71 protein-coding genes, 2 pseudogenes and 1 riboswitch (1 of these 74 cut by a window edge) are annotated in these 55885 nt (G+C 39.6%); of the genes and pseudogenes, 13 read left to right on the forward strand and 60 right to left on the reverse strand.

All coding sequences use genetic code 11. The annotated features are described in order from the left end of the window. Positions 1-284 precede the first annotated feature (284 nt). Complete coding sequence (locus NQ185_RS16245; protein ID WP_257583066.1) at positions 285-2192, reverse strand: alkaline phosphatase family protein; 1908 nt, start codon at positions 2190-2192, stop codon at positions 285-287. Between the two features lie 161 nt (positions 2193-2353). Here NQ185_RS16245 and NQ185_RS16250 point away from each other — a divergent pair, with 161 nt between their 5' ends. The 11 genes from NQ185_RS16250 (at position 2354) to NQ185_RS16300 (ending at position 10757) form a co-directional block, all read left to right on the forward strand. Further along, positions 2354-2920, forward strand: a complete 567-nt coding sequence (locus NQ185_RS16250; protein ID WP_257583067.1) for a DUF3231 family protein — start codon at positions 2354-2356, stop codon at positions 2918-2920. Between the two features lie 344 nt (positions 2921-3264). Then, positions 3265-3351, forward strand: a riboswitch (cyclic di-GMP riboswitch). A gap of 147 nt (positions 3352-3498) precedes the next feature. Further along, positions 3499-3843 carry a DUF192 domain-containing protein gene (locus tag NQ185_RS16255; RefSeq protein ID WP_257583071.1) on the forward strand — a complete coding sequence of 115 codons (345 nt, stop codon included), beginning with the start codon at positions 3499-3501 and terminating at the stop codon, positions 3841-3843. Between the two features lie 15 nt (positions 3844-3858). Next, entirely contained in the window at positions 3859-4041 is a 183-nt protein-coding gene (locus NQ185_RS16260; protein ID WP_257583072.1) for a Flp family type IVb pilin, read from the forward strand. A gap of 45 nt (positions 4042-4086) precedes the next feature. Further along, a complete protein-coding gene (locus tag NQ185_RS16265) occupies positions 4087-4605 on the forward strand; it encodes an A24 family peptidase (RefSeq protein WP_257583073.1) in 519 nt (172 codons plus the stop codon). Then, positions 4602-4985 (forward strand): TadE/TadG family type IV pilus assembly protein, encoded by a 384-nt coding sequence (locus NQ185_RS16270; protein WP_257583074.1) that lies wholly within the window; start codon positions 4602-4604, stop codon positions 4983-4985. Before NQ185_RS16265 ends, NQ185_RS16270 begins: the two co-directional genes overlap by 4 nt. Before the next feature lie 9 nt (positions 4986-4994). Beyond that, positions 4995-5900 (forward strand): pilus assembly protein TadG-related protein, encoded by a 906-nt coding sequence (locus tag NQ185_RS16275; RefSeq protein ID WP_257583076.1) that lies wholly within the window; start codon positions 4995-4997, stop codon positions 5898-5900. Between the two features lie 8 nt (positions 5901-5908). Continuing rightward, positions 5909-6574: a Flp pilus assembly protein CpaB gene (gene cpaB / locus NQ185_RS16280; RefSeq protein ID WP_257583077.1), complete on the forward strand. Its 666-nt coding sequence runs from the start codon at positions 5909-5911 to the stop codon at positions 6572-6574. A gap of 26 nt (positions 6575-6600) precedes the next feature. Further along, positions 6601-7449, forward strand: coding sequence for a CpaE/TadZ family protein (locus tag NQ185_RS16285; protein WP_257583078.1), 849 nt, complete (start codon positions 6601-6603; stop codon positions 7447-7449). After that, positions 7421-8869, forward strand: coding sequence for a TadA family conjugal transfer-associated ATPase (locus tag NQ185_RS16290; RefSeq protein WP_257583079.1), 1449 nt, complete (start codon positions 7421-7423; stop codon positions 8867-8869). Before NQ185_RS16285 ends, NQ185_RS16290 begins: the two co-directional genes overlap by 29 nt. Before the next feature lie 3 nt (positions 8870-8872). Beyond that, positions 8873-9835 carry a type II secretion system F family protein gene (locus tag NQ185_RS20275; protein ID WP_257583080.1) on the forward strand — a complete coding sequence of 321 codons (963 nt, stop codon included), beginning with the start codon at positions 8873-8875 and terminating at the stop codon, positions 9833-9835. 4 nt (positions 9836-9839) lie between these two features. Further along, positions 9840-10757 carry a type II secretion system F family protein gene (locus NQ185_RS16300; protein ID WP_257583081.1) on the forward strand — a complete coding sequence of 306 codons (918 nt, stop codon included), beginning with the start codon at positions 9840-9842 and terminating at the stop codon, positions 10755-10757. Positions 10758-10923: 166 nt separating this feature from the next. Here NQ185_RS16300 and NQ185_RS16305 read toward each other — a convergent pair whose 3' ends face one another. The 16 genes and pseudogenes from NQ185_RS16305 to NQ185_RS20385 all read right to left on the reverse strand — a co-directional run bounded on the left by NQ185_RS16305 (position 10924) and on the right by NQ185_RS20385 (position 27339). Then, entirely contained in the window at positions 10924-13809 is a 2886-nt protein-coding gene (locus tag NQ185_RS16305; RefSeq protein ID WP_257583082.1) for an endo-1,4-beta-xylanase, read from the reverse strand. Positions 13810-14257: 448 nt separating this feature from the next. Then, complete coding sequence (locus NQ185_RS16310) at positions 14258-14824, reverse strand: NADPH-dependent FMN reductase (protein ID WP_257583083.1); 567 nt, start codon at positions 14822-14824, stop codon at positions 14258-14260. A 1-nt stretch (position 14825) separates the two neighbouring features. Then, positions 14826-15884 carry an LLM class flavin-dependent oxidoreductase gene (locus NQ185_RS16315; protein WP_257583084.1) on the reverse strand — a complete coding sequence of 353 codons (1059 nt, stop codon included), beginning with the start codon at positions 15882-15884 and terminating at the stop codon, positions 14826-14828. A 16-nt stretch (positions 15885-15900) separates the two neighbouring features. After that, complete coding sequence (locus NQ185_RS16320; RefSeq protein ID WP_257583085.1) at positions 15901-16842, reverse strand: ring-cleaving dioxygenase; 942 nt, start codon at positions 16840-16842, stop codon at positions 15901-15903. Between the two features lie 49 nt (positions 16843-16891). Beyond that, entirely contained in the window at positions 16892-17335 is a 444-nt protein-coding gene (locus NQ185_RS16325; protein WP_257583086.1) for a MarR family winged helix-turn-helix transcriptional regulator, read from the reverse strand. A gap of 99 nt (positions 17336-17434) precedes the next feature. Then, positions 17435-18484, reverse strand: a complete 1050-nt coding sequence (locus tag NQ185_RS16330; protein ID WP_257583087.1) for a C45 family autoproteolytic acyltransferase/hydrolase — start codon at positions 18482-18484, stop codon at positions 17435-17437. A 138-nt stretch (positions 18485-18622) separates the two neighbouring features. Further along, complete coding sequence (gene cdaS, locus NQ185_RS16335; protein WP_257583088.1) at positions 18623-19210, reverse strand: sporulation-specific diadenylate cyclase CdaS; 588 nt, start codon at positions 19208-19210, stop codon at positions 18623-18625. A gap of 171 nt (positions 19211-19381) precedes the next feature. Next, on the reverse strand, positions 19382-20365 hold the full coding sequence (locus NQ185_RS16340; RefSeq protein ID WP_257583089.1) for a ring-cleaving dioxygenase: 984 nt from the start codon (positions 20363-20365) through the stop codon (positions 19382-19384). 286 nt (positions 20366-20651) lie between these two features. After that, positions 20652-21830, reverse strand: a complete 1179-nt coding sequence (locus NQ185_RS16345; RefSeq protein WP_257583090.1) for an MFS transporter — start codon at positions 21828-21830, stop codon at positions 20652-20654. 405 nt (positions 21831-22235) lie between these two features. Next, the gene (gene gerQ, locus NQ185_RS16350) at positions 22236-22697 is read right to left on the reverse strand and encodes a spore coat protein GerQ (RefSeq protein WP_257583091.1); all 462 of its coding nucleotides are present in this window, start codon (positions 22695-22697) and stop codon (positions 22236-22238) included. Positions 22698-22721: 24 nt separating this feature from the next. Then, entirely contained in the window at positions 22722-23198 is a 477-nt protein-coding gene (locus NQ185_RS16355) for a cell wall hydrolase (RefSeq protein WP_257583092.1), read from the reverse strand. A 326-nt stretch (positions 23199-23524) separates the two neighbouring features. Then, positions 23525-23911 (reverse strand): annotated as a pseudogene (locus NQ185_RS16360) (pyridoxamine 5'-phosphate oxidase family protein); the annotation flags it as partial. Positions 23912-24233: 322 nt separating this feature from the next. Continuing rightward, entirely contained in the window at positions 24234-24530 is a 297-nt protein-coding gene (locus NQ185_RS16365; protein WP_506323687.1) for a YwrJ family protein, read from the reverse strand. Beyond that, positions 24475-24618: pseudogene (locus NQ185_RS16370) on the reverse strand (nitrite reductase); the annotation flags it as partial. The pseudogene NQ185_RS16370 and the gene NQ185_RS16365, both read right to left, overlap by 56 nt. Before the next feature lie 101 nt (positions 24619-24719). Then, entirely contained in the window at positions 24720-27155 is a 2436-nt protein-coding gene (locus NQ185_RS16375) for a heavy metal translocating P-type ATPase (RefSeq protein ID WP_257583094.1), read from the reverse strand. Between the two features lie 70 nt (positions 27156-27225). After that, a complete protein-coding gene (locus tag NQ185_RS20385; protein WP_373370824.1) occupies positions 27226-27339 on the reverse strand; it encodes a hypothetical protein in 114 nt (37 codons plus the stop codon). Between the two features lie 920 nt (positions 27340-28259). On the opposite strand from NQ185_RS20385, the gene NQ185_RS16385 reads away from it, so the two are divergent. After that, positions 28260-28976 (forward strand): ferredoxin reductase domain-containing protein, encoded by a 717-nt coding sequence (locus NQ185_RS16385; RefSeq protein ID WP_257583095.1) that lies wholly within the window; start codon positions 28260-28262, stop codon positions 28974-28976. Between the two features lie 372 nt (positions 28977-29348). Beyond that, entirely contained in the window at positions 29349-29579 is a 231-nt protein-coding gene (locus tag NQ185_RS16390) for a hypothetical protein (RefSeq protein WP_257583096.1), read from the forward strand. Between the two features lie 985 nt (positions 29580-30564). Here the strand turns inward: NQ185_RS16390 and rpsI are convergent. From rpsI to rpoC, 43 genes are all read right to left on the reverse strand, one after another. After that, positions 30565-30957, reverse strand: a complete 393-nt coding sequence (gene rpsI, locus NQ185_RS16395) for a 30S ribosomal protein S9 (protein ID WP_213131512.1) — start codon at positions 30955-30957, stop codon at positions 30565-30567. 20 nt (positions 30958-30977) lie between these two features. After that, on the reverse strand, positions 30978-31415 hold the full coding sequence (gene rplM, locus NQ185_RS16400) for a 50S ribosomal protein L13 (RefSeq protein ID WP_257583097.1): 438 nt from the start codon (positions 31413-31415) through the stop codon (positions 30978-30980). A 510-nt stretch (positions 31416-31925) separates the two neighbouring features. Beyond that, positions 31926-32663: a tRNA pseudouridine(38-40) synthase TruA gene (gene truA / locus NQ185_RS16405; protein WP_257583098.1), complete on the reverse strand. Its 738-nt coding sequence runs from the start codon at positions 32661-32663 to the stop codon at positions 31926-31928. Between the two features lie 15 nt (positions 32664-32678). Continuing rightward, positions 32679-33476, reverse strand: coding sequence for an energy-coupling factor transporter transmembrane component T family protein (locus NQ185_RS16410; protein ID WP_257583099.1), 798 nt, complete (start codon positions 33474-33476; stop codon positions 32679-32681). Then, positions 33473-34342, reverse strand: coding sequence for an energy-coupling factor ABC transporter ATP-binding protein (locus tag NQ185_RS16415; RefSeq protein WP_257583100.1), 870 nt, complete (start codon positions 34340-34342; stop codon positions 33473-33475). Before NQ185_RS16415 ends, NQ185_RS16410 begins: the two co-directional genes overlap by 4 nt. Continuing rightward, the gene (locus NQ185_RS16420; RefSeq protein ID WP_257583101.1) at positions 34318-35160 is read right to left on the reverse strand and encodes an energy-coupling factor ABC transporter ATP-binding protein; all 843 of its coding nucleotides are present in this window, start codon (positions 35158-35160) and stop codon (positions 34318-34320) included. Before NQ185_RS16420 ends, NQ185_RS16415 begins: the two co-directional genes overlap by 25 nt. 322 nt (positions 35161-35482) lie before the next feature. After that, a complete protein-coding gene (gene rplQ, locus NQ185_RS16425) occupies positions 35483-35845 on the reverse strand; it encodes a 50S ribosomal protein L17 (RefSeq protein WP_257583102.1) in 363 nt (120 codons plus the stop codon). A gap of 76 nt (positions 35846-35921) precedes the next feature. After that, positions 35922-36866, reverse strand: a complete 945-nt coding sequence (locus NQ185_RS16430; protein WP_257583107.1) for a DNA-directed RNA polymerase subunit alpha — start codon at positions 36864-36866, stop codon at positions 35922-35924. Positions 36867-37035: 169 nt separating this feature from the next. Next, on the reverse strand, positions 37036-37425 hold the full coding sequence (gene rpsK, locus NQ185_RS16435; protein WP_257583109.1) for a 30S ribosomal protein S11: 390 nt from the start codon (positions 37423-37425) through the stop codon (positions 37036-37038). Positions 37426-37450: 25 nt separating this feature from the next. Further along, entirely contained in the window at positions 37451-37816 is a 366-nt protein-coding gene (gene rpsM, locus NQ185_RS16440; protein WP_257583110.1) for a 30S ribosomal protein S13, read from the reverse strand. An 18-nt stretch (positions 37817-37834) separates the two neighbouring features. Beyond that, positions 37835-37948, reverse strand: coding sequence for a 50S ribosomal protein L36 (rpmJ, locus tag NQ185_RS16445; RefSeq protein WP_213112031.1), 114 nt, complete (start codon positions 37946-37948; stop codon positions 37835-37837). Positions 37949-37987: 39 nt separating this feature from the next. Beyond that, entirely contained in the window at positions 37988-38206 is a 219-nt protein-coding gene (gene infA / locus NQ185_RS16450; protein ID WP_207521113.1) for a translation initiation factor IF-1, read from the reverse strand. Continuing rightward, on the reverse strand, positions 38184-38519 hold the full coding sequence (locus tag NQ185_RS16455) for a KOW domain-containing RNA-binding protein (protein ID WP_257583112.1): 336 nt from the start codon (positions 38517-38519) through the stop codon (positions 38184-38186). The genes infA and NQ185_RS16455 overlap by 23 nt, the downstream gene beginning before the upstream one ends. 15 nt (positions 38520-38534) lie before the next feature. After that, positions 38535-39281: a type I methionyl aminopeptidase gene (gene map / locus NQ185_RS16460; RefSeq protein WP_257583113.1), complete on the reverse strand. Its 747-nt coding sequence runs from the start codon at positions 39279-39281 to the stop codon at positions 38535-38537. Then, positions 39281-39931 carry an adenylate kinase gene (locus NQ185_RS16465; RefSeq protein WP_257583114.1) on the reverse strand — a complete coding sequence of 217 codons (651 nt, stop codon included), beginning with the start codon at positions 39929-39931 and terminating at the stop codon, positions 39281-39283. The genes map and NQ185_RS16465 overlap by 1 nt, the downstream gene beginning before the upstream one ends. A 64-nt stretch (positions 39932-39995) precedes the next feature. Further along, positions 39996-41288, reverse strand: coding sequence for a preprotein translocase subunit SecY (gene secY, locus NQ185_RS16470; RefSeq protein ID WP_257583115.1), 1293 nt, complete (start codon positions 41286-41288; stop codon positions 39996-39998). A gap of 3 nt (positions 41289-41291) precedes the next feature. Next, complete coding sequence (gene rplO, locus NQ185_RS16475; RefSeq protein ID WP_213131525.1) at positions 41292-41732, reverse strand: 50S ribosomal protein L15; 441 nt, start codon at positions 41730-41732, stop codon at positions 41292-41294. A 31-nt stretch (positions 41733-41763) separates the two neighbouring features. Continuing rightward, the gene (rpmD, locus tag NQ185_RS16480; protein WP_257583116.1) at positions 41764-41946 is read right to left on the reverse strand and encodes a 50S ribosomal protein L30; all 183 of its coding nucleotides are present in this window, start codon (positions 41944-41946) and stop codon (positions 41764-41766) included. Positions 41947-41959: 13 nt separating this feature from the next. Continuing rightward, positions 41960-42460 carry a 30S ribosomal protein S5 gene (rpsE, locus tag NQ185_RS16485; RefSeq protein WP_213131527.1) on the reverse strand — a complete coding sequence of 167 codons (501 nt, stop codon included), beginning with the start codon at positions 42458-42460 and terminating at the stop codon, positions 41960-41962. Positions 42461-42483: 23 nt separating this feature from the next. Beyond that, positions 42484-42846, reverse strand: a complete 363-nt coding sequence (gene rplR, locus NQ185_RS16490; protein WP_257583117.1) for a 50S ribosomal protein L18 — start codon at positions 42844-42846, stop codon at positions 42484-42486. A gap of 34 nt (positions 42847-42880) precedes the next feature. Then, positions 42881-43417 carry a 50S ribosomal protein L6 gene (gene rplF, locus NQ185_RS16495; RefSeq protein WP_257583119.1) on the reverse strand — a complete coding sequence of 179 codons (537 nt, stop codon included), beginning with the start codon at positions 43415-43417 and terminating at the stop codon, positions 42881-42883. A gap of 30 nt (positions 43418-43447) precedes the next feature. After that, entirely contained in the window at positions 43448-43846 is a 399-nt protein-coding gene (rpsH, locus tag NQ185_RS16500; RefSeq protein ID WP_257583120.1) for a 30S ribosomal protein S8, read from the reverse strand. 28 nt (positions 43847-43874) lie between these two features. Further along, complete coding sequence (gene rpsN / locus NQ185_RS16505) at positions 43875-44060, reverse strand: 30S ribosomal protein S14 (protein ID WP_213131531.1); 186 nt, start codon at positions 44058-44060, stop codon at positions 43875-43877. 24 nt (positions 44061-44084) lie between these two features. After that, positions 44085-44624, reverse strand: coding sequence for a 50S ribosomal protein L5 (gene rplE, locus NQ185_RS16510; RefSeq protein WP_257583121.1), 540 nt, complete (start codon positions 44622-44624; stop codon positions 44085-44087). A 26-nt stretch (positions 44625-44650) separates the two neighbouring features. Then, complete coding sequence (gene rplX / locus NQ185_RS16515) at positions 44651-44962, reverse strand: 50S ribosomal protein L24 (RefSeq protein ID WP_257583122.1); 312 nt, start codon at positions 44960-44962, stop codon at positions 44651-44653. 37 nt (positions 44963-44999) lie between these two features. After that, complete coding sequence (gene rplN / locus NQ185_RS16520) at positions 45000-45368, reverse strand: 50S ribosomal protein L14 (protein WP_213112017.1); 369 nt, start codon at positions 45366-45368, stop codon at positions 45000-45002. 43 nt (positions 45369-45411) lie between these two features. Next, the gene (gene rpsQ, locus NQ185_RS16525; protein WP_213112016.1) at positions 45412-45675 is read right to left on the reverse strand and encodes a 30S ribosomal protein S17; all 264 of its coding nucleotides are present in this window, start codon (positions 45673-45675) and stop codon (positions 45412-45414) included. A gap of 20 nt (positions 45676-45695) precedes the next feature. Further along, entirely contained in the window at positions 45696-45899 is a 204-nt protein-coding gene (rpmC, locus tag NQ185_RS16530) for a 50S ribosomal protein L29 (protein WP_213127106.1), read from the reverse strand. After that, positions 45889-46323 carry a 50S ribosomal protein L16 gene (gene rplP / locus NQ185_RS16535; protein ID WP_257583123.1) on the reverse strand — a complete coding sequence of 145 codons (435 nt, stop codon included), beginning with the start codon at positions 46321-46323 and terminating at the stop codon, positions 45889-45891. The genes rpmC and rplP overlap by 11 nt, the downstream gene beginning before the upstream one ends. 2 nt (positions 46324-46325) lie before the next feature. After that, positions 46326-46982 (reverse strand): 30S ribosomal protein S3, encoded by a 657-nt coding sequence (rpsC, locus tag NQ185_RS16540; protein WP_257583124.1) that lies wholly within the window; start codon positions 46980-46982, stop codon positions 46326-46328. Positions 46983-46985: 3 nt separating this feature from the next. Further along, positions 46986-47327 (reverse strand): 50S ribosomal protein L22, encoded by a 342-nt coding sequence (gene rplV / locus NQ185_RS16545; protein WP_257583125.1) that lies wholly within the window; start codon positions 47325-47327, stop codon positions 46986-46988. Positions 47328-47345: 18 nt separating this feature from the next. Further along, positions 47346-47624, reverse strand: coding sequence for a 30S ribosomal protein S19 (gene rpsS / locus NQ185_RS16550; RefSeq protein ID WP_257583126.1), 279 nt, complete (start codon positions 47622-47624; stop codon positions 47346-47348). Positions 47625-47684: 60 nt separating this feature from the next. After that, the gene (gene rplB / locus NQ185_RS16555; RefSeq protein ID WP_257583127.1) at positions 47685-48518 is read right to left on the reverse strand and encodes a 50S ribosomal protein L2; all 834 of its coding nucleotides are present in this window, start codon (positions 48516-48518) and stop codon (positions 47685-47687) included. Between the two features lie 35 nt (positions 48519-48553). Then, positions 48554-48838 (reverse strand): 50S ribosomal protein L23, encoded by a 285-nt coding sequence (rplW, locus tag NQ185_RS16560; protein WP_257583128.1) that lies wholly within the window; start codon positions 48836-48838, stop codon positions 48554-48556. After that, entirely contained in the window at positions 48838-49461 is a 624-nt protein-coding gene (gene rplD, locus NQ185_RS16565; protein ID WP_257583129.1) for a 50S ribosomal protein L4, read from the reverse strand. Before rplD ends, rplW begins: the two co-directional genes overlap by 1 nt. Positions 49462-49490: 29 nt before the next feature. After that, a complete protein-coding gene (gene rplC / locus NQ185_RS16570; protein WP_257583130.1) occupies positions 49491-50120 on the reverse strand; it encodes a 50S ribosomal protein L3 in 630 nt (209 codons plus the stop codon). Between the two features lie 37 nt (positions 50121-50157). After that, positions 50158-50466, reverse strand: coding sequence for a 30S ribosomal protein S10 (gene rpsJ, locus NQ185_RS16575; RefSeq protein WP_066145209.1), 309 nt, complete (start codon positions 50464-50466; stop codon positions 50158-50160). A 361-nt stretch (positions 50467-50827) separates the two neighbouring features. Beyond that, positions 50828-52015, reverse strand: a complete 1188-nt coding sequence (tuf, locus tag NQ185_RS16580) for an elongation factor Tu (RefSeq protein WP_257583131.1) — start codon at positions 52013-52015, stop codon at positions 50828-50830. Positions 52016-52143: 128 nt separating this feature from the next. Then, positions 52144-54222, reverse strand: coding sequence for an elongation factor G (fusA, locus tag NQ185_RS16585; RefSeq protein ID WP_257583132.1), 2079 nt, complete (start codon positions 54220-54222; stop codon positions 52144-52146). Positions 54223-54273: 51 nt separating this feature from the next. Beyond that, the gene (gene rpsG, locus NQ185_RS16590; RefSeq protein WP_257583133.1) at positions 54274-54744 is read right to left on the reverse strand and encodes a 30S ribosomal protein S7; all 471 of its coding nucleotides are present in this window, start codon (positions 54742-54744) and stop codon (positions 54274-54276) included. Between the two features lie 38 nt (positions 54745-54782). Beyond that, entirely contained in the window at positions 54783-55202 is a 420-nt protein-coding gene (gene rpsL / locus NQ185_RS16595; RefSeq protein WP_213131549.1) for a 30S ribosomal protein S12, read from the reverse strand. A 103-nt stretch (positions 55203-55305) separates the two neighbouring features. Continuing rightward, complete coding sequence (locus NQ185_RS16600; protein WP_257583135.1) at positions 55306-55554, reverse strand: 50S ribosomal protein L7ae-like protein; 249 nt, start codon at positions 55552-55554, stop codon at positions 55306-55308. Between the two features lie 144 nt (positions 55555-55698). After that, positions 55699-55885, reverse strand: the 3' portion of a protein-coding gene (gene rpoC / locus NQ185_RS16605) for a DNA-directed RNA polymerase subunit beta' (RefSeq protein ID WP_444546880.1). It continues 3377 nt past the right edge of the window; only the last 187 of its 3564 coding nucleotides appear in the window; its start codon lies off the right edge, out of view; it ends in the stop codon at positions 55699-55701.

Consider the following 55885-nt stretch of genomic DNA (forward strand, 5'->3'; position numbering starts at 1 on the left):
GGGTTCAACTTCTAGTTTAGGAGACTTTTTTGCTTTCGTCCATAAAATGGCCCCCTATTATTCCAATTAATAGGAGGTAAATTAAATTTATTTTTTGGCCTGTGGATACATATGCAATGCTAGTGGAATATCTCCGCTTATATCTGCCTCTTATGCTGGTTTATATTCATTAGCAGGAAAATCTCCGCCTATTAATTCTAATACCTTTACGAAAATCAACTATTAATAATAACAGAGCTTAAATGTTAAAAATTCAGAGGGGGAACTAACCCATCTGAATTTTTTTATTTCGGTCCCAATTCTGGGATCCTTTCCCCTTCAACAAAATCTGGCTGTTTAATATCTATTAATTTATATAAAGTTGGTGCAATATCAAGGGTAGAAATTTCCGACTTAATTGTTCTTTTTTGAATTCCATTTCCCGCAGCTAAAAATATCGGAAATAGTTCTTTTCTAGACGGATCGCCCCCGTGGTTGCCAAGCACCTCCGCGGTCAGAACTTTTTTTTCATCATCTTGAGACATATAGTATCCCTTTTTCGCTACTAAAAGAACATCGCCGGCATTTTTGTGCTCATATTGATTTTGACTCTTCTTGGTTAACATGACTTTTTCATAAGGATTAATCTTACGTTCGAAAGAAGCAAAGAGCGCGGTATCTTTTATAGCATCAAAAGGTTCAGACATCCCTCTTTCCTCGCCTATGAATTTTCCGTTAAATTGACCGTACGCATAGGAAAAGTATTGCTTGATCGGAATTCTCTTCTTTTTAACACGTACTTTTTTAAAGATAGAGGTAATTTCGTTGCGGACAGATGAGTATTCCTTCTGATCGACTACACCGAACTTTTGGGTCCTTTTAAAGTTGATAAATACATGTGCGATCGATCCGCTCGCGACAGCAAAAGCTTTTGATTTTTTCGCATCAATTTTTCCTTCACGGTCTTTTACTAATAAACCATGTTTCTCAAGTTCCTCGTTAGGTGACAAGCTCGAATGAACTGGCTCCATTCCATGGTCAGAAACAAGAAAAATTCGGTCCTTATCATTCATCTTTGAAAGAGTTTGGCCAAGCATATCATCGGTCAAATGATAGGCCCAACGAATATAGCCCATATAAAGCTTGGATTTTTCTCTTGAATAACTCGGTTGCCTCGGGTCAATAAGCAAGTAATTATGCGACTCATGGTCAACTTGTGGATAATAAAAGAATAGTAAGTCGGGCTTGTACCGTTCTTTTATAAATAGCGAGACATCTGTCGTCCACTGAGCAAAGCGGGTGCTAATCTCCTCGTATTCTTTTCGTGTTATCCATTTTTTCTTAAGTGCCCTATCATCATCTTGTACAGGAAAAAATCCGAAATTCTCATTGATAGTCTTTCTAAAACCTCGAGGGCCTTTAATGACAGCTGATGTCACTGCTGTCCTGTATAATTTAGCATCGGAAAGATCAGGATTTTTTGCTTTTACTTTAAATGTAAACCCCGCTAATTCCTTGTTTTTAGCCTGAAAGGAAAGGGAACCCCATGCATTTACATACACTTTTTCTGCGGATTGCATATTCGGCTCGAAGGAAACATAAAGTTCCTTTTGCTTACCAGAACTTTTCGCCATAATGTAAACCGTACGATTGCCCATCTTATCTAGTTTTAGTGGAAAACTCGCTTTTTTAAAGCTTTTTTCTGACTTAAAATCTAAGGATACATAATCACTATCGGCCCATGTATCACCATAATAGATTGCATAATTCGCCGCATTTCCGAACTTCGGATTGGAACCGGGAAAAAGAATCGTTGCCGTCGTTTTTCCTTCTTTCCGAGCTATAGACCATACGGGTTTGGCATCAAGCGAAGAAAAAAAGGCACTGTCGAGGTTTGTTAACTTTTTGCTCGGCTTGTGAATTTCATTGCTGACCATCCCAGTTGCGCTCGGTCTTGCACCTGTTGCAATAGCGGCATGAGAGGAAGAAGTTAAGGATGGGAAAATGGTCTGTACTTTTTCCGCATACATTCCCTTGTCTGCCACTTCGGTAAAATGTGGCATGTCCCCCTCCTTCATATACCTTTCCAAATAGTCGTGGCGCATACCATCAAATGAAACTACCATGGTTGAGGCTTTTTTCTCCGCACTCAATGCAACGGAAGGAAGGACTATCATACATATAAAAGTAAGTAATAACAGTTGTTTTTTCATGTCAGTAACACACCTATCTCCTACTAAGATTGTATGGTGTTTACCCGTACGCAACAGAGTCTAAGCCTTTGCCTTAATTCCAATATTACGGATGACAAATAATGAATACAAATTGAATAGAGGGGGAAAATTTACTATAGATATTTTTGATGGAGGTCATTATGCCGAAGCCTGGACTAATTTTTGAATCTGCTATTAATGTCATACAGTCACTTACAGATAATAGAAAAAACCCTTTGCATATAGGAGAGGTGATGGCCTGTTGGTCATACCTTGCTTTTGTCGAAAACATCATTACTTTTGAAGAAGTTGGCCTAAATACAACAATAAACGACGGAGTGAAAGAGTTATACGAAGATAGTAAAAAAGTAGCCACAAATCATAAAATGGAGCTGACTAAATTAATGCGGCAAGAAGGAATACCTTTGCCAAGTTCTCCAGAAAATAAACCATTGTCAGACCCAGCTGCCATACCATTTGGAGTAAAATTTACAGACGATGAACTCGTTAACACGCTAAATATGAACTTTGTCGTTGCCGCCGATTTGTGTGCAGCTGCTGCCAGCCAATCAGTTCGAACGGATATCGCTCTCATGTTCCTCAAATTTCAAGTTGATAAATTATGCCTAGGTTTAAAGGCAAAGGAATTAATGCAAAAAGAAGGCTGGCTCAAAATCCCTCCTTTTTACACCTCGCCTGGATTGCCTAATAATGAACAAAGCAATTGAATAATAAAGAGTCTAAAATACCCTTTCCAAAATTAAGTTGGAAAGGGTTTAATGCTTTAATGAGATAAGACTGCAGACAACTAAAATCACTTCTATCGCATAAATTGAAGTTTCCCCTCGTTTCTCATACTTTATTCTGTAAATATAGCTATTCCGCACTAGAGAAGCGCATTTTATGTAATAGGACATGCGCTTTTTTGCCTACAAAACCAAAAGGAGAACAGGAAAATTAAACCAAAATTACTAGTTAGAATTTTTAGAAAACAGGCACAAGAACCTATTCCCTATTCTGAAAAGTAAGACTAGTATTAAAGCTAAGAGACGTAACGACATAGGTTACCATATCTCGACAAAGGCAAACCTGACGAAAGTCAGGGACGCAAAGCTACAGGGGCTTATGTGCTATAGCGCATTGCCAGCCAGCTACCGAAGGAACGGGTAAAAAGTTAGAGCGAAGATCAGTTCTTCATGTTTATGGGGAAATGTTCACATATACATGAAAAAACAATTCTACCTTCTAAACGTATGAACCTCCCTTTCGGTATTGGCGGGGTTCATTTTTTTGTGGAGGTGAATGTATGAAGGGAATGGACAAAGATACGGGTCAAGTAATTGTGGAAAATTTGAAGCCTGCTTATTCTTTTATGAAAAGGCTTAAAGGGCTTATGTTCCAGAAAACCTTGAAACCGGGATCGGGTGTCCATATAAAACCGTGCCAATCGATTCATACCTTTTTTATGAAATTTCCAATTGACGTCATTTATTTAGATAAAGAGATGAACGTCGTTGGAATGCAACAAGCTTTACCGCCAGGGAAGCTAGGCAAACGTTTTAAAAATGTACATTCTGTCATTGAAATGAAAGCGGGGACAATCTCAAAGTGTAATGTAATTGTTGGACAAGCACTCATACTAAAAAACTAAAGGGGATAAATGACAATGAAAAACTTTTTAACGAATTTCTTTAAGGAAGAAGAAGGACAAGGTATGGCGGAGTATGCGTTAGTACTTGGTATTGTCGCAGTTGGTGTAGTCGGAATACTAGTGTTTTTTGGGGAATCAATTGTTGAAAAGTTAACTGAAATTGCGCAAGAGTTTTCTGGTAAAACATACACACCGTAATTTACTTTAACTTTTGACAAACTTTTTTCAAGGAGGAGGACCCTCATGCAAATCATCGATTGGTTATTATTAATTATTCTTGCAATCTGTTTCATTACCGATGTGCGGGAACGGAAAATTTATAATAAGATTTTGCTGCCGGCTCTCCTCCTTGCGATTATATGGAATATAGTAACAGAAGGTTTAAGCGGATTCGGCAGCTCCATGCTCGGAATGACTGCCGGATTTTTGCTCCTTTTGATTCCATACTTGATGAAAGGCATGGGAGCAGGTGATGTGAAATTATTAGCGGTCATCGGTGCAATGAAAGGAGCATCTTTTGTCTTATTGACCGGTGTATATATGGCCATCATTGGAGCGGGAATCGCAGTGATCTTAATCGCGTGGAGACTATTACGTTCACGTCAGTTACTCACTTTATTTTATAGAAACAGCCTCATGAATTTTAGAATGAAACTTGAGCTTATTCGTTCTTATTCCTCTAACAAAGCTTTCCCCTACGGAGTTGCAATTGCTTTTGGAGCAGTTGTCACCTTACTTACGAACGGAGTGATTAGCCTATGATTAGGGACGAGAAAGGCCAGTCTTTAGTCGAGTTTGCGCTTGTCATTCCTATTTTTTTATTGCTCATCCTCTTTATTGTAGATTTGGGAAGAGTGGCCTATACGTATACAGCTCTCCATTTCACAGTTCAAGAAACAGTACGGATTGGTAGTTTTGGTCATGAAGACGCGGAAATGTCCACATATGCACGCAACCATTTTACTGCTGGAAATCCAGATAAGCTTGCGATAGCGATCTCCCCTTCTAAAGCAAATCGGAAGTCGGGAGATTACGTAAAAGTGGAGTTCACATATTCTCTTAATCCTATCATGCCACTTGCTAATCTCGTAGTATCCGGACCTATCAAACTAAAAGTAGATTCGACAATACGAGTAGAATGAGGGATTGCGATGAAGTTTTTGAAACGGCTAGTAACTAATGAAGACGGCAATATCGTTCTTATGTCTACCTTTCTTTTCCTCGCCCTCACAGCATTTGCAGGACTTGTCGTGGATGGTGGACATTTATATTTAACAAAAGCGCATCTTCAAAAAGCCGCAAATGCTGCTGCACTTTCTGGAGGGCAGGAATTAACTTCCGACCAAGAATCGAAAGTAAAGAGTCTTGTGGAAAATATTGTCGATGCCCACGGAGAGTCGTTATCTCTTAAAAATGTCGAAATAGAGATGGAGAAAAAGGTTTCGGTTAATCTTACGAAATCAGTAGACTTATTCTTCTCAAGCATTTTTGGAATGCAGGCCGTAAATGTTTCTACTAAAGCAACTGCACAAATCGGGTCAATGGGTCGTGCGTATGGTGCTGCGCCAATCGGGATCAATGACTCCGTCCAATTGAATTTTGGAGAAGAATATACCTTGAAGGTAGATGAAACCGGTGGAGAAACTGGGTTTTTTGGTATTTTGGGTCTTCAAGGACCTGGAGCAAAATTATATGAACAAAACTTAATGCATGGTTTCGATGGTGAATTAAAGGTAGGGGATATCGTCAATACGGAATCAGGTAATATTGCAGGTCCTACACAGCGTGCTGTCGATTATTTAGTAAAGACTTGCAACGACATGAATGCAAAAGATTGCCCCCGTATTTTACTCATCCCTGTTTACAAACCGTATAACGTCGATGGAAATAAAATGAAGGAAGTAAAAATAACTGGTTTTGCTCATTTTTATATTTCTGAACCAATGAACGATAACGACAAAACAATTAAAGGAATCTTTTTAAAGAGAGTTACAACGGGTTTTGAAACCGAGGACGCGTTAAACAAAGGGGCTTATTCCCTTAAATTAGTAGAGTAGGTGGGAAAATGCGTTCGCGCACATTATTTTTATTAGCGATATTAATGGGTTTAATCACCACGATGCTTTTTGTATTCAGCATGAAAAATGAGCAGCCTGCAGCTAGCGAAACGATTGAAATGGCAGATGTGGTCGTAGCAATTTCCCCCATTAAAATAGATCAAGTCATAACAGACGAAATGATAGAGCTAAGAGAGATTCCGTTAGATCAAAAACATGTATCGGCTGTTAAAAATAAAGAAGATGTCATTGGCAAACTAGCAGCAGCAAAAATTGAACCGGATGAAGTGATTCTCCTACATCGACTGCAAACTAAGGAAGAACAATCAGCAAGTTTATCAAAAAAAGTAACGGATGGATTACGTGGAGTATCCATTGGACTAAATATCGTACAGTCAATCACTAATCTCGTAGAACCGGAAGATTATGTAGATGTAATTCATACAGTAAAAAAGAAAAAAGGAACAGAAGAAATCGTAATTACAAAACAAATACTTTCGAATGTCCGCGTATTAGCAATTGGTCAGAAATTGACCATTACAAGTGACAATAATGAAATAATCGAATTCGGAGAAGTGACTTTAGAGCTCTCTCCCGAAGATTCCGTAAAAATAGTAAATGCCCATGAAACAGGATCACTACACTTGGCCATTCATTCGCGTATCCAAAAATAAACCGACAGAAAGGAGACTATCATACCATGGAACAAGACGTGACGAAAACAGGAAAAGTAATCGCGGTCTGCAGTGCAAAAGGCGGTGTTGGCCAAACGATGATTGCCAGCAATCTAGCAATTGCTCTACATAAACAAAATTTATCGATTGCACTTGTAGATGGAAAATTGCAGTTTGGCGATATCGCTGTTGCCCTTAATCTAAGGACAAGTATGACGATTAAAGATGTCGCTGAAGAATTTGACAGCATTGACCATACACTTATATCAAACTATATGTTTGAGCATGAATCTGGCATTCACGTCCTTCCAGCACCGGACCGCCCTGAGTACGCTGAACTCATTACAAAAGAAATAATGGTTAAGACCATTACAATGCTTCAACAACAATTCGATTACATTATCATCGATTGCGGCTACGCATTCCATGAAACGACCCTCGAACTTCTAGATTTAACTGATGAAATACTTGTGGCAACAACACTTGAAATGATTTCTCTCAGGAATACGAAACAATTACTTGAAACTTTTGCACAACTAGATTTTATGGAAAAGACAAAGATAATTGTTAATCGATATGACATGGAAAGCCTCATTAAGGCCGAGGATGTACCTGTCATGCTAAATGTAGAAGAAGCGCATTACATATCTAATGACTTTAAATTAACAAGTCAATCGTTGAATATTGGTATCCCTATCCTTAGCCTTAGAAGTCGATCGGCCATTGCTAAGGATATATTTAAACTATCAGGAAAGCTTTTTAAGAAGACGTCAGACGTAAGTGGTAGCAAAGTTAAAGCAAAACGCTCAGTAAGCTTCTTTAAAAGACAAAAGCGTGGTGGAAGAAATGAGTTTATTAAATCGACTGCAAAATAAAAAATCAATTGGCAATGAAGTTAAACAGGTCGCGTTGAATCAAACACCCATATCTACTGCAGTTCCTTCGCCACCCCCTACTCCAGTAGTCCAAATAGTCGAAAAGCGTGTTCCGGAACAGGTGGCAGAACAGAAAGTTTCTAAACCAAAGAAGCGGTTAAATGAAAAAGAAGATGAATTTAAAAAGCTTGTACATAAAGAAATTTTACAAGAAATTGAATTAGACGAAAATACAGATGATCTCAAACATAAAATTGAAAATATCATACTTGAATTAATGAAAGAAGATGAAAGTTACCGTAAATCAATTGACAGGAAAAAAATAACGAATGAACTCGTCAATGAATTGACAGGTTTCGGTCCAATTAATCCGCTTTTACTTGATGATCATGTGTCAGAAGTTATGGTCAATGGACCAGATCAAGTGTATTGTGAACGAAACGGACGGTTAGAAAAAACGAATGTTGTTTTTAGGGATAACGAACATGTAATGAACGTAATTGAACGAATTGTCGCTCCGCTCGGAAGAAGAATTGACGAAACGAGTCCGATGGTTGATGCAAGACTACCTGATGGCTCTCGTGTGAATGCAATAATACCTCCCCTTGCACTAAACGGTCCGACGATTACAATACGGAAATTTGCAAAAGATCCATTTACTATACAGGACTTAATTCGTTTTGGAACTGTAACCGAAGAAATGTCACTTTTCATGGAAGCTTGTGTAAGGGCAAGGCTGAATATTTTTGTAAGTGGTGGGACAGGGTCGGGAAAAACGACGACATTGAACGTTCTTTCTAGCTTCATTCCTGACGATGAACGGATTGTTACAATTGAAGATGCTGCTGAACTTCAACTTAGACAAGACCATGTAATATCGCTTGAATCACGTCCGGCAAATATCGAAGGATCAGGGGCAATATCCATTCGTGACCTTGTTAGAAACTCGCTTCGCATGCGGCCGGATCGCATAGTTATCGGGGAGGTGCGTGGAGCGGAAGCACTCGATATGCTTCAAGCGATGAATACTGGACATGACGGTTCCCTAGCTACTGGGCACTCCAATAGTCCACGTGATATGATATCCCGTCTTGAAACGATGGTTCTACTCGGGGGTATTGATCTTCCTGTCCGGGCAATCCGCGATCAGATTTCAGGTGCGTTAGATTTGATTATCCAACAATCTCGCTTAAAAGATGGGACACGCCGAATAGTTAATGTGACAGAAGTTCAAGGACTTGAAGGAGATGTCATCGTACTTCAAGATGTTTTCGTTTTTAAACAAACGGGAGTTGATGAAAACGGAAAAATCATAGGAAAAATGGTTCCAACGGGTGTACGGCCAAAGTTTTATGAACGGCTCGAATCATCCGGGATCTTTATTCCACCGCATGTATTTATCGAGAAAGGCGGTATATAAAAAGTGAACGAACTCGTTATCTTATTTATTCTTCTTACCGCGACACTCTTTTTTTGGGCGATTCTCGTTCGTCTTTTCCAGCAAAAACTTCTAATGAAGGAAAGATTAAACGAATATATATTTAATGAAAATTCAACAGACGATAAAGACAAACAGATAAAAAAAATAGTAACTCTTACTTCAGCAAAAGAAAAAGTGAGAAAACAATTAAAATCAACGAATAAAAATGAACGCATTCAAATGATGTTACAACAAGCTGGCGTTCCCTTAAAACCTGAAGAATATGTGATGTTCCAATGGATTTCAATTGCCTTTTTCGCTGGATTCTTTTATTTGTTAAAGAACTCCATCGTTATACTTATTTTCGGAGTACTATTTGGGTTCGTTTTGCCAAAGTTAATCATTAAATCCAAACAAAAAAAACGTTTGCGTAAATTTAACGATTACTTACCAGAAATGATTTCTACGGCAGTCAATGCACTTCGGGCGGGGTTCAGTTTTTTTCAAGCGTTGAAAAACGTCATGGAAGAATCCCCTTCTCCAGTCAAAGAGGAGTTGGAAATAGTTTTAAAAGAAATGCAATACGGAACTACGGTGGAAGAAGCGCTGAACCGACTTAAAGATAGAATGCCAAGTGAAGACCTTGATCTCATGATTCAGGCAATCGTTATTCAAAGGCAAGTTGGCGGAAATCTCGCCATGGTCCTAGAAAAGATTGTCCATACGATCAGGGAACGAATTTCCATTCAAGGCCAAATTCGAACATTAACGGCTCAAGGGAAAATGTCTGGGACAGTAGTTGCTCTTTTACCGGTTGGTTTAGCTGGTATACTTTTTCTTGTCAATCCATCTTATATGATCGTTCTCTTCACGAACCCAATTGGACTTGTTCTTCTTTGTATCGGTGCAATTTCAATGGTACTCGGCTATTTTTTCATTTCAAAAATTACATCCATCGAGGTATGAAAAAATGTTATTATTTTTAGCCCTCCTTACAATTATTTTAATGCTTATTGGCACTTTACTACTCCAACTCGAATCTAAAAGAGCTATTGAGGATCGAATTGCTTTCATTAAAGGTAATGATATAGCGAATATCCCGAAAAGTGACGACCCAAATCAAAAAGAGAACTTATATATGCGTTTTGTAGAGCCGCGGATGAAACAGTTTAGAAGAAGTTTCAACCGATCAAAAAATAAAGGTGTTACAGAAAAGATAGAACGGAAGCTGCTTCAGGCAGGAAGTCCATACAATATGAGTCCGTTTGATTTTAGAGTTGTGCAAATGATTCTTTTTATTGTATTGCCGATGCTAACGATTGCTCTTGTCGTCATGGCAAAACCTTCATTTAGTATTTCATTCTTACTTGTTATCGGTAGTCTTGTGGCAGGAGGATCAGTACCACATTTATTCTTAAAATCACAAATCAATGCAAGGGCAAAAAAAGCAGTGAAAGAACTGCCTGATTTTATAGATCTTCTTGCCGTCAGCATGGAAGCTGGCCTAGGGTTCGATCAGGCATTAAGCCAGGTTGTACTTAAAAAACAAGGTGTATTAGCAGATGAATTTCAACGCTGCCTAGAGGAATTAAGGCTTGGAAAAACGCGAAGGGAAGCATTGTCCGGCGTACGAGAGAGATTAGATGTCGATGATGTGAAACTATTGGTCGGAAGTGTAATACAAGCGGAGCAGCTTGGTGTAGGAATGGTGCAAATTTTACGGATTCAATCCGATGAAGTTAGGCAAAGGCGAAAACAACGAGCCGAAGAACAGGCGATGAAAGCTCCGATCAAAATGCTTTTTCCACTTGTCTTCTTTATATTCCCGTGTATATTTATTATTTTATTAGGCCCAGTCATGCTCCAGCTTATGGAAACATTTAAATGACATAGGTGCCAGGTTCTTGTCAAACGGGTAAGGTGCATACAAGAACTAAAAGACTCCCCACCAAGACGGTTGAGAGTCTTTTGGAATTGAGCATTATCACCTTAAAATTAATTGTCACTTGTTTATATTAGGCGATGAGTTACATCATAACGAATTGTTTTTGGTTTTAGTTTACTCGGCTTGAGTTGCCGGAATTTCCTGGTTTACCTGGTTTTTCCCGTTTACCCGGTTTTTCCGGTTTACCTGGTTTTTCTGGTTTTCCAGGCTTTTCTGGTTTTCCAGGCTTTTCCGGTTTGCGGGGCTTTTCCGGTTTGCGGGGCTTTTCCGGTTTACCGGGCTTTTCAGGAGTTTCAGATTTTACAAGTGTTAAGATACCAAATACAGATGTGTCTTGATATCCTTGGCCAGACGTGTCGTTCCATGTGGCCACGCTTTGACGAGCACCGTCTTTACCATCATTGATTTGAACGTCAAAACCGATATTTATATCATTTTCCGGAACAACCGTTTTGAATGGGATTTTCATTTCAACTGTATAGCCATTATCAGATACATGGGTAGCAGATTCGAAACCTTCTCCAATACTTGCAGGGTTAAAAGAAGTTTCATTATCAAAATTCACCCTATATTGTCCATCGCCATTTTCATAGAATGATGTTTTGGCATTATTCTCGTCTATGAAGACCTCGATTGAATCCTGCTCCCACGGATTTTGGCTTGATTTGTCAAGCTCGGTGTCGCTAACTTGGAACAAGACATACAGATTATCTTGATCCCAGAGTACCTTGGCTACACCGTTCGCTCCATGCCAGGCGGTCTGATAACGATTAATTTCCAGTTCGGGTGCGTCTTTCCAAACATCATCAATCATTCCATCAATGACTGGCGTACCAAACAGTGCCGTTCCTTGATTAGCCTCCTTCTCCGCAGGCTTATGCTCTTCAATAAATTTTTCTGGATCAATGACAGCATAATATGCTGGTTTTGCTTTCATATCTCTATCGAACAATAATGGACTCTGAGCCGCTCTCCAGCTTGTTGCGTCATTTAATCCCCAGAATGTCACACGGGTGATATGCTCAGCATGTTCTTTGTAGATTTTGAACAATTGGGCATATAAATATCCTTGTGCAATCGCTTGTTGCTCAGTTAGGACATTGTTGGTCCCCGCTGTAATGTCAAGCTCCGTCACGCCTACTTCTACACCTAGGGAGACAAACTTTTCCAAGGAACGCCGGACGTTTTCTGGGTTCGTGTTTAAATTGTAGTGGCCTTGCATGCCGATTCCATCTATAAGACGTTTTCCATCATTATCTGCAGCATACTTCTCATTGATTTCTTTCACCATTTGATAAATGGCTTCCGCTTTGTTCTGATTATCATCATTATAATCATTATAGTACAGTTTTATATCCAAGCCTTTTTCGTCCAGTACTTCTCTTGCTGCCAGAAAAGCTTGTTCGAGGTAATCAGGTCCAATTGCTTTGTACCATCCAGATTGACGCAACGACCCTTTCCAATCTGAGGGGTTCGGCGGGTTATCGTTCATAGCTTCATTGACTACATCCCAAGAAATCACTTTATTATCAAAATGTTCAACAACCGTTTTGACATGCATTCTTAAATTTTCGAGTGCCTCTTCACGGCTCAAAGGATTACCATTTACATCACTATGCAGTAATTCATTTGATTGCTGATGCCAAACAAGTACGTGACCATGCATCTGAAGTCCCTCGTTCAAAGCTTCTTCAACAAGTTCATCCTCTGCGGTAAAATCAAATTCCCCCGCATCGTTATATGCATAGCCAGGTTTCATGGCATTTTCTGCTGTTACGAGATTGTGATGCATTTTGAGAAGTTCAAGTCCAGTACCTTCCAAGTCTTTTGAAGAGACTGCGTTTCCAATCAGGAAATAGTCATTATAAACATCTTTTATTGGTGTCAACCCCCTCTCAATATCGGCTGGTCCGGAACTAGTAGGCTCAAAATGAATGTCGTCGATAAAGAAAGAAGCTGTCGCGTTATTCGAGCTTTCTACATAAATCGTTACATATTCTCCGCCCACACTGTCATAACGATATTTCCCTTCAAGCTGGACCCATCCGTCTTCGGTACTTATAGTCTTTCCTTGAAGGTTATTATAACTAGCGCCATCCCCTTCACCAATTTGAGTGGATAGCTGAAGTTGAGCGCTTTCTGGAGATATCAAATTTACCCAGGCGGAAATATTATATTCATGTCCCCTATCAATATACTTCTCTACTCGTAATGTCGGTCCATTCCACGCTTTTGTTCTATTTTCCACTTTCAATGCATAAGAGCCATCATCAGTATGATTTGCTTCATCGGTCACTGAAAGTATTTCTGTATCACCTCTTGCTTCAAAGCCTTTAGTTGTTTGATCTTCAAAATTAATCGTTGTAAATGGCTCTGCTGGTGACCTTGGCTGCTCAACTTCCCCTTCAGCCGGTGTAACATCCTTAATCAAGACTTCATCAATAAAGATGTCAGCCTTTGGTTTATCCTTATTGTCCTTGTCGTCTGCTTCCAACCAGATTAGAAATTCAGACGTATTTATAGGAACTTTATATCCTTTAAGTTCAAACAATGTCCAGTCCGTCGAACTTACTGATTGATTGCCAATTAACCACGGATACTTGTTATCTAGCTCAGAAGAATCTACCTTTGATGCAAGATGCAAAGTATCTTCCCCTTCACCTATCCTCACTTTAAAGGAGATGTCGTAAGTATGCCCCGATTCAAGCAAACTTGTTATATTCAAACTGGGGCTGCTGGTCCTGTCAGCGCGGTCCTTGAACTGCAAAGATTTGTTCCCATCCGATGCTACTTCTGACGAAATAATGACTTTTCCGTCACCGGCCCAACTTAACTTGGACCATCCGCCACTTTCTCCATCCTCAAAGCTTTGAGACAAGACAACTGGATAATCAACGGGTGCTTCCGCATTTACTATTTTCATCGTCCAGCCTGATTGGATGACCAAAATGGTTACAAGAAGTAATGATGCAAGTTTTTTTAACTTCCTACCCAATTTGAATTCCCCCTAATAGATTTCTTCTAAAGCATGCTAATTGTGGCTGTTTCCTCCTTACACAATTTACTTATAAAGTGGACCGTTTCACCTCCTCCTCATTAAACTGCAAGATGGTATATAATAAGTTGCGCAAGCGGGTTGGCTACTACCATACTAAAATACAAAAACAAATAAAAATTTTTAAAACGCTTTCACTAATATTATAGTCTCGTAAAATTTATTTTGCCTAGCGGATAAACAAAGTTGCTGGAAAAGGGGAATTAGTACCTGCTCGCATTCCATAAAAAGGGTCTTTTGTACGAGATAAAAGCTACAGAACAATCATCCAATGAATTGGTAACGTTAAGATGTTCATTATATCTCCATACACTAAGATCCCTTTCTAATACTGAATTAGAAAGGGATCTTAATAACTTTTATATATCAATAATTTCATTTGAAAAACTTAAAAATCATATTCTGCATCTTTTGCTTCACGAATCTTTTCATATGCATCCACAAGAAGCACAGTATCTTCTACTAAGCGCTCAATACGGAATATAATATCATCATTTACTATTTCGTTTCGGTAAAAATCCTTTTCTTCTATAAATACATACGTGGGAACGATATGTGCCTTCATATAGGAAAGGATTGGCTTTAATTGTTGCTCCGCCATCAAATAATGTTTCGCTGTTCCTGCTGTCACGAGTATGCTTGCTACTTTATCTCTAAACGCGTTGACGGGCAACAAGTCAAAAATATTTTTTAATGTGGCAGCAATAGACGCTTGAAACACGGGAGTTCCGATAATAATAGCGTCTGCTCCCATAATTGTCTCCGTCACATACTTTGTATCGCCATCATATTCCCAGTAATTGCGCCCATCACTAAAGACCATATCATATTCAGCTAAATCAAGTAATGTAATCTCCGCTTCCGGGTACTTTTCACGAGCTTTATTTAGTGTGTAATCCATCGCAATTCTTGTTTTATTTCCCACATTTGAGCCAGAAATACCTACTATCTTCATGTTAACTACCCCTCGTATATTTCTTAATAGCTGGTAAAATTTCTGTAGCAATCAGTTCTATATTTTTCATAATCTTATCGAACGGCACACCGCCAAAATCAATCTGTGCCATAAAACGCTGCTGTCCATACAGTTCGTATTGATAAATCATTTTTTCGATAATTTGCTGTGGACTTCCTATCATTAGCGCGTCTCGATGATCAGTAGCTTGAGCAAATTGCTGCTTTGGATAGCCGCCGCCTCGTAACGCGAGCATACCTGAATTCGCATGTGGGTAATATTCACGAAGTGCATCCTGTGAAGTATCAGCTGTGTAAAATAAACTAGTCGTTGCGATTGGCAATGTCGCTGGATCAAAACCATTACGTTCAGCTCCCTCACGATACGCATCGACTGAAACCTTAAAGTTAACTGCCGGACCGCCAAGCGTAGTCAGCATCATCGGCACTCCTGCATACCCAGCCTTAATCGCACTAGCAGGTGGCCCACCTACTGCACGCCAAATTGGTAAATGACCATTCAGAGGCTGCGGGAGAATCATTGCATTTTTAAGCGGAGCACGAAATTGTCCTTCCCATGTTACTTTTTCTTCGTTATTCAATTTCAGAAGAAGCTCTAATTTTTCTTCAAATAATTCCTCATAATCACGGACATTATATCCGAGTAAATCATATGCCCCTACACGGGAACCACGCCCGGCGACAATTTCCGCTCGCCCTTTTGAAATTAAATCAATCGTAGCAAAATCTTCATATACACGGACAGGGTCTGATACACTCAATACCGTTGCAGAGCTAGCAATTTTAATATTTTTTGTCGCTTGTGCAATTGCTCCTAAAATGACTGTATGTGCCTGTGTAGTGAAATGAATTTGATGACTTTCGCCGACCGCGAAAACATCAAGACCTGCCTCATCTGCAAGCTTACTAGCCTCTATCAGTTCTCGAATTCGCTGTTCTGCGCTAATCATGTCACCTGTATGTGGATTAAATAAATGATCTCCAATCGAATATAATCCAAATTCGATTCCCTTACTTGGATCAATACGATATTGCCCCATGTTCACTCTCTCCTTCTTAATCTAAAGGTGTTAATTTTGCTTCAATTTCTGCGCGTCGTTCTTCTAAAAACGGTGGTAAATCTAATTTTGTCCCTAATTCTTCAACTGTTGAATCTACAGTAAACCCTGGGCCATCCGTGGCAATTTCAAATAAAATGCCATTGGATTCACGGAAATATAGACTCTTGAAGTAAAAACGGTCGACAATTCCAGATGAGTGGAAACCTCGTTCTTTAACGGCCTCTTCCCAATAACGTAATTCCTCTTCATTTTTCACACGAATCGCCAGATGATGGATACTTCCTCTGCCTGGTTTTTCCCTTTCACCGTCTTGCTGTTTAATGACAATTTCTCCGAATGATTGTCCTTCAACTGATTGATAAATAGCTTGAGTATCTGAACGGCTAACTTCAACATAGCCAAACATATCACGTAATGTTCTAGCTGTTTTTTCCAAGCGACGGACTGTTAATTCGACTGCTCCCATTCCTAAGATACGATGTTTTTTTTCAATGACAGACTCTCCCCAAGATGTCCAATATTCAGGAACATCATTACCGTTATTATTTAATAAGACCATTCGCAGTCCTTCAGAATCTTCAAAATGGAGTGCATCACGCCCGGCATATTTCGTCATTTCTCCATGCTTAACATCCATAGACTCGAAACGCTTTTTCCAAAACTCAAGACTTTCAAATGATGGAACAAGTAAACCAATTTGAGTAATGGCATTTGTGCCACGGTGTGTCCTTCCTACATAAGGCATTTCAAAAAACGTTAGCTCCGTCCCGGGACTACCTGTTAAATCTCCGTAAAATAAGTGATACATTGAAGGATCGTCTTGATTCACGGTCTTTTTTACTCTTCTGAGTCCTAACACTGTTTTATAAAAATGATTATTAATTTGAGCATCCTTCGTAATCATCGAAATATGGTGGTGACCAGGTATGTTATACATATTGCTTCCTCCTTCTTAAGTTGACTAATCAAGTGATAATTTAAAAAAATTAATCAGATGGTAATTCTCTTTTCTGACTATTTTTGTGTACCCGTGTCATGAGTTTATATAGTGTTTTCTTTTCTTCTTCATTCAATACATCATCAAAAAATGATGATTGGAACGCAAGTTGCGCTGGCATTGCCTCTACTAAGATAGATTCAGCCTTTTCTGTTAGACTAATCGTTTTCGTTTTCCAGTCTTGTTTTCTATTTATATAGCCTTCTTTTTCAAGTCGTGCGAGCATACGGGAAATACCACCTTGCGTAACAGTTACCTTTTCAGCTAAATCGCACTGTGTAAGCGGCTGGTATGTCTTAACTTGAACGAGTACATCAAATTGAGCAGTAGTTAAACCAAATTGCTTTAGAAATTCATTCGACAACTGGTTGCTTTGATTTGTAAAACGCATTAAACGCAGCCAGATTAATGATCCAAGTGTATTATTACGCAATTTATTCCCTCCTTAATGTCACTTTACTACTCAAGTGACAAAAAATCAAGGTTAATTCATTTATTACGTATATTATTTCTGCTACCGACTAAAAAATCCTTAAATCATGCTCATATTGATAAATGGCGTATCATAATTAAGAATGCCCTTGATTCGCTTAATATTTATATTTTCACCATCTAAGAAGCGATTAAAGTCAAAAATTACCGGCATTCGATTACCTCCAATCGCAAACAAAGCTTTTCTTTCTCTTGGCACATAAGCAGATGTGTGGATTGTTCCAGCAGAAGCACCATAGTTGCTAGAAAATATTTCTTTTTCATCCTCGTTCAATATTTGATAAGCCCGGTATACATTTAGATTATCACTTTGTTGTTTTTCCAGAGCTTTTTGTCTTCTCAAAGAGTCATTCATACGATAGCGGTTTTCTTCTGTTAACAGTTGAAAATGATTCGTACTTATATTTGATTTTCTTGCCTCAACTTTTCTTGGTGAAGCTTCCACAACAAATGTCTCACCACTTGGATCCAATAATACGTAACTAAATGAGGTTCTGTGGGGAATTTCCTTTAATAAAGAGATTGCTTCATCAACATTAGCACAAATTTCTAAAATGATGCGGCCAATCATATTACATACAAAACCATTCCCCGACCTAACCCGATTAATAAAGTTATAACCCATCGCAAGCCCTTTTTCATTCATTCCATCAGTGCGTCCTGTAATTTGCATGGAGGGACCGATAACTGCATAGCCAGTATCTGTAGGCTGATAAATGGTATACCGTCCTTCGTAGTAACCTGGATGACTGTCATAATTTCGAACTAAAAATTCGGAACCTGTTAAAATGGAGCATCCACTCTTCTCATATTCAACATAATATCCTCCAAATTCTCTTAGTGCATCCTCTACTTTCCACTTTAATGCATCTGCTAATCCCTGTAGCTCATCCAACATACCAGGAATAATCCTAGAGAATAATTGAACAGCTTCTTTTTTATTAATATTAAAATGACGTTTTCTCCTAGAAGCCCATTGCTTTTCGCGATTCAACAGAATAGGGGACTCCTTTAGCAACTCCCCTTGCATATAGCCAAAATCATAATGATTCCCTCTAAATTGAACGATTTCACTATAAACATTTCCCATATATAATCCCCCTTTTAACAAAATGTATTGTCAAAAGCTCCCCAATAAAATCACTTTACTAATCAACCGATGAAGCTTCAAGTTATTTAACCCAAAGAAAGATTCCCCTCTATTTTGTAAATCAATAATTCCTATCTCCTACTGGTACTGACCCGTATTAACTGGATAGAGATTTCCATTAAAACCGAATGAAACCCTGCCTGTCTCTTCTGAAACTACGAGTACGAGTGCATCGCTCTGCTCGGATAAACCTAGAGCAGCACGGTGTCGTGTACCAAGTTTTTTATCACCTACAAATTTGTCTGAAAGTGGAAGAACATTAGCTGCTGAAACGATTTGATTAGCATTTACCATTACAGCACCATCGTGAAGAGGATTTCCGGGGAAAAATATAGATTCTAATAATGAATGCGTTAACTCCGCTCTTATTGGAATACCCGGTCTAATCAAAGGTTCAAGAGAATCTTCACGCTGAATCACAATTAACCCGCCATGTCTACGGTGATATTTATCAGTAAACGGAGCCAAATAACAATTTAAATAGAAGCTAGCTGCCTTCATGTCGATAGTGATAAAATTCTCTTTAATTTTTTCAAAACTTCCGAGAAGACAATTGTCTTCTTGATCCATCACACCTAAAATAGACTGAAGCCCCGATATTACTTGGCGGATCTCATCCTTTATCGTTTGTTTCATTGGTGAAAAGTCACAATTCGTATTGTTCAAAAAGACGCACCTCCCGTAGCATATATATTTATTATGTGTGATGACGTTATGTGGCATTCAGGATCCAAAAAAACAAGCTATTTCATATCAATTGAAATAGCCTGTAAAGGTTGATATATCAATATTATTACTTTTACGTTCCATAATAGGTGTACTTTTGTACAATATTAGTTAAAAGTATTCTTTTTCAATATTAAGTGTACTACGTACCGTATCGATCGGTCTTACAGCAGCCTCAATTTGTTCTCGTTTTCCTTCAAGGAATGGCGGTAACGATAAAATTTCTCCTACCGTTTCGTATGGCTCATCCCCCATAAAGCCTGGGCCATCTGTTGCCCATTCAAATAGGATACCCTGAGCTACACGTGCATATAATGATTCGAAAAAGAATCGATCCACATAGCCCGAAGTGCCAAAACCAAACTTTTCCAAACGTTCAATCCATTCATATAATACTTTCGTATCTTCCACGCGGAAAGCTGCGTGATGCACTGTACCGAATCCTTGTCGGCCTGCTGGTAAAACCACATTGTGCTCCACAATTACTTGTGCACCATTTCCACCCTCACCGACTTCAAATAAATGAAGTGAACCTTCTTTAGCAATTTCACGCATTAACATTGCTTTTTCCAAAACTTCTTTGAAATAGTCAAATTGCGCAATACGGATATGAATGGGTCCGAGTCCCGTAATCGCAAACTCCAGTGGTACTGGGCCATTTTGCCAAGGTGTTCCGGATTGAACACCTTTGTTAAATTCATCAGAGACTAACATATATTGTTGATCATCAAAGTCCACAAATGAGATAGTATTCTTACCAAACACTTCTTCAATACCATTATTTTTCACTTCGTACTTTTCAAATCGCTTCAACCAGTAATCTAATGCAGCATCTGATGGGACACGGAAAGATGTTTTATAAATCTCATTCGTTCCATGCGTACCTTTTGGAATACCTGGGAAATCAAAAAATGTCATATCTGTACCGGCGGAACCTTTATCGTCTGCGAAGAATAAATGATACGTTTGAATATCATCTTGATTTACTGTTTTCTTTACGAGACGCATTCCTAATACATACGTGAAAAATTCATAGTTTTTCTCCGCGCTGCTTGTTATGGCTGTTACGTGGTGTATTCCTTTAATATGGTTCATGGTGTTTCCTCCTCGTATATTATTATTGCGAATAAAATATATCAAATTCATGCAACCAACTAAAATCATTTACTACTAATTAAATTATTACTAATTTGAGATATTTGAAAAAAATTAATATGCTTGTGCTATCTTTAGGAATAAATCCATTTATTGAATAACTATTCTTTTGAAATTACCTCGAATTCGAGATAATTATATATTAACTTATTTGTATATGTCAACTAACTTTAAAAATAAAGCCACTGAAAGGCATCGTTGCTTCTTGTATTTTTAAAAAGCGATACTACAATGCTGTCATTGCTTTCCTTTTGTTCGAGAGTAAAGAAGAAGAATAAACAATTAGAAAAGCCAACATGATGAAGGCTGATACAAGATAGATTGAACTATAATTTGATTTTGCCGCAATTAAACCTAGTATAGCTGAGCCTCCTCCAATTCCGATGTCAAGGGCATTATAAAACATGGACGATACCTTTAAATAACGATCTGGTGTCGTATTATTCAATACCCAAGCTTGCAATGCAGGGAATAAAGCTCCTTGCCCCATTCCATATAAACACGCGGCGCTTAACAAGCCATATAATGTAGTAGATTGATATAATAAAACAAATCCAATTATCATTGATATAGAACTTGGAATGATAACCCAAACAGGACCTATTCGGTCAAAGGTTTTCCCTGAAATGAATCGAATCAAAAATGCACTTATTGTATTAATAAAATAAAACCATGCTACGCCTTCAATGTTTAATTCTTTTGCAAAAAGTGCCATAAAGCTCATGACACCACCCATGCAAACACCCATTAAGAGAATTAGAAAAGAAGGAATCATTACAGATGAATCAATCAACGGCTGTAATAAAGCTTGTTCTTTTTCATTTTCACTCCTTTGACTTTCCGGAAAAGAAATGAAACTAACACAAACTAAAAATAAAAGTACACTGGCACCAGCTGTGATAAATAATATGATAGGATTATAAGATTCAATTAACCACATACCGACAAAGGGCGATATCGCCAGTGCAATGGTAGTACCATTTCCTATCATCCCTATGCCTTCTCCCCTTCTTTCATTTGGAATAATCTCAGCCGCTAATGTAGTAAGAATGGTAATCGACAAACCTAAACCAATACCATGAAAAATCCGAAGGGAAAGAGCAAGAAAAAAACTGTTCGCTATGTAATAACCAAGTGTTGAAACTAAACAAATAAGTATAGAAGTTACTAAAACCTTCTTTTTTCCAAAACGATTGGTAAAGATCTCAGTAAAAAAACGAATAAACACTGCGGAAAACGTAAAACTGCCTATAATCAAACCTATCTGCGAGGTGCTAAACCCATTTTGGTTTGATAAAAAAAGTGGAAGTGTCGGCAATAATATATCAAATGCAAAAAAAGAAAAAGCATTCGCTAACATGAGTAAGATAAATATTTTTGTCCAGAGTGATGTCTTGTTTGACATGGTATATATTCCTTTCTTGAAAAGGTGGGCACCACAATCAATAAAATAACCCATTTATCCTTGCATATATAATGAAAAAACTTCCTCAAAGCTTATATTATTTCATCATTTCTTGGTTATAACTTTCCATCCTTAATAATGTAGCCATAAGGAAGATTAGAGCCTATATACCCTACCTTTAGTGAAGCTGCCTTTATAAGTGTAGAGATTCTCTGACTCTTTTCCTCGTAAAACCAAGCATACAGACCGAATTTATATCAGATTACCATTTATTGTATCAATAGCACCAGCGAAAAACACCTCGTTTCAATTTATTTCCGAATTTACATTCAATATGTAGTCGGAAATAAAAAAACCGCTCATCCTCCAAAAAAGAAGTAAGCGGGTTTTAAGCGTTCTACTAATTCATTCCGATGTCGTCAGGGACGCTTGGACATCCGGACTGATTTTCGGGTAAGGATAGTTAATTTTTTCATCAAATTCCACCCAGTCGAGATTTGCCATCATTAGCAGGAAGCGTTTGCCGCTGGACGGATCGCTAATGATGATGTGGTCACGACCAGCCGTTTCTATGCGCCCGTGGTAAACCATTGCGTTCCATTTGTTGTTACCTTGATAAGTAAAGTAGAATGTGCCTACCTTACCTTTGTTGAAGCGTATGATATTTTCAATAAATGATTCTTGAACCGCGCCTGCTAGAAGTTGCTGCGCGGTGCCCATCGGGATCACCGGGGCAGCATACGAGGGCCCAGAAGGCATAGCCATCGGAGAGCCAGTAGGTAGTGCGCGACTGGTCTGCATCATGGAAGCGTCATAAAAACTAGGATAATAATTCATTGGATAATAACCAGAGTTTCCACAAGTCATGGGAAGATCAGCTCCTTTATTAATTTATCCATAAAACTCTGGGCAATAGCCCGGTACCGCGACATAGAAGCAATGGTTCTTGTACGCAAAATCAAACCTCGTATTAGGGGATCTTGGCATCGTTTCGGTACAAGGAGCTCGGAACTTTTTCCCCGGACTCGGGTTAAAAAACCATAAATTCATTCTTGAACGAGGTTCCCTGTGACCGTGTAACAAATTCCTAGCCCTCTGAAGGTCAGCTTCTGTGGGGCGTTGTGTATACAATGTTCCATTTAAGACCGGCTCGAAGTGAGGAACAGAGGTTCCAGGTATGGTTTGATAGATTGCATGTCTGATATTGCGCAAATTTTTAAAGTCAGGAGCACAGTCAGCCTCGACTCGATTAGCCACAACCGTTCCTACCATGTTCATCCCTTTAACGCCTTCACCGACTGCTTCCGACAGCATGAGCCTTGCTAACTCCTCCACGTCACGTGAAGTATGTTTTATTCGTCTACCCATTTTCTCACCACCTTCGGCTTATACAAGTAACCTATTACCTGAAGCTGGTTTTGGTAACTTGCCTATAAGCCCAAATACTTTGCTTCTGAAAATCATAATATTGGGACATACGCTTTGCCCGTTTTCCCTACAAGGCGAGTATTGCACTTAAAATTAACCTATCTGTAGGCGTAACCTAAGTTAAACCCAGATGTAATCCCAACAGTTGCCTATTTCTGAAATCATAGATCTTTCAGTATCAACCTAGAGATTAATATAGCAATAAATGAATCATACTCAATATAGCAAAATGGATTGTCCTATAACCAGACAACCCATTTTTCCTGTTATTTGCTCAATTCAACCGTTTCATTAACATCTGTCCATTTAGAACTTTTCCCTGTCATACGTTTATAAAGAAAGGCGACTTTCTTCGTAAAATTTCCCGTTTCCCAATATTCAGCTGCTTTCGCTTTTACCTTTATTAAGACAACATTAGGATCATCGTAGGAAGTTTGCATAATTTTTTCATATGCTTTGCTCCACAATTCCTTTTTCTTGTCTAAGTCCTTTACAATTTCCGTTCTTCCACGGACGGAAACATAGGATTTACCTGCATAAGCTACATTAACATCTTGATCATGCAAAATTTCTTCATATTTATTAGTTTCTTTTTTTGTGAAGAACCATAAGTCACCATCAAATTCTACTTCTTGTGTTTTCATAGGACGAGTTTTTCCACAAGCTTTTTCTCCATTAAATTGATACAGATGAATCCATGTTTGAAAAACAGAGGGGGGAACCCCGATAGAGCTAGCAATGGACCGTTGACTCTCATTACCGTTTATATATCATTTTACAGCTTGTATTTTCTCTTCTCCCGTATATCTGACCATAAGAAAAGCACCTCCAATTGTTAGATGGTGTCTAACAATTGGGGTGCAGTTCATTTCTGGACAGTTTTTATTTATTACGCTTTATTTTATTGTTCGACATAAGCATTCATCAGATAAGTGATTGAGAAGCTCCGTTTTTAGAATCCTTAGTTATTAGAAGTTACACTTGGTGCATCGTTTTAATATGGTCAATATTTAGATAAAAGGGATGTGTTCTTGCTGTTTGAATTTCTACAATTTGTTCTTCTACTTTAGTGACTTTTCCTATATCGTTATTATCTTTACCGATATTAAACACAACAATTTCATTTATAGATTTTTCAATCTGAACCTCAAAAGTTCTTGCTAGTAAAACATTAGTAGATTGTGTAGGAAAATTACGGTTATCCAGATTGTATGGAAGTACCAATTTGCGCATCCTTTTCTTTTGCTTTTCCACCAATATATAATTCAACATACCCGTGCCTTACTTTCATTACGCCAATATCATTTACCAGGGGTTCACCACAACCAACCGGACATCCTGTATGTGCTGCACGAAGCGTAATCCATACTCCCATCCTGCTAATCTATTTTAATTAAATAGTCAAAAGGTCTACCCAAGTAAACGGCGCTTACGCCGTTTACTCGGAAGTTACCATTCGTATTATTTTTCTAATTTCACTCTTTGTAAACGTAATGCGTTCAACACAACCGACACAGAACTAAATGCCATCGCTGCTCCTGCCACCCACGGTGCAAGGAATCCTGCTGCTGCAATTGGAATTCCAATCGTATTATAACCAAATGCCCAGAATAAATTTTGCTTAATATTCCGCATCGTTTTGCGACTCATTAAAATAGCATCGGCAATACTATTTAAGTCCCCTCGAATCAAAGTGATATCCGCAGCTTCCATGGCAACATCTGTACCTGTACCTATGGCCATACCGATATTAGCTGTGGCAAGTGCGGGTGCATCATTAATACCATCACCAACCATTGCCACTTTATAGCCCTCTTGTTGCAGTTTTTTCACTTCATCTGCTTTCCCTTCAGGAAGCACTTCCGCAATAACGGCATCAACGCCTACCTCTTTACCAATTGCTTGGGCTGTACGTTCATTATCACCTGTCATCATGATCACTTTGATGCCCATTTCTTTTAATCGGTGTACAGCTTCACGAGAGGTATCTTTAATCGTATCTGCTACTGCAACTAGCCCTGCATATTGACCATTAATTCCAGCTAACATCGCTGTTTTTCCATTTCGCTCTAATTCTTCCATCTTAGGGAGAACAGATTGTATATCGATCCCATATTGTTGCATGAGTTTCCGTGTTCCAATGACAACTCCTTGACCTGACACCGTCGCTTGCACTCCGAAACCAGGAATTGCTTCAAAAAATTGAACATTTCTAAGTTCAATACCTTTATCTTCTATACCTTCAACGATTGCCTGTGCCAGTGGATGCTCTGATTGTTTTTCTGCTGCCCTAATGAGTGATAAAAAGTTCACTTCATCTTGACCATCCGCTGTTAAAACATCCGTTAATACAGGCTTGCCATGTGTGACAGTACCTGTTTTATCGATTACTACTGTGTCAATACCTTGTGTTTGTTCTAAATGCTCGCCACCTTTGAACAAAATACCAAATTCGGCAGCACGACCCGAACCGGCCATAATCGAAGTCGGTGTTGCTAAACCAAGTGCACATGGACAAGCAATGACAAGTACTGCAATTAACACTTCAAGTGCTGGTGTAAATTCACCCGGCTGAACCCAAATGATCCATACTAAGAATGTAAGGACAGCAATCCCTACTACAATTGGAACAAAAATACCTGAAATTTGGTCAGCCAAACGCTGAATTGGTGCTTTTGAACCTTGTGCATCTTCTACTACTCTTATGATTTGGGCTAACGCTGTGTAGCGCCCAACTTTTGTCGTTTTCATTTTGATGAAACCATTTTTATTAATCGTTGAGCCGTATACTACATCACCTGCATTCTTATCCACTGGTAAACTTTCACCTGTTAACATGGATTCATCAACAGCTGTTGTTCCTTCTACTACTTCACCATCAACTGGAATTTTTTCACCCGGCTTCACTAAAATAGTGTCACCTATTACTACTTCTTCTAATGGTACTTCCTTTTCAACTCCATCACGTACAACGATGGCTGTTTTTGCCTGAAGTCCCATTAATTTTTTGATTGCTTCAGATGAACGTCCCTTTGCTCTTGCTTCAAATAATTTACCTAAAACAATCAGTGTAATCAGTACTGCACTTGTTTCAAAATACAGGTGTGGAGCATGATTTGTACCAGCTGTTACAATTGCTTGATAAACACTATAAAAATAGGCCGCGGAAGTACCCATGACAACGAGTACATCCATGTTTGCGCCGCCATTGCGAAGTGTTTTATAGGCACCTACATAAAACTGCTTCCCTATAATAAATTGTACCGGTGCAGCTAAGATCATTTGTATCCATGGATTCATTAAGATCTCTGGTACATATAAAAATGATGTAAAGGAAAAGTGTCCAACCATCGTCCATAATAATGGTAATGATAAGATCACGGATACTATAAATTTACGTTGCTGATCTTTTATTGCCTTTTCGCGGTGGTCTACCTGAGCTCTATCCTCTTGTTTTTGGTGTGCACCGTAACCGAATTTTTCAACCTTTGCAATAATATCTGCAATGGTTACTTCTGAAGGATTAAATTCAATTGTTGCTTTTTCAAGTGCTAAATTAACGGTTGCGCTCGCAACACCTTCCATCTTATTTAAGCCTTTTTCAATACGTGTCGAACACGCTGCACAAGTCATGCCTGTAATATCGAATTCTGCTTTTTGTTTCACAACACCGTAGCCTAATGCTTCAATTTTCTTTTCAAAATCTGCTTCACTCAGCTTTGATGGGTCATATTTAATCGTTGACTTCTCAAGTGCTAGGTTAACGGATGCCCGTTCAACACCTTCCATTTTATTTAACCCTTTTTCAATACGTGTCGAACACGCTGCACAAGTCATACCTGTAATTTGAATGCTCGCTTCTATTACTTTACTAGCTTCTGCTGTTGCGGTACTCATGATCAATTACCTCCCTATACCTATTAGGGGTATATTTTTATGGAAATGAAAGAGTGCTATGGAAGCACTCTTACTCTACGTCATATCCTTGATCTTCAATTGTATCTTTAATTTGCTCAAGGGACACTTGGGATTCGTTAAAAGATACTTCAACCAAAGCTTCGTCTAATTTTACATTTACCAAATTAACACCATCTAATTGACCCACCCTTCACACAATGTCCACAAGACATTCTTTGTACGTTCAAAACTACATTATCCATGTTTTCTCTCTCCTTTAAATGATATACTTTTTTGGTTACTATACACCGTATGGGTATATAAAATATAAAAAATAATTAATTTTTAATTAGCTTTTGAATTGTCACCAATATATTAGACTTAACATCTCCAGTATGGCAAGCAACATCTTTCACTATGTTTTCCATAAGCTAACTTCCTATCTTAATTACATCTTACCATACCCATGTAGGGTATGTAAATTAAATGTTTTATTTCTTAATAATTATTTAAAGCTTAAGCGAATTGAAAAGAATGTTCCTAGTTTTCGGTTAGGATTCCCATAGAGCGTAAAAATATGGTCTCTTTTCGACCTTCCATAAGATAATCTTTTGTCGTGTACATATCCTCTTAATTCATTCTTTCTTTACCAAACCTTGACTCCACTATTCAACATTTCCTTCCCACTCTAACCTTCCATCAACTACATTCGATGCGTTATAACCCCTTTGCATTAATTGCTCACAAACGCTATCACTTCTCGCGTACCATCATATATAATGCTCGTTGTGATCAAGCTCATATAAACATCTGCTGAGTTCTTCTAATTGGATATGTTTGGCTCTAATAATTTTCCCTTCTGCAATTTCACGAACCTTATATACCTTCTCCCTCTACGAGCATAAATTCCCAGCAAAATAGACAGCGCCATAAGACTGGCTGAGCCATTTAAAAATATGAACAATTCAGGCTCAAAGAACCCCCTGAATTATCAATAAATTCATGTAAATTGTCTGAAATAAATTAGTATTTAATTGAGAATCGTTATCATTTATAGTATATTAGATAGTAACGATAAATTTAATTGCGTCAGGAGAATGTATAATGCAAATATACTGGACTAAAATAAACAAAATTATTGAAGAAACGCCTGAGATTAAAACGTACCTGCTCGACTGTCCGGGAGGCTTTACATGGGAAGAAGGTGCCCACACCCATTTCGCACTAAAGGGTTTTAATGCTGGAGATAAGCCAAACCGCAGTCTGATTCGCCATATGTCAATCTCTACTTTGCCTTACGAAAATTCAATCGGTATTACCACACGCATCAGAGAACAATGCTCCGAGTTTAAAGCGATTTTAAGGAATCTTGAAGTCGGCAATGAAGTTGCACTTTTTAAAACTCATTCGAATGTACCGCTTAAAAGGGAAGGGAAAAATGTTTATCTGCTGTCATCAGGTGTTGGCCTTGCAACTTTAAGACCGCTTGTGCTTGACTATTTCGAACGCGCTGACAACGTCAATCAAATTCATTCCCTGAACATCGATTCATCACAAAACTTCTTATTCACTAATATTTTTGAATCCGCTCCTGACAAGAAATTCACATCACAGTTCGTCGATAACCGTAAAGACTACTACGAAGAAGTAAAAAGTCTTGCTGCAGACAAGGATGGACTCTTCTATGTTGTCGGCAGCGACGAGTTCCTCGTGCAGAATATTGAAATACTGCGTGAGCAGGGCATCAGACCAGAACAGATTATGCTCGACAAGCATGAACGACAACTACCTGAGTTTTTATCATTTGATTTGTCAATTTAAGAGAGATAAACTATTTACTTCGTAAATACTAAATAGATGTTCTATAACGTACATGATTTGACAGGTCCAGAATGATTCATATTTTTTATTAAAAATGTATAGTACTTTACAGAGAATGACCTCGTTTTGATCAATTTTTTTCAAAACGAAGTCATTTTATTTACCGTAAAATATGGGGTGCGATGTATTACTATTGAAATTCTTTGACAAGAATCTCGATTCAAAAATAAAGGTACTAATGTTAATATGGAAATATAAAGAATTGGTATTAAACAAACGGGCCACTTAACGGAATAAAAGACTAAATTTCAATTACAACATAATTTAGAAAAACCGGGGTAGAAAGTAACCTATAAGAAATGGGGTATTAAAATGAATTTGTTACTTTGGATAACGGTTGGTTTTATCGTAATAGGACTTTTTGTCCTTATGTCACTGAAAAAAAGCATGGAGGAAAGAGTTGCTTTAGCAATAGAAAACAAGGACGGTGTGGAAGGCAAACAGACATCAACTAAACCCGTTGTTTGGTGGATAGTAGGAGCCACGGCGTGGGGATTAGTAAGTATGTTATTAATCGTGTGGTCATTTTCTGTTTATGTATAATGCATTGTAAATAGGCTGAGGCTAAATAATTCATTTTTGTGATAGTCCATATTTAAACAAACTGGCGCGATTGCGGAATAAGAAAACAACTTATATCATTAAAAGCATAGAACCCATTGTGCTATTTTAACCTTCAATCCTATAATAATAAAGACTTTCTGGGGACCGACTTCCAGCTACTATATCACATTTCTCAATCCTTTTTCAAACGCTTCGCTATTTTCAATTTCTTGTTGAAGAAAACACATTCTCGCATATGAAGTGCTTCTTACAATAAAAACATCATTACATGATGCATTTGCTCGTGGCTATTTTGCAAATGATTTTGCTCGTTTAGTAAAAACACGTGAATAAAACCCACCTAAATGAAATAAGGCTTTGTCTATCACTGACTTTAAAAGGCTTCGCAACTACCTTTTACAGCATCAGAGGACGAATTTAACCTGCTTGTACTAATCGCATTAGAAACGGGTATGCGACGGGGGGAACTATTGTCAATACGAACAGAAAGCCTTTTTGAATACTGAATAGAGGTTAGATATTCAATCAGTCCAACTTCGGTTTCGCAATCCACATTATAGCCCACTTGCTGATTCGCGGCCAAAGACCATTGGTTCGGCCGATAAAATAGCACTAGTTAAGATCAGCCTCGTATACATGCCGGGCTTGTCAGAAACTCACCTCGCGTGCCTGGCCGGTCGCCTTCGAAGAGCCACATCACAACTAATAAATCCAGCCAGAATTGCTTGTTTTCACGATGTCGACACCGAAATGCTTTCGGTCGGATGACCCATCACCTGCTTTCCAGTCATTTCGTTATCGTTTGTATAACAATTTATAACTGGAAAGAACCGTAGATATATTTCCTTCCGAAAAATAATGACATTCAATTTACATTCACTAACTTTTCGCCAAGAAAAAACAGGCTATCTCACCATAAATGAGATAGCCTGTAAACGTTGATATTTCAATGTTTTTATAAAGATTAACGCTTTGAGAACTGTGGTGCACGACGTGCGCCTTTAAGACCGTATTTTTTACGTTCTTTCATACGTGGGTCACGAGTTAGTAAACCTGCACGCTTAAGAGTTCCACGGTATTCAGGATCTGCTTCAAGCAATGCACGAGCGATTCCGTGACGGATAGCTCCTGCTTGACCTGTATAACCGCCGCCTTTTACAGAAACAAGTACGTTGTAGTTTCCTACTGTTTCAGTTGCTGCAAGTGGCTGTTTAATGACTTCGCGTAAAGCCGCGAATGGAATATAGTCTTCTACTTCACGATCGTTAATAATGATACGGCCTTCGCCTGGTACTAAACGTACGCGGGCAACAGAGCTCTTACGGCGACCTGTACCATAGTATTGAACTTGTGCCAATATAATGCCCTCCCTTTAATTTACCCGCGAAGCTCGTATACTTCCGGTTTTTGCGCTTGGTGTGGATGTTCTGCACCAGCATAAACGTGTAATTTTTTACCCATTTGACGTCCTAAAGATCCCTTAGGAAGCATGCCTTTGATTGCAAGCTCAAGCATTTTTGTTGGATACTTAGCACGCATTTCTCCAGCAGTTCTAGTTTTCAAGCCGCCTGCAAATCCTGAATGGCGGTAATAGATTTTGTCAGATAGTTTCTTACCAGTTAATTCGATTTTATCAGCGTTAATAAGAATTACGTGATCGCCAGTATCAACATGTGGCGTGAAAGTTGGTTTATGTTTACCGCGCAAAATGGACGCTACTTCTGATGCAAGACGGCCAAGAGTTTTGCCTTCAGCGTCTACAACGTACCATTTACGTTCGATTTCACTGGCTTTAGCCATATACGTAGTACGCATTTGTTACCCTCCCAAATATAAAAAAATTCCAAGTTCGTATTTATTTCAATCACAATAAGTTTCCGGGGCTTATCGTGGGGTTAAAAACAATACCATAGGATATGATATCGTTTTTGGCAAGCAAAGTCAAGAAATATTTGAACACCAGGTGAAGTTGTTTAAAGAAAAAATTCACCAATGATCAATCTTGCTTCGAATTTCAACAATGAATGCTTGAAATTCATCAAATAAAGCTCCAATTTCAGCAATTATTATTAAACCATCATCAATCATGTTTCAGATCTCACCAATTATCACCGAAAAGTTAACAATTACAGCAAAATCTTTCTCCAGTTGCGATTTTACCCCAAATCAAAAGGAAATTGGGGATTTGAGTCATTAAGCGACTGGGATTCAGCGGCGAACTACCTCAATGATATATTCACCTTTTCTTCTATTTATCCAGCCTTTGCCAAGCGCAATCACAATTTCAACATTACTCCTAGATGAAAGTAGAAGCCCCTAAAAAACTCAGTAATAAACCTCCCACAAATACAAACCTTCAGCGGGTGCAGTCTTACCTGCGAGGATACGATCTCGCCCTGCTAAAATTGCCGGGATGCTATTAAGTTCAATCTTCCCTGACGCAACGCCAAGCAATGTCCCTACCATGATCCGTACCATATTGTACAGAAAGCCATTGCCGGTAAAGGTAAAAACAATTTCGTCAGCGTTTTGTTCAATTTCAATAGAGGAGACGGTTCTCACTTTATTTTCCTTATTCGTTTTAGCAGAACAGAAGCTTGTATAGTCATGTGTGCCGACTAAGAGTTCAGCCGCTTTCCTCAATTTGTCAATATCAATCTTAAAAGGATGAAAAGCAGCGTAATGGCGCTTGAACGGATCACGAACGGAACCTGTGTACACAACGTATTTATACATCTTTCCAGTAGCATCAAATCGCGCGTGGAAACCCGGGGCAACAGATACCACTTTCATAACCGAAACATCCCCCGGCAATAGCCCATTTAATGCATTGACCCAGCGCTCTGATGGCAGCTGCAATGCTGAATCAAAATGGATGACTTGACCTTTCGCATGTACCCCTGCATCCGTACGACCAGAAGCAACGACACTAACTGCATTTCCCTTATGCATTTTTCTAAGTGCCTTTTCGAGCTCTTCTTGAACTGTTCTTCCATTCAGCTGGATTTGATACCCGGAAAAACCCGATCCGTCGTACGCGACAATCCCTTTATATCGTTGCATGTTTTTCAATCCTTCTCAAGATCTTAAAAAGATCAGTATGACTGTTAATAGGATCAAGGTGCCTGCTGCTGTTGTGTCAGGAGCACCCCAAGTTAAAAGACGGTATTTTGTACGTCCTTCACCACCGCGATATCCCCTAGCTTCCATTGCTGTTGCCAGCTCTTCTGCTCGTTTAAACGCACTGACAAAAAGCGGAATAAGCAACGGAATGACGGCTTTTATCCTCTCCTTGAATGGTCCTCCTGTAAAATCGACGCCTCTTGCCATTTGTGCTTTCATAATTTTATCGGTTTCATCCATCAAGGTTGGGATAAATCGTAAGGAAATGGACATCATTAGCGCTAGTTCGTGGACAGGGAATCTTACCTTTTTTAACGGATTCAACAAGCTTTCAATCCCGTCAGTCAATGTTATTGGCGTAGTTGTTAATGTTAATAAGGATGTAACAAAAACAAGTAAAGTAAACCTTAGAGATATAAATACTGCTAGTCGTAGACCTTCTTCATAAATATTGAGGAAACCTAATGAGAAAATGACATTTCCTTCTTTATTGAAAAAAATCTGCAGGAAAAAGGTGAATATGACGAGAATAAGGACTGGTTTCAAACCATTAATCAAAAACTTGATATTGATATTTGCCATTAGAATAATCAGGCCAACAAATAGTACGAGTACACCATACGTATAAATATTATTTGCTAGAAAAATAATACAAATAAAGCCGAAAACAAATAATAGCTTTGCACGTGGATCGAGGCGGTGGAGTACTGAATTCCCTGGTATATAGCGGCCAAAAATCATTTTCTCCATCATAGCGAATCACCTCGCTCTTGCATTTCTTTTAATGCTTCAGAAAGTTCTTCAATGGTTAAGCAGGTTTTTCCTACTTTTCTATTCATCTTTCGTTCAAGCATATATTGAAATTTAACCACATCAGGTACATCTAATCCTAGTTCCAATAATTCCTCTGGGTTTGAGAAAATGGTTCGTGGATCAGCCGTCTTTTTTACTTGACCGCGGTGCATGATGACAATCTCATCCGCGTATTTAGCTGCATCTTCCATACTGTGCGTTACTAGTATAGTAGATAAGCCTTTTTGCTTATGGAGTCGATAAAACATGTCCATAATTTCGGTGCGTCCTCTAGGATCTAAACCCGCAGTCGGCTCGTCTAAAACCAGGACTTCAGGTTCCATCGCGAGCACCCCGGCAATCGCCACACGGCGCATTTGACCACCTGACAAGTCAAATGGTGATTTTTGCAGTACCTCTTCGGGAAGTCCAACCTCACCTATTAACTCTCTTGCTCTTCGTTTCGCTTCTTCCTCAGAAACGCCAAAATTCATTGGACCAAAACATATATCTTTCTCAACCGTTTCATCAAAGAGCTGATGCTCCGGAAATTGAAAGACAATCCCTACTTTTTGTCTGATCGGTCTGAGATTTTTTTCTTTTTTCTCTGCATTGATGACACGATCTCCTATACGAACCTGTCCTTTTGTTGGCTTTAACAGTGCATTTAAATGTTGGAGCACCGTAGATTTCCCAGAACCAGTATGACCAATGAGAGACAAAAAAGTTCCATGAGGAATTGATATATTAACATCGTGAATGGCGAGCCGTTCAAACGGAGTATTAATCTGGTACTTGTATTCTACTTGCTGAAGTGTAATGTCCATAACTCATTCACCAACTCTGCATCTGTCAAATAGTTTCTTGGTACCTCAAAGCCTTTTTCTCGCAAAGCTTTAACCATCTTAATTGGAAAGGGAATGTCGAGTCCAAGTTGAATCAATTCTTCTTCCAGAAGGAAAATCTCATCCGGAATCCCCTCTGAATAGACAGTCCCTTTATTCATTACCACAATTCGATCAGCCTGTGCGGCCTCTTCCAAATCGTGTGTGATAGAAATAACTGTTAAGCCTTGTTCATCCTTCAATTCCCTTACAGTCTTAATGACTTCTTCACGCCCTAAAGGATCAAGCATGGATGTTGCTTCATCAAGAATGATTACTTTTGGCTGAAGTGCTATAACTCCTGCAATGGCAACCCTTTGCTTTTGACCACCAGATAGATGGTGTGGCTCTTGGTCAAGAAAATCAATCATCGAAACATGTTCCAGAGCTTTTTTTACTCGTACTAACATTTCTTCATGTGGGACTCCATTGTTCTCTAACCCAAAAGCCACATCATCTTGGACTGTTGCGCCTACAAATTGATTATCGGGGCTTTGAAAAACCATTCCTACCAATTTGCGAATATCCCAAACCGAATCTATAGATAGTTCTATACCATCAACTAACACGCTTCCGCTCTCAGGAAATTGCAGACCATTTAAAATTTTTGCCAATGTGGATTTGCCTGACCCATTATGGCCGACAATCGCTAACCATTCACCTTCTGCTACCGATATAGATACATCGTTCAAGGCATATGATACCTGTCCCTCGTATTTAAATGAAACGTCATTTATAGAAATAACGGGTGATGAAGCCATGTCCTTACTCCTCTCAGCTCTAACTCAGCTAATCCTAAAAAAGTTCTATAAATAGAAAAAAAGCCTGCACCTCACTCCATGAAACCGCTATAACAGTTTCCAATCCTAGGATTGATTCAGAATAAGGGGAGGAGGCGCATTGAGCTAGACAGGGTCACCTAATTGAAAAGTGCAGGCAGTTTTCTTTGGAAAATAGAACTTAAGTGCCTATCGTAACGCTCTTTTTAGCTTTATCATTCTACGTTTATCAAAATTGCAGCGCTTTCGCTATCTATTAAAAGGGCAAGATCTTAGCGCCCTGCCCTTTCAGTGAAAGAAAGTATTATACTAATTCAATAACAACCATTGGTGCACCGTCACCGCGACGAGGTCCAAGCTTCATGATACGAGTGTATCCACCTTGGCGCTCTGCATAACGTGGAGCGATGTCAGCAAATAGTTTTTGAACGGCATCTTGGTTTGTTTCAGCATTAGCTACTTCGTGGCGGACGAATGCTGCTGCTTGACGTCGTGCATGCAAGTCACCACGTTTTCCAAGAGTGATCATTTTTTCTACAACTGAGCGAAGTTCTTTCGCGCGCGCTTCAGTTGTTTCAATACGTTCGCTAATAATTAAATCTGTCGTTAAATCACGAAGCATCGCTTTACGTTGAGAGCTCGTACGTCCTAGTTTTCTATAACCCATCGAGTTTCCCTCCTTCGTTGATAATATTTATATACGTTCAAACAATATAGAGGTTGATTAACCTTTAATTAGGAGGTCAGTCGTCTTTACGAAGGCCGAGGCCAAGATCTTCTAATTTGGCTTTTACTTCTTCCAACGATTTTCTTCCTAAGTTACGAACTTTCATCATATCTTCTTCTGTCTTATTAGCCAGTTCTTGAACCGTATTGATTCCAGCGCGCTTTAAGCAGTTATAAGAACGGACGGAAAGATCGAGTTCTTCAATAGTCATTTCTAGAACTTTTTCCTTCTGATCTTCTTCTTTTTCCACCATAATTTCAGCATGCTGAGCTTCATCCGTTAATCCAACGAAGATATTCAGATGTTCAGTTAAAATTTTTGCACCTAAAGAAATAGCTTCCTTCGGTCCGATGCTTCCATCTGTCCATACATCCAGTGAAAGCTTGTCATAGTTAGTCATTTGTCCAACACGTGTATTTTCAACTTGATAGTTGACACGTGATACCGGAGTATAGATTGAATCAATTGGAATGACACCGATTGGCAGGTCATCTCTTTTATTTAGATCAGCTGGTGTATATCCGCGGCCTCGTCTAGCATTCATGCGTAAACGGAAATTAGCATTCTCGCTTAATGTCGCAATGTGCAAGTCAGGATTAAGAATTTCCACATCGCTGTCATGCATAATATCAGACGCTTTTACTACACCTTCACCTTGTACATCGATTTCTAAAGTCTTTTCCTCGTCAGAATATACTTTCAAAGCTAGTTTCTTTATATTAAGGATGATAGAGGTAACATCTTCGACAACACCCTCTATTGTAGAAAATTCATGTTGTACACCTTCAACTTGAATAGATGTAACAGCAGCACCAGGAAGAGATGATAATAGGATACGACGTAAGGAGTTACCCAAAGTAGTACCATATCCACGCTCAAGTGGTTCTATAACGAACTTTCCATATTTAGCATCATCGCTGATCTCAATCGTTTCAATTTTCGGCTTTTCCATTTCGATCATTCAAATATACCCTCCTTCAAAACGTCGAAATCTCGGAGTGTATTTTCCCGAAATTCCCCTTGTTACATTCCCATTTGTGCAACAACTGGATGAAGAATTGATTCCTTACGAGCATAAATTGCATATTCTCCCATTATAGCCAAAGAATATTTACTTTATACAAGAATCATTATACACGACGACGTTTTGGCGGACGGCATCCGTTATGTGGAACAGGAGTAACGTCTCTAATTGCAGTAACTTCAAGTCCTGCAGCTTGCAAAGCGCGGATAGCAGCTTCACGACCTGCACCAGGGCCTTTTACTGTAACTTCAAGAGTTTTCATCCCATGTTCAATAGACGTCTTAGCAGCTGTTTCTGCAGCCATTTGCGCAGCGTATGGTGTAGATTTACGTGAACCTTTAAAACCAAGTGCTCCAGCAGAAGACCAAGAGATAGCATTACCTTGTGAATCAGTGATTGTTACGATTGTATTGTTAAATGTAGAACGAATGTGTGCTATACCAGTGTCGATATTCTTTCTCACACGACGTTTACGAGTATTAGTTTTACGTGCCATGTTAGCAAGTTACCTCCTTTACCAATTATTTTTTCTTACCTGCTACTGTTTTACGAGGGCCTTTACGAGTACGAGCGTTGTTTTTCGTGTTTTGCCCGCGAACAGGAAGACCACGACGATGACGAAGGCCACGGTATGAACCGATTTCCATTAGACGTTTAATGTTTAAGGAAACTTCACGGCGAAGGTCACCTTCAACTTTTAGCTTATCAATGATATCGCGGATTTTTCCGAGCTCTTCATCTGTTAAATCGCGAACGCGTGTATCTTCTGAAACACCAGCCTCAGCAAGTACTTTTGAAGCTGTGTTTTTACCGATTCCATAAATATATGTTAAAGAAATGACTACACGTTTTTCACGTGGAATGTCTACACCAGCAATACGTGCCATAAATAATGCGCACCTCCTTTATCCTTGTTTTTGTTTATGTCTTGGGTTTTCACAAATAACCATTACTTTGCCTTTTCTGCGTATTACTTTACATTTCTCGCAGATTGGCTTTACAGATGGTCTGACTTTCATGTTTTATAACCTCCTTAGTAGTCCGGAGTGCATTATAGTTTATTTAAAACGGTATGTGATTCTTCCGCGTGTCAAATCATACGGAGAAAGTTCCACTGTAACTTTGTCGCCAGGCAGTATACGAATAAAATGCATGCGGATTTTCCCAGATACATGGGCAAGAACCGTATGGCCATTTTCTAATTCTACCTTAAACATTGCGTTTGGCAAAGTGTCAACAACAGTTCCTTCAACTTCAATTACATCTTCTTTCGCCATTCAAGCTATCTCCCTTCTCTAAAACATCCAATTCCTCTTCCACAAATTTACCAAGTGCCCATCTAAGCTTCCCGTTTGTGACTCTACCTGCTTCCATTAAACTGTTTCGAACTTCCGTAGAAACATAGTTGTAACATGTAAGATGTTGGATGTTCTTCTTTTTTGGACTATCGAATTTTCTTCTATCCCCATCCGCAATTAGAACGAACCGTTCATCGATGTGTCGGATAATAACCGCGAATTGTCCTGCGTCCCGGCCCTTATTGATAAGCACAATTTGACCTATACGGGGGGTCGAATCAGACTCATTCAACCAGATCACCTACGCTTAAATTCTTGTTAAAATCTCGTAACCAGTTTCTGTAATGGCTATCGTGTGTTCAAAATGCGCACACCTTTTTCCATCAATTGTAACAACAGTCCAATTATCCGCTAAAGTTCTCACATAACGGCTGCCTGCATTTACCATCGGTTCAATGCAAAGCGCCATTCCGGGTCTTAAACGAGGGCCTTTATTTGGCGGACCGTAGTGAGGAATTTGCGGATCCTCATGTAAATTCTGGCCTATTCCATGTCCGACATATTCACGGACAATTGAAAATCCACCCGCTTCTACATATGATTGAATCGCATAAGATATATTAGAAAGACGTACACCCGGCTTTGCCTCTTCTAAGCCAAGATAGAGAGATTTTTCTGTGACGTCAAGAAGTTTTTTTGTTTCGGCATCGATGTTTCCGACTGGATAGGTCCATGCTGAATCACCATGGTAACCGTTAATTTCGGCTCCAATATCAAGACTGATAATGTCACCGTCTTTTAACACCCGATTCCCTGGGATTCCATGAACGAGTTCCTCATTGACGGACGCACACACGCTGCCGGGAAACCCATTGTAACCTTTGAAAGAAGGAAATGCATCGAAACTTAAAATGAACTTTTCTGCAATCGCATCTAGTTCTTTTGTTGTAATACCTGGCTGAATATGCTTTTGCAGTTCCTGATGAGTCAATGCAACTATTCTGCCAGCTTCTCTCATGATTTCTATTTCACGAGGGGTTTTACAAATAATCATTATATCAAACCTTTAAGCAGTAAATCAATCTTTGAGAACACTTGATCAATATGCTGCTGGCCATTGATATTTTTCAGATAGCCTTTTTCTTCATAAAAATCAAGAAGCGGCTGAGTCTGTTTCATATTGACTTCAAGACGATTTTGGACTGTATCTTCATTATCATCTGGGCGTTGATAAAGTTCACCCGCACAGCGATCACAAACACCTTGTTTAGCTGGTGGATTGAACACAAGATGGTAAGTAGCCCCACAGCTTTTGCAAATGCGGCGACCAGTAAGGCGCTCCATCAGTATGCTTTGATCCACTTGGATGTTAATGACATAATCTATTTTTTTGCCAATTTCAACTAGAATGTTTTCAAGCGCTTCTGCTTGGGCAACCGTTCTAGGAAATCCGTCTAACAGGAAGCCATTAACACAATCGTTTTTATTTAATCGTTCACGAACGATGCCTATGGTAACTTCATCCGGAACGAGTTCACCTTTATCCATAAAGGACTTAGCTTTTAATCCGAGTTCCGTGCCTTCTTTCATGGCAGCGCGAAACATATCTCCTGTAGAAATATGAGGGACCCCATATTTTTCTACAATTTTATCGGCCTGTGTGCCTTTACCAGCACCGGGAAGGCCCATTAGAACTAAATTCATTTGTACCGCCCCCAACATCTAAATGGGTTCAGGAACAATCTGCTTGTTCCTAAATCCATTTCGATTATTTAATGAAGCCTTTATAGTGACGCTTCACCAGCTGGGCTTCCAATTGTTTCATTGTTTCAAGCGCAACCCCTACAACAATCAAAAGGCTCGTTCCACCAATTTGTGCTGATTGAGGCAAGCCTGCAAATTTAATGAAGAAGACAGGTAATATAGAGATGAACGCTAAGAAAAGTGCACCAACGAAGGTTAACCGATATAAAACTCTCGTCAAATACTCTTGGGTGTTTTTTCCTGGTCGAATACCTGGAATATATCCGCCTTGTTTCTTTAAATTTTCAGCTACTTGTTCCGGATTCACTTGAACAAATGCATAGAAATAAGTGAAAGCAATGATGAGTGCAAAATAAATCACCATTCCAATCGGTTTCGTATGATCGAAAATGTATTGAATGGTGCTAGCTACATCACCAGAGCCAAAGAATGTGGTGATCGTCTGTGGAGTCACCATAAATGCACTCGCAAAAATAACTGGAATAACTCCAGCTGCATTTACTCTCATTGGCAAGTGTGTATTATGACCGCCAACCGGGCTGCGTCCATCCATCCGTTTCGCATACTGAATCGGAATTTTTCGCAGTGCCTGCTGTACGAATACAACACCAACTATAATAGCAATAATAGCGAGTATGATGAGCAGCATAATTACGATTCTTAAGAAAAGCTGCTCTCCTGCACCTTGGAACTGCTGAGCGTAAATCTGATTTACTGCGTTTGGAATACCTGCAACAATCCCTGCAAAGATGATAATTGAGATTCCGTTGCCAACACCTTTAGATGTAATTTCTTCCCCAAGCCACATTAGAAATGCAGTACCAGCTGTGAGCACAATGGCAATTATTACATATGTGCCTAAGCTAGGGTTTTTGATGAGCTGCAAGCCTGTCATTCGGTTGAAACCAAATGACATTCCGACTGCTTGAATCAAACCGAGAACAATTGTGAAGTAGCGTGTAAACTGTGCAAGCTTTCGTCTTCCTACTTCACCTTGCTTGGACCATTCAGTGAATTTTGGTACAACATCCATTTGTAAAAGCTGCACGATAATGGATGCTGTAATGTATGGCATGATTCCCATTGCAAAAATGGAGAAATTTTGAAGAGCGCCACCGCCAAATATATTCATGAAACCAAACAAGCTGGCTTGATCTTGCATTTGAAGCACTTTAGCATCTACATTTGGAACAGGTATGAAAGCACCTAAACGAAATACAACTAACATTAACAAGGTGAATAGAATTTTCCTTCTAATGTCACCTACGCGCATAAAATTGGAGATTGTCTGAAACATTAATTAAATCACCTCAGTTTTACCGCCGGCAGCCTCAATCGCCTCTTTAGCAGCAGAGGAGAATTTGTTCGCTTTTACAGTAAGCTTTTTCTCGATGTTGCCTTTAGCAAGAATTTTTATTCCCGATTTTTCGTTGCGTACAACACCTGTTTCAATCAGAAGTTCTGGAGTTACTTCCGTACCGTCTTCAAAGCGATTTAATGCATCAAGGTTCACGATAGCAAATTCTTTACGGTGAATATTTGTAAAACCGCGCTTTGGCAAACGTTGGAATAATGGTGTTTGACCACCTTCAAATCCAAGACGAGTGCCGCCGCCAGAACGAGCATTTTGCCCTTTATGGCCTTTACCAGCAGTTTTTCCGTTACCTGAACCGATGCCTCGCCCAACGCGGTTTCGCTCCTTGCGGGATCCTTCAGCAGGTTTTAGCTCATGAAGTTTCATAGTTGGCACCTCCTTATTATTAAAAAATGAATTACTGTTCTTTAACAGTAACTAGATGGGAAACTTTATTGATCATTCCGCGGATTGCTTCATTGTCATTATGCTCAACTGTTTGATGCAATTTACGGAGTCCTAGTGCCTTGACAGTTTCACGTTGGCCCACAGTGCGGCCGATTAAGCTCTTAGTGAGGGTAATTGCTATTGTTTTCGCCATCATGATTCCCTCCTTAACCTAATAGTTCTTCTACTGTTTTATTACGTAACTTCGCTACGTCCTCAGCACGTTTTAAATTTTTAATTCCTTCGATTGTTGCACGAACCATATTGATTGGTGTGCTAGAACCAAGTGATTTAGAAGTAATGTCAGATACACCTGCAAGCTCAAGCACTGCACGGACTGGTCCACCTGCAATAACTCCTGTACCTTCACTAGCTGGCTTTAGTAAAATCTGACCGCCGCCGAAACGCCCGATTACTTCATGAGGAATAGTTGTTCCTACAATCGGAGCTACGATGAGGTTTTTCTTTGCATCTTCAATTGCCTTGCGGATGGCATCTGGAACTTCTTGTGCTTTCCCTGTACCAAAACCGACATGGCCGTTTTTATCACCGACAACGACTAATGCTGTAAAACGGAAACGACGTCCACCCTTTACAACCTTCGCTACACGGTTAACTGTAACTACGCGTTCTTCAAGTTCAAGTTTGTTAGCATCGATTTGACGCATCTATTGTGTCCCTCCTTTTTCGATTAAAATTCAAGTCCGTTTTCACGTGCTGCTTCTGCTAAAGCTTTTACACGTCCATGGTATAAATATCCGCCACGATCAAAAACAACTGATTTAAAACCTTTATCAACTGCACGCTTAGCGATTAACTCTCCCACTTTTTGAGCCGCTTCAACATTACCTGAAGACTCGGGTACAAAATCTTTATCAAGTGTAGAAGCGCTGGCTAATGTTACGCCTGTTTCATCATCAATCAATTGAGCGTAAATATTTTTATTGGAACGATATACATTTAGTCGAGGACGCATTTCAGTTCCACTTAGTTTAGAGCGTACACGTGCATGTCTTTTTTGACGCACTTTGTTCTTATCTTGCTTAGTGATCATTACGAGTCACTCCTTTCAAGTAGCCTAAGCGGCATTATTTACCAGTCTTACCTTCTTTGCGTCGTACGTTTTCACCTTCATAGCGAATTCCTTTGCCTTTATATGGCTCAGGTGGACGTACCGCGCGGATGTTGGATGCAAGTGCACCAACTTTTTCTTTGTTAAAACCTTTAACGATAATTTTTGTGTTAGCCGGAACTTCAATCTCAACTCCAGCTTCAGGTTCGAATTCAACAGGATGTGAATATCCTACGTTCAATACAAGTTTGTTGCCTTGTTTTTGCGCACGGTATCCTACCCCAACTAATTCAAGAGTTTTTTCAAAACCTTTAGAAACGCCCTCTACCATATTCGCGATAAGGGAACGAGTTGTTCCATGAAGGGAACGGTGTTCTTTCGCTTCTGAAGGACGAGTAACGTTGATAACGTTATCTTCGATATTGATTGCGATATCTGAATTAAATGTGTTTGTTAATTCACCTTTAGGACCTTTAACAGTTACAGTAGATTCACTCTTTGTCACTGTTACGCCTGCAGGAATTTCAATTGGTTTTTTCCCAATACGAGACATTTTCTTGCACCTCCGTTCTTCAAAAAGATATTACCATACGTATGCGAGTACTTCTCCGCCAACTTGCTTCGCTCTTGCTTCTTTATCAGACAATACGCCTTGTGATGTAGATACAAGTGCGATACCAAGACCGTTCAGTACTTTAGGAACCTCATCAGCTTTTGCATATACACGCAAACCAGGTTTACTGATACGCTTTAAGCCTGTAATGACGCGCTCATTGTTTGCACCATACTTTAAGAAAATACGAATGATGCCTTGCTTGTTATCTTCGATATATTCAACATCACGTACAAACCCTTCACGTTTGAGGATTTCAGCGATATCTTTTTTAATATTAGAAGCAGGAACTTCCAACTTCTCATGTCGGACCATATTCGCGTTGCGGATGCGTGTTAGCAAATCTGCAATTGGATCAGTCATAACCATTTATTTTACCTCCTTCCCAAATTCGGTCTTACCAGCTGGCTTTTTTAACGCCAGGAATTTGACCCTTATAAGCTAGTTCACGGAAACAAATACGGCAAAGTTTAAATTTACGAATGACGGAATGTGGACGGCCGCAACGTTCGCAACGAGTGTATTCTTGAACTTTAAACTTTTGAGTACGTTTCTGCTTTACGATCATAGATTTTTTAGCCACGTTTTCGCCTCCCTTATTTAGCGATTACTTTTGGAACGGCATTCCAAATGCAGTCAGTAGTTCACGAGCTTCCTCGTCAGTGTTCGCAGTTGTAACGATAACGATATCCATACCACGAACTTTGCTCACTTTATCATAATCAATTTCAGGGAAGATGAGTTGTTCTTTAACACCTAGTGTATAGTTTCCACGACCGTCGAATGCTTTTTTAGAGATTCCACGGAAGTCACGTACACGTGGAAGGGAAACTGAAACTAGTTTGTCGAAAAACTCATACATACGCTCTCCGCGAAGAGTAACTTTTGCACCAATTGGCATACCTTCACGTAGGCGGAATCCTGCGATTGAATTTTTTGCTCTTGTTACAACCGGTTTTTGACCTGTAATTAAGCTAAGTTCTTCAACAGCGTTGTCTAAAACTTTCGCATTTTGTACAGCATCGCCAACTCCTGTGTTGATAACAATTTTGTCAATTTTAGGTACTTCCATAATAGATTTGTAATTGAACTTGCTCATGAGAGCAGGAGTTACTTCTTTTTGATATTTTTCCTTTAGGCGGTTCATGTAGTGTACCTCCCTTCATCTAAGAACTATTTATCTAATGCTACACCTGATTTTTTAGCTACACGTACTTTTTTGCCATTAACTACTTCGTAACCAACACGAGTTGGTTCGTTTGTTTTAGGATCCAGCAACATCACATTAGAAACATGTATTGCCGCTTCTTGATTGATGATTCCACCTTGTGGATTATCTTGAGAAGGTTTTGAATGCTTTTTAACAATGTTCACACCTTCGACAAGCACACGGTCTTTTTTCGGGAATGAAGCTAATACTGTACCTGTTTTCCCTTTGTCTTTGCCTGTGATGACCATTACTTTGTCACCTTTTTTGACATGCATTGAATCGCACCTCCTTGAATGGGTGAATCTAGATTTATTAAAGAACTTCTGGTGCTAAAGATACGATTTTCATAAAGTTATTATCACGAAGTTCACGAGCAACTGGTCCGAAGATACGAGTTCCTCGAGGAGCCTTGTCGTCACGAATTATGACGCATGCATTTTCATCGAACTTGATATAAGAACCATCCGCACGGCGCGCACCACTTTTTGTACGAACGATTACAGCTTTAACTACATCACCTTTTTTGACAACGCCGCCTGGTGTTGCTTGTTTTACTGTACAGACGATTACATCGCCAATATTCGCAGTCTTACGGCCTGATCCGCCTAAGACTTTGATTGTTAAAACTTCACGGGCACCAGAGTTGTCAGCCACTTTTAAACGAGATTCTTGTTGAATCATCTAGTTTACCTCCCTTCGGAACACTTATATCCGAAACAATTAATTAAATAATGACTGCTTTCTCAACAACCTCAATTAAACGGAAACGTTTAGTTGCTGAAAGTGGGCGTGTTTCCATGATTCGTACAACGTCGCCAATTTTAGCTTCGTTTTGCTCATCATGTGCTTTGAATTTTTTAGAGTACTTTACGCGTTTGCCGTATAATGAATGCTTTTTGTACGTTTCAACCATAACAGTTACGGTTTTATCCATCTTGTCGGAAACAACGCGTCCTGTGTAGACTTTACGCTGGTTGCGTTCACTCATCTCGCAAACCTCCTCTCCGATTATCGATTATTAACTTCAAGCTCTCTTTCACGAATCACAGTTTTCATACGAGCAATTTCTTTGCGAACTTCGCGAAGACGGGCAGTGTTTTCAAGTTGCCCAGTAGCTAATTGGAAGCGAAGGTTAAATAATTCTTCCTTCAATGATTTTACGTTTTGTTCAATTTCGGCAGTGGTTAAGTCACGGATTTCATTAGCCTTCATTACGTTCACCACCAATTTCTTCTCGTTTTACAAATTTACATTTGACTGGAAGTTTGTGTGCAGCAAGACGAAGCGCTTCACGTGCCACCTCTTCTGATACACCAGCAATTTCGAACATAATCTTGCCAGGTTTTACTACTGCAACCCATCCTTCAGGGGCACCTTTACCGGATCCCATACGTACTTCAAGTGGTTTTGCTGTATATGGTTTGTGAGGGAAAATTTTAATCCAAACTTTACCGCCACGTTTCATGAAACGAGTCATTGCAATCCTTGCGGCTTCAATTTGACGATTCGTAATCCAAGAAGCTTCTAGAGCTTGTAAGCCGTATTCGCCAAAGGCAACTTCTGTACCGCCTTTTGCACGACCACGCATTTTTCCGCGATGTTCGCGACGATACTTAACGCGTTTAGGCAATAACATGATTATTTTCCTCCTTCCACAGATTTTTTCTTTTCTGGAAGGACCTCTCCACGATAAATCCATACTTTAACGCCGAGCTTGCCGTAAGTTGTATCTGCTTCAGCATGTGCATAGTCGATGTCAGCGCGAAGTGTATGAAGTGGAACTGTTCCTTCGCTGTAGTGTTCAGCACGAGCAATATCCGCTCCACCTAGACGGCCGGATACTTGTGTTTTAATTCCAAAAGCGCCTGCACGCATAGTGCGTTGGATCGCTTGTTTTTGAGCACGACGGAAAGATACACGATTTTCCAATTGACGTGCAATATTTTCAGCTACGAGCTTCGCATCAAGATCAGCTCTTTTAATTTCAATAATATTAATGTGTACACGTTTGTTTGTTAGTTCGTTCAATGCTTTACGCAATGCTTCAACTTCGCTTCCACCTTTTCCGATAACCATACCTGGCTTAGCAGTGTGGATTGTGATGTTTACGCGATTTGCAGCACGCTCAATTTCAACACTTGAAACAGAAGCATCAGACAAACGCTTTGTAATATATTCACGAATTTTAATGTCTTCGTGGAGTAACGTTGCATAATCTTTGTCAGCGTACCATTTGGATTCCCAGTCACGGATAACGCCGATACGCATACCGATTGGATTTACTTTTTGACCCACTAATTATCCCTCCTTCTTTTCTGATACCACGATTGTAATGTGGCTAGTGCGTTTGTTAATCTGGCTCGCACGACCTTGCGCACGCGGACGGAATCGTTTCATTGTTGGACCTTCGTCAACAAATGCCGCAGAAACCAAAAGATTGTTTACGTCCATATCATAATTGTGCTCTGCATTTGCTACGGCAGATTTTAAAAGTTTCTCTACGATTGGGGAGGCAGCTTTTGGTGTTAATTTCAAAATTGCAACTGCTTCGCCCACTTGCTTTCCTCGAATAAGATCAACTACTAAACGTGCTTTACGAGGAGCAATTCGCACTGTTCTTGCAACAGCTTTAGCTTGCATCAGGATGCCCTCCTCTCATTAGCGTCTTGTTTTTTTATCATCAGCGGCATGGCCTCTATATGCGCGAGTTGGTGCAAATTCACCAAGCTTATGGCCTACCATATCCTCACTGATATATACCGGTACATGTTTGCGGCCATCATAGACAGCAATCGTATTTCCTACGAAGTTTGGGAAAATAGTTGAACGGCGAGACCAAGTCTTAATCACTTGTTTCTTGTCGCTTTCGCTTAATTTCTCTACTTTTTTCATTAAATGCTCATCTACAAAAGGCCCTTTTTTTAGGCTGCGACCCATGGTTGAACCTCCCTTCGTGATTGCACTACGGTTCCCTCAATGAACCGTAGATTAATCCCGTTATTTTTTACGACGGCGTACAATAAATTTATCCGACTTGTTCGTTTTTTTACGAGTTTTATAACCAAGTGTTGGTTTACCCCAAGGTGTAACAGGTGATTTACGTCCGATTGGTGTACGGCCTTCACCACCACCATGTGGGTGATCGTTCGGGTTCATAACAGATCCGCGTACGTGTGGACGTTTGCCCAACCAGCGAGAACGACCTGCTTTACCGATATTTACTAATTCGTGTTGCTCGTTGCCCACTTGACCGATAGACGCACGGCAAGTTGCAAGGATCATGCGAACCTCACCTGAGTTCAGACGAACTAACACATATTTTGTTCCTTCCTTACCAAGAACTTGTGCAGAAGTACCTGCAGAACGGACTAATTGTCCACCTTTTCCTGGCTTTAATTCGATATTATGCACTACTGTACCAACTGGAATGTTTGCAAGTGGAAGTGCATTTCCTACTTTAATATCAGCATCTGGACCAGACATAACATCCATGCCGACTTTCAAGTTTTTAGGTGCTAAAATATAGCGTTTCTCACCATCATGATAATTGATTAGTGCGATATTAGCGGAACGGTTTGGATCATACTCGATTGTAGCAACGCGCCCTGGTATACCATCTTTAGTTCTTTTAAAGTCAATAATACGGTATTGGCGCTTATGACCACCGCCGCGAAAGCGAACTGTAGTTCTACCTTGGTTGTTACGGCCGCCTTTTCTATGAAGAGGCTCTAGTAATGATTTTTCTGGTGTATCAGTTGTGATTTCAGAAAAATCCAAAGCTGTCATATTACGACGTCCATTTGAGGTAGGTTTGTATTTTTTGATCGCCATTTTTTTCCCTCCTCTGGTATTTTTTCATTACGTTATTATACTTCGAACAATTCAATTTCCTTGCTGTCTTTCGTTAACGTAATTACTGCTTTACGGCGTTTATTTGTATATCCGCCAAAACGGCCCATACGCTTAAACTTACCTTTATAGTTCATTACGTTTACTTTTTCAACTTTAACTCCAAAGATGCTTTCGACTGCATCTTTCACTTGCGTTTTATTCGCCTTTACGTCTACTTCGAACGTATATTTTTTATCGACCATAATATCAGTAGATCGTTCTGTGATAACGGGGCGCTTTAATACATCACGTGCATCCATTATCCAAGCACCTCCTCTACTTTTTCGACTGCGGCTTTCGTCATGATCAGTGTGTTATGGCTAACAACATCCAATACGGATACATTGTTTGCATCAACGACTGTCACTCCAGGAATGTTTCTTGCAGATAACGCAACATTTTCATCAAGCACTTCAGTTACAACAAGTGCTTTTTTGCCAACTGGAAGGTTAGCAAGAACGCTCACGAATTCTTTTGTTTTTGGCGCTTCAAAATTCAATGATTCAAGTACTACTACGCTTTCTTCCAAAACTTTAGCTGAAAGTGCTGATTTAATTGCTAAACGGCGAACTTTCTTAGGAAGTTTGTAGCTGTAGCTACGTGGAACTGGACCAAATACGATTCCACCACCACGCCATTGTGGCGAACGAATCGAACCTTGACGAGCGCGGCCTGTTCCTTTTTGACGCCATGGCTTACGTCCGCCACCGCGAACTTCAGAACGGTTTTTTACTTTTGATGTTCCTTGTCTTAATGAAGCTCTTTGCATAACAATCGCTTCAAAAAGAACATGATTATTAGGTTCAATACCAAAAATGGATTCGTTAAGGTCGATTTCACCAACCTTTGATCCAGCTTGGTTATAAACTGCTACTTTCGGCATTCCTATTTCCTCCTTTCTTTAAACGATATTTATTTCACTTTAATTCCTGTTTTGATTTCAAGCATCGCTTTTTTAGGTCCTGGTACATTACCTTTTACTAAAATAAGGTTACGCTCCGCATCAACCTTTACGATTGGAAGGTTTTGAATCGTAATTCTTTCTCCACCCATACGTCCTGGCAATGCTTTTTGTTTAAATACACGTGCCGGATCAACAGCTCCCATAGATCCTGGTCTACGATGGTAACGAGAACCGTGGGACATAGGTCCGCGTGATTGTCCGTGGCGTTTAATTACACCTTGGAATCCTTTACCTTTAGAAATTCCAGATACATCTACTAAATCGCCTTCCGCGAAAATATCAACCTTGACTTCCTGACCAATTTCGTACTCATCTAAATTAATTCCGTCAAATTCACGGACGAAGCGCTTAGGAGCAGTATTTGCTTTAGCAAAGTGCCCTTTTGCCGGTTTGTTCACAAGCTTCTCGCGCTTGTCTTCAAAGCCAAGTTGGACTGCTTCATATCCATCAGTTTCAACTGTTTTCTTTTGAAGAACTACGTTTGGAGCAGCTTCGATTACTGTTACAGGGATCAATTCACCATTTTCAGCAAAAACCTGCGTCATTCCAATCTTTCTTCCTAAGATTCCTTTGGTCATGAGTCACACCTCCTGATTTTTCAATTAAATTTATTGATTATAGTTTGATTTCAATGTCAACGCCTGACGGCAAGTCTAATCTCATCAATGAATCTACAGTTTGTGGTGTAGGATTGATGATGTCAATTAGACGTTTATGTGTGCGCATTTCGAACTGTTCACGAGAATCCTTATATTTGTGCACCGCACGAAGAATTGTGTAGACAGTTTTCTCAGTTGGCAATGGAATTGGTCCTGAGACATTTGCACCTGAACGTTTTGCTGTTTCAACGATCTTTTCAGCTGATTGATCAAGAATTCTATGATCATATGCCTTTAATCTAATACGAATTTTTTGTTTTGCCATTACTTTCCCTCCTTTTCGCCTATTTTAAAATAGACATACTCCGTGAAAATTTCCCACACACTCGCCATGGCAAAGCGGCCGGGTGTGTCAGCAACCTTCCACATCATAGCAGTCAAAAACCAACATTGTTTATTATACAGAAAATATAAGGCAGATGCAATATTTTTTATAACATTTCCGTATACTTTCGCACCCCTACGATTATACAGAGATTCTCATGTAGAATCAAGGCTTTGTTTGAATTCAGAAAATAAAATAATTGAAGTTTTTAAGTAGGATAAAATTATATAAGAAAAGTAATAGTAGAAATAGAAAAAGCAAATGGATCGTCATCCATTTGCTTTCTACTTATATAGATATATTATTTTTGGATAGTTGTAACAACGCCAGATCCAACTGTACGTCCACCTTCACGAATAGAGAAACGAGTTCCGTCTTCGATCGCGATTGGTGAAATCAATTCAACAGTCATTTCTACGTTGTCACCAGGCATAACCATTTCTACGCCTTCTGGAAGATGAACAATTCCAGTTACGTCAGTTGTACGGAAGTAGAACTGAGGGCGATAGTTTGTGAAGAATGGAGTGTGACGTCCACCTTCTTCTTTTGACAATACGTAAACTTCTGATTTGAAGTTTGTATGTGGCGTGATTGTACCAGGCTTCGCTAATACTTGACCACGTTGGATGTCTTCACGAGCAACCCCACGAAGAAGGGCACCGATGTTATCACCAGCTTCTGCATAGTCAAGAAGCTTACGGAACATTTCTACTCCAGTAACAACAACTTTTCTTGATTCTTCAGCAAGACCGATGATTTCAACTTCTTCACCGACTTTAACTTGTCCACGCTCTACACGTCCAGTTGCAACTGTACCACGACCTGTGATTGAGAATACATCCTCAACAGGCATCATGAAAGGCTTGTCAGTGTCGCGTTCTGGAGTTGGAACGTACTCATCAACTGCATCCATTAATTCAACGATTTTTTCTTCCCACTCAGCTTCTCCTTCAAGAGCTTTAAGAGCAGAACCTTTAACAACAGGAATGTCGTCGCCAGGGAAATCATATTCAGAAAGAAGATCGCGAATTTCCATTTCTACTAATTCAAGAAGTTCTTCATCGTCAACCATGTCACATTTGTTCATGAATACAACGATGTAAGGAACACCTACATTACGAGAAAGAAGAATATGCTCACGAGTTTGTGGCATTGGGCCATCTGCAGCAGAAACAACGAGAATTGCTCCGTCCATTTGAGCAGCACCAGTGATCATGTTTTTAACATAGTCAGCATGTCCTGGGCAGTCAACGTGTGCATAGTGGCGTTTTTCAGTTTCATATTCAACGTGAGAAGTTGAGATTGTAATTCCACGCTCGCGCTCTTCAGGAGCGTTGTCAATCATATCATAACCTTTAGCTTCTCCGCCGCCGCGCTTTGCCATAACAGTTGTAATCGCAGCTGTAAGAGTTGTTTTACCATGGTCAACGTGACCGATAGTACCAATATTAGCATGTTCTTTGGAACGATCAAATTTAGCTTTAGCCATTTGAAAATCCTCCTTTTAATTAAGAAAAATAGTAAGTATGAGAGGCGCTTTAAAACTAGAATAGAAATTTTAAAGCGACTCCTAGCATATCTAATAGTAGTTATACTTGATTAATTGTTTAAAATCAATTATTGACCGCTATTTTTTTTGATAATTTCTTCCGAAATTGATTTCGGCACTTCTTCGTAATGATCAAAGAACATTGTATATGTTCCACGACCTTGTGTATTAGAACGAAGTGATGTTGCATAACCAAACATTTCAGCAAGAGGAACGAACGCTTTAACGACTTGTGCGTTTCCACGTGCTTCCATTCCTTCTACACGTCCACGGCGTGATGTAATATCACCCATGATATCTCCAAGGTATTCCTCAGGGATTACGACTTCAACTTTCATAAGTGGCTCAAGCAATACTGGGTTACATTTTTTCACAGCGTTTTTAAGTGCCATAGAAGCTGCAATTTTAAATGCCATCTCACTCGAGTCAACATCATGGTAAGAACCGTCAAATAGTCTTGCTTTAACGTCGATTAATGGGTAACCAGCAAGTACACCGTTCGCCATTGAATCTTCAAGACCAGCTTGTACAGCAGGGACATATTCACGTGGAACAACCCCACCCACGATTCCATTTACAAATTCGAAGCCTTTTCCTTCTTCGTTAGGAGAGAATTCAATCCATACATGACCGAATTGACCACGACCACCGGATTGGCGAACGAATTTACCTTCTACTTCAGCAGAAGTACGGAATGTTTCACGGTATGATACTTGAGGTGCACCAACGTTTGCTTCTACCTTGAATTCACGCTTCATACGGTCAACAAGGATGTCTAAGTGAAGCTCACCCATACCAGAGATAACGACTTGGCCTGTTTCAGGATTTGTTTCCGCACGGAATGTCGGATCCTCTTCTTGAAGTTTCCCAAGTGCAGTACCCATTTTATCTTGGTCCGCTTTTGATTTTGGTTCAATCGCAACGGAGATAACTGGCTCTGGAAACTCCATAGACTCAAGGATAACTAGATCCTTTTCATCACAAAGAGTGTCACCTGTACCTGTGTCTTTCAAACCAACCGCAGCAGCGATATCTCCACTATATGCTGTAGAGATTTCTTCACGGTGATTGGCGTGCATTTGCAAGATACGTCCAACACGTTCACGTTTACCTTTCGTGGAGTTTTGAACATAAGATCCAGAGTTCAATGTTCCAGAGTATACACGGAAAAACGTTAGACGACCAACGTAAGGGTCGGTCATTACTTTGAAGGCAAGAGCTGAGAAAGGCTCGTTGTCATCAGCATGACGGGCAATCTCTTCTTCTGTATCAGGAATGATTCCCTTAATTGATTCGATATCAGTTGGTGCAGGCAGGTAATCAAGAACCGCGTCAAGTACCTTCTGAACACCTTTGTTTTTAAATGCTGTTCCGCAAAGAACTGGGAAGAATTCTACTTTCAATGTTGCTTGACGAATGGCAGCTTTCAATTCCTCTGAAGAAATTTCTTCTCCTTCGAGATATTTCATCATCAATTCTTCATCAAAGTCGGCAACAGCTTCGATTAAGCTTCCACGCATTTCTTCAGCTTGGTCACGAAGGTCTTCAGGAATTTCCTTTTCAACAGCATCAAGTGCTGCATCGCCTTCATAGAACCAAGCTTTCATTTCTACAAGGTCAACCATTCCAGTAAAGGTATCTTCCGCACCAATTGGAAGTTGAACTGGGTGTGCATTCGCTTGTAGGCGATCATGAAGTGTTTTAACAGAGTATAGGAAGTCCGCACCGATTTTATCCATTTTATTAACGAATACAATCCGTGGAACACCGTATGTTGTTGCTTGGCGCCAAACTGTTTCAGTTTGAGGCTCAACGCCTGATTGGGCATCAAGTACAGTTACTGCTCCATCAAGTACACGAAGAGAACGTTCAACTTCTACTGTGAAGTCTACGTGTCCAGGTGTGTCAATGATGTTTACACGGTAGCCTTTCCATTGTGCAGTTGTTGCTGCAGATGTAATCGTAATACCGCGCTCCTGCTCTTGTTCCATCCAGTCCATTTGTGAAGCACCTTCGTGCGTTTCACCAATTTTATGAATGCGCCCTGTATAGAAAAGAATACGTTCGGTAGTTGTTGTTTTACCGGCGTCGATATGAGCCATTATTCCGATATTACGTGTCTTTTCTAAGGAGAATTCTCTTGGCATTTCGTATTTCTCCTTCCTGGGATGAGTAGTAAAATTTTATAAAATGATATCTTACCAGCGATAATGTGCGAATGCTTTGTTTGCTTCCGCCATTTTATGCATATCTTCACGCTTTTTAACAGAAGCTCCAGTATTATTGGCAGCATCCATAATTTCATAAGCTAGTCGCTCTTCCATCGTTTTTTCTCCGCGAAGACGAGCGTAATTTACTAACCAGCGCAACCCTAAAGTCGAACGGCGGTCCGGACGAACTTCAACAGGTACTTGGTAGTTGGCACCACCTACGCGGCGAGCTCTAACTTCCAATACTGGCATAATATTTTTCAATGCTTGATCAAATACTTCCATTGCATCCTTACCTGTACGGTCTTGGATAAGATCAAATGCTGAATAAAGAATTGTTTGTGCTTTACCTCTTTTACCGTCTACCATAAGCTTGTTGATCAAACGTGTTACAAGCTTTGAGTTGTGAATCGGATCTGGCAGTACGTCTCTTTTTGATACAGGTCCTTTACGTGGCATCGGTGTTCCTCCTTTCGATGATTCTATCTAATCATTTATTATTTTTTAACTTTAGGTTTTTTTGTACCGTATTTAGAGCGACTTTGAGCGCGTTTTTCAACGCCAGCTGTATCAAGTGCTCCACGAACGATATGATAACGCACACCCGGCAAGTCTTTAACACGGCCTCCGCGAATAAGCACAACACTGTGCTCTTGTAGGTTATGGCCGATACCTGGGATATAAGCAGTTACCTCGATTCCATTAGTCAAACGAACACGAGCATATTTACGCAATGCTGAGTTTGGTTTTTTTGGAGTCATTGTACCAACACGAGTACATACACCACGCTTTTGAGGTGATGATACATTTGTGTTCACTTTTTTAAAGCTGTTATAGCCTTTGTTTAGTGCAGGTGAGTCAGAAGTTGTTACTTTTGATTTTCTATTTTTGCGCACTAATTGGTTAATTGTAGGCATTTTTGTTCCTCCCTTCGTCCTTTTTCTTAAGCCCACACATCCAGGTGGTTCTTTTTAAGGCAAAAAACAAGTTTTTGCAGGTGAGTCAACTGCAAAAACACCTTTATTGAATAATGGCAACAGTCGTTGCTCCAACATCAATGCCGCATGCTTTCCCCAGCTTTTTCATAGAGTCCACTATTGTAATAGGTACATCCATTTCTTTAGCTGTGTGAATGATACTTTCCGCAATTCGCGGATCAGCGTCTGATGCAACGAATACTTCAAGTACATGCCCTGATTTAAGAGCCCTTACTGTTTGCTTTGTTCCTACGATCACGTTTGTTGCCTGTGACACTTTTTCATAAGACATTTTCAATATCCTCCAAAGTAACAGGTATAATGATAGGAGCACCTTGAATATATTATCATCTGTCATTTTCTATGTCAATAAAAACATAAAAAATATTTGCTAGTCGACTATAGAGCCGACTAGCAACATCTATTATCCCTTACATTACTCTGCGCTTACTGCCTCGTCCTCTACCGTAACAGCTACCGCTTTCCGATATCTTTGCATACCAGTTCCAGCAGGGACAAGCTTTCCGATAATGACGTTTTCCTTCAAGCCGAGTAATTCGTCTGTCTTCCCTTTGATGGCAGCGTCTGTAAGAACGCGGGTTGTCTCTTGGAAAGAGGCAGCT

The organism is Lederbergia panacisoli, from assembly GCF_024626525.1.
Taxonomy (GTDB): Bacteria; Bacillota; Bacilli; order Bacillales; family Bacillaceae_C; genus Lederbergia; species Lederbergia panacisoli.

Coding starts and splice junctions, on each gene's coding strand:
- NQ185_RS16245 (WP_257583066.1), bottom strand. CDS start 2,192: ATGAAAAAACAACTGTTATTACTTACTTTTATATGTATGATAGTCCTT.
- NQ185_RS16250 (WP_257583067.1), top strand. CDS start 2,354: ATGCCGAAGCCTGGACTAATTTTTGAATCTGCTATTAATGTCATACAG.
- NQ185_RS16255 (WP_257583071.1), top strand. CDS start 3,499: ATGAAGGGAATGGACAAAGATACGGGTCAAGTAATTGTGGAAAATTTG.
- NQ185_RS16260 (WP_257583072.1), top strand. CDS start 3,859: ATGAAAAACTTTTTAACGAATTTCTTTAAGGAAGAAGAAGGACAAGGT.
- NQ185_RS16265 (WP_257583073.1), top strand. CDS start 4,087: ATGCAAATCATCGATTGGTTATTATTAATTATTCTTGCAATCTGTTTC.
- NQ185_RS16270 (WP_257583074.1), top strand. CDS start 4,602: ATGATTAGGGACGAGAAAGGCCAGTCTTTAGTCGAGTTTGCGCTTGTC.
- NQ185_RS16275 (WP_257583076.1), top strand. CDS start 4,995: ATGAAGTTTTTGAAACGGCTAGTAACTAATGAAGACGGCAATATCGTT.
- cpaB (WP_257583077.1), top strand. CDS start 5,909: ATGCGTTCGCGCACATTATTTTTATTAGCGATATTAATGGGTTTAATC.
- NQ185_RS16285 (WP_257583078.1), top strand. CDS start 6,601: ATGGAACAAGACGTGACGAAAACAGGAAAAGTAATCGCGGTCTGCAGT.
- NQ185_RS16290 (WP_257583079.1), top strand. CDS start 7,421: ATGAGTTTATTAAATCGACTGCAAAATAAAAAATCAATTGGCAATGAA.
- NQ185_RS16300 (WP_257583081.1), top strand. CDS start 9,840: ATGTTATTATTTTTAGCCCTCCTTACAATTATTTTAATGCTTATTGGC.
- NQ185_RS16310 (WP_257583083.1), bottom strand. CDS start 14,824: ATGAAGATAGTAGGTATTTCTGGCTCAAATGTGGGAAATAAAACAAGA.
- NQ185_RS16315 (WP_257583084.1), bottom strand. CDS start 15,884: ATGGGGCAATATCGTATTGATCCAAGTAAGGGAATCGAATTTGGATTA.
- NQ185_RS16320 (WP_257583085.1), bottom strand. CDS start 16,842: ATGTATAACATACCTGGTCACCACCATATTTCGATGATTACGAAGGAT.
- NQ185_RS16330 (WP_257583087.1), bottom strand. CDS start 18,484: ATGGGAAATGTTTATAGTGAAATCGTTCAATTTAGAGGGAATCATTAT.
- NQ185_RS16340 (WP_257583089.1), bottom strand. CDS start 20,365: ATGAACCATATTAAAGGAATACACCACGTAACAGCCATAACAAGCAGC.
- NQ185_RS16345 (WP_257583090.1), bottom strand. CDS start 21,830: ATGTCAAACAAGACATCACTCTGGACAAAAATATTTATCTTACTCATG.
- gerQ (WP_257583091.1), bottom strand. CDS start 22,697: ATGACTTGTGGAAACTCTGGTTATTATCCAATGAATTATTATCCTAGT.
- NQ185_RS16355 (WP_257583092.1), bottom strand. CDS start 23,198: ATGGGTAGACGAATAAAACATACTTCACGTGACGTGGAGGAGTTAGCA.
- NQ185_RS16365 (WP_506323687.1), bottom strand. CDS start 24,530: ATGTTGAATTATATATTGGTGGAAAAGCAAAAGAAAAGGATGCGCAAA.
- NQ185_RS16375 (WP_257583094.1), bottom strand. CDS start 27,155: ATGAGTACCGCAACAGCAGAAGCTAGTAAAGTAATAGAAGCGAGCATT.
- NQ185_RS16385 (WP_257583095.1), top strand. CDS start 28,260: ATGCAAATATACTGGACTAAAATAAACAAAATTATTGAAGAAACGCCT.
- NQ185_RS16390 (WP_257583096.1), top strand. CDS start 29,349: ATGAATTTGTTACTTTGGATAACGGTTGGTTTTATCGTAATAGGACTT.
- rplM (WP_257583097.1), bottom strand. CDS start 31,415: ATGCGTACTACGTATATGGCTAAAGCCAGTGAAATCGAACGTAAATGG.
- truA (WP_257583098.1), bottom strand. CDS start 32,663: ATGCAACGATATAAAGGGATTGTCGCGTACGACGGATCGGGTTTTTCC.
- NQ185_RS16410 (WP_257583099.1), bottom strand. CDS start 33,476: ATGATGGAGAAAATGATTTTTGGCCGCTATATACCAGGGAATTCAGTA.
- NQ185_RS16415 (WP_257583100.1), bottom strand. CDS start 34,342: ATGGACATTACACTTCAGCAAGTAGAATACAAGTACCAGATTAATACT.
- NQ185_RS16420 (WP_257583101.1), bottom strand. CDS start 35,160: ATGGCTTCATCACCCGTTATTTCTATAAATGACGTTTCATTTAAATAC.
- rplQ (WP_257583102.1), bottom strand. CDS start 35,845: ATGGGTTATAGAAAACTAGGACGTACGAGCTCTCAACGTAAAGCGATG.
- NQ185_RS16430 (WP_257583107.1), bottom strand. CDS start 36,866: ATGATCGAAATGGAAAAGCCGAAAATTGAAACGATTGAGATCAGCGAT.
- rpsK (WP_257583109.1), bottom strand. CDS start 37,425: ATGGCACGTAAAACTAATACTCGTAAACGTCGTGTGAGAAAGAATATC.
- rpsM (WP_257583110.1), bottom strand. CDS start 37,816: ATGGCACGTATTGCTGGTGTAGACATTCCACGTGAAAAACGTGTAGTC.
- rpmJ (WP_213112031.1), bottom strand. CDS start 37,948: ATGAAAGTCAGACCATCTGTAAAGCCAATCTGCGAGAAATGTAAAGTA.
- infA (WP_207521113.1), bottom strand. CDS start 38,206: ATGGCGAAAGAAGATGTAATTGAAGTTGAAGGAACTGTTGTTGACACT.
- map (WP_257583113.1), bottom strand. CDS start 39,281: ATGATTATTTGTAAAACCCCTCGTGAAATAGAAATCATGAGAGAAGCT.
- NQ185_RS16465 (WP_257583114.1), bottom strand. CDS start 39,931: ATGAATTTAGTTCTAATGGGCCTTCCCGGTGCTGGTAAAGGCACACAG.
- secY (WP_257583115.1), bottom strand. CDS start 41,288: ATGTTTCAGACAATCTCCAATTTTATGCGCGTAGGTGACATTAGAAGG.
- rplO (WP_213131525.1), bottom strand. CDS start 41,732: ATGAAACTTCATGAGCTAAAACCTGCTGAAGGATCCCGCAAGGAGCGA.
- rpmD (WP_257583116.1), bottom strand. CDS start 41,946: ATGGCGAAAACAATAGCAATTACCCTCACTAAGAGCTTAATCGGCCGC.
- rpsE (WP_213131527.1), bottom strand. CDS start 42,460: ATGCGTCAAATCGATGCTAACAAACTTGAACTTGAAGAACGCGTAGTT.
- rplR (WP_257583117.1), bottom strand. CDS start 42,846: ATGATCACTAAGCAAGATAAGAACAAAGTGCGTCAAAAAAGACATGCA.
- rplF (WP_257583119.1), bottom strand. CDS start 43,417: ATGTCTCGTATTGGGAAAAAACCAATTGAAATTCCTGCAGGCGTAACA.
- rpsH (WP_257583120.1), bottom strand. CDS start 43,846: ATGGTTATGACTGATCCAATTGCAGATTTGCTAACACGCATCCGCAAC.
- rplE (WP_257583121.1), bottom strand. CDS start 44,624: ATGAACCGCCTAAAGGAAAAATATCAAAAAGAAGTAACTCCTGCTCTC.
- rplX (WP_257583122.1), bottom strand. CDS start 44,962: ATGCATGTCAAAAAAGGTGACAAAGTAATGGTCATCACAGGCAAAGAC.
- rplN (WP_213112017.1), bottom strand. CDS start 45,368: ATGATTCAACAAGAATCTCGTTTAAAAGTGGCTGACAACTCTGGTGCC.
- rpsQ (WP_213112016.1), bottom strand. CDS start 45,675: ATGAGTGAACGCAACCAGCGTAAAGTCTACACAGGACGCGTTGTTTCC.
- rpmC (WP_213127106.1), bottom strand. CDS start 45,899: ATGAAGGCTAATGAAATCCGTGACTTAACCACTGCCGAAATTGAACAA.
- rplP (WP_257583123.1), bottom strand. CDS start 46,323: ATGTTATTGCCTAAACGCGTTAAGTATCGTCGCGAACATCGCGGAAAA.
- rplV (WP_257583125.1), bottom strand. CDS start 47,327: ATGCAAGCTAAAGCTGTTGCAAGAACAGTGCGAATTGCTCCTCGTAAA.
- rpsS (WP_257583126.1), bottom strand. CDS start 47,624: ATGGGTCGCAGCCTAAAAAAAGGGCCTTTTGTAGATGAGCATTTAATG.
- rplB (WP_257583127.1), bottom strand. CDS start 48,518: ATGGCGATCAAAAAATACAAACCTACCTCAAATGGACGTCGTAATATG.
- rplW (WP_257583128.1), bottom strand. CDS start 48,838: ATGGATGCACGTGATGTATTAAAGCGCCCCGTTATCACAGAACGATCT.
- rplD (WP_257583129.1), bottom strand. CDS start 49,461: ATGCCGAAAGTAGCAGTTTATAACCAAGCTGGATCAAAGGTTGGTGAA.
- rplC (WP_257583130.1), bottom strand. CDS start 50,120: ATGACCAAAGGAATCTTAGGAAGAAAGATTGGAATGACGCAGGTTTTT.
- rpsJ (WP_066145209.1), bottom strand. CDS start 50,466: ATGGCAAAACAAAAAATTCGTATTAGATTAAAGGCATATGATCATAGA.
- tuf (WP_257583131.1), bottom strand. CDS start 52,015: ATGGCTAAAGCTAAATTTGATCGTTCCAAAGAACATGCTAATATTGGT.
- fusA (WP_257583132.1), bottom strand. CDS start 54,222: ATGCCAAGAGAATTCTCCTTAGAAAAGACACGTAATATCGGAATAATG.
- rpsG (WP_257583133.1), bottom strand. CDS start 54,744: ATGCCACGTAAAGGACCTGTATCAAAAAGAGACGTACTGCCAGATCCG.
- rpsL (WP_213131549.1), bottom strand. CDS start 55,202: ATGCCTACAATTAACCAATTAGTGCGCAAAAATAGAAAATCAAAAGTA.
- NQ185_RS16600 (WP_257583135.1), bottom strand. CDS start 55,554: ATGTCTTATGAAAAAGTGTCACAGGCAACAAACGTGATCGTAGGAACA.